We start from the raw sequence: 56,520 nt of genomic DNA, 5'->3' as shown, positions 1-56,520 counted from the left end.
GGCTGGCTGCTCGGTCAGATTGCGGTCGAGGAGGCGTACTGCGAGCTGAGCATCGACCGCATCGAGCGAGGAACCAAGGGCGAGCCGCGGAGCGTGCTGCCGGAGTTCGCCGATTGGAACTGCTCCCAGTGCCACCACCGTCTCGTCCCGGCCGAGTGGCGGGCGGAAGCCGCGAAGGGGCAGACGCAAGGCAAGGCCGCAACCCGCAAGCTCGGCCAGCCCACTTGGATCGGGGCGTCATCCATACTGCCGCCGGAGACCGTCCCGCAATACGGGCAGAACGCCAAGAAGCAACTCGAAGCTCTCCGCGCGCGGAAGGAGAGACTCGCGTTCCCGTTGCTGAAACCGCCCGGCGGCCAGAACCCCGACTTCCGCAAGAAAATCGTCGAGTTGCTGAGCGGCCCGTGGCAAACCTCGCCGTGGAATTGGGAGGAAGCCAACCGCCACTACCTGGCGCTTCGGTCGCTCGACGCCAGCCTGCGGACGGCGGGGGCGAGTCCGACGGCCGAAGTCGGCGAGCGATTCGGGCAGTTCCAACTGTCCCTCTGGGGCACGGCGGAACCACCGGTCCGCCGGGAACACACCGACAAGGCCGCCCCCGGCTACCGGGGCTACCAGCGGAAGCCGGAGAGCCGGTGGCTTTGGGAGAAGAACCCGGCCGAGCGGCCGAAGGTGGAAGACACGGTCGCGGACCTCCGCCGGTTGCTCCGGGCCGAGTTGCAAAAATTACCGCCGTGACCGGCCGAAGGTCTGCCGGTTGGAACGACTGTCCGGGACGGCCGCGGGGAACTCGTCCCGGTTCGCCCGTCGCGGGGCCGTCCCATCGCCCGCGCGTGGGGAATCGTAATAGAGTGCGAAATTGTCGCACCGCCGAGTGACCTCTCGACCCGACCCCAGGTGCTGCCGTGGGCCTTCGCTACGCCGCGTTGTTCGTCGGTCTGGCCGCCAGCGTGACGATCGCCACCTACGCGGCGAACCCCGCTGCCGCCCCGAAGCCGCCGGTGCTGGGCGTGCAGCCGCCGCAGGGCCAGTTCTCCGCGACGGTCGGCTGCTCGGCGGCGAGCTGCCACGGTAGCGGCGAGACGACGAAGCTCCGCGGCGAACACTCGACCTGGATGGACAGCGACCCGCACACGCGGGCGTATCAGGTTCTCTTGAACGAAGACTCCGTGCGGATCAGCAAGAACCTCGGCCGCGCCGTGCCGGCGCACGAAGACGCGCAGTGCTTGAAGTGCCACGCCCTGAACGAGGAGCGGCACTACAACGGCGAACCGGCGGGCAAGCAGCTGAACGAGGGCGTGGGCTGCGAAAGTTGCCACGGCCCGTCGGTGAAGTGGAACAACCTGCACTACCTGCCGTTCTGGAAGTCGCTGTCGGACCGGGAGAAGTTCGAGGAGTTCGGGTTCGTGCCGACGAAGGACCCCGTCGCCCGCGTGCTGACGTGCGCCCAGTGCCACGTCGGCGGCCGCGACCGGGAGGTGAACCACGACCTGATCGCGGCCGGCCACCCGCGGCTGTCGTTCGAGTACACCCGCTACCACTACAGCGACAAGTACCGGCAGAAACACTGGGAGGAGAAGGTTCCGAACCCGGACTTCGAGGTGCGGACGTGGCTCGTCGGGCAGGTGGCGAGCCTGCGGGCGGCGGTCGATCTGCTCGCGGCCCGCGCGGAGCGGGCGGAGGCGCAGAAGGCCCCGTGGCCGGAGTTCGCCGAGTCGAGCTGTTACGCCTGCCACCAGAACCTGGGGCAAGAGCTACGGGGCCACACGACGAACGCGCTGAAACCGCGGAAGGCCGGCCTCCCCGGCTGGCAACTCTGGTACGGCTCGTTCGCGAAGGCGCTGCCGAAGTTGGCGGGCGTGATCCAACCCGCCGAGTCGGCCGCGGCGTTGAGTTCTCTGAGTGCATTACGGACGGAGATGGAGAAGCCGGTCCCGAGCCAAACGAAGGTGGCGTCGTTCGCGAAGGCGACGACGGCCGAACTCGACGCTTGGCTTCAGACGTTGCAGGCCGGAACCTACGCGAACGGGCTGACCGGACCGCAACTGAAACAACTCGGTGCAATCGTGACGGAGAACGTCTACGATAAGGCCACCGGTAAGCTCCGCGACTACGACTGGGACGTGCTCGCCCAGCACGCGCTGGCCCTGACCGCGATCTACCACGCCGCGGGCGGCAAGGCGAACCCGGCCGTCGCGGCGTGGACGGATTCGCTCGTGGACCTCCGGACGAAGCTCGCGTTCCCGACGACGGGCACCCGGGTGGACAGCCCGCGGGACTTCAAGCCGAACTCGGTGTACGACGGGTTCAAGAAGCTGCACGACCTGACGCACTAAGAAGGGGCGACGAATGGCGACGCGACTCGTCCGGGGCGGCCCGATCCTCCGGCTCGCCGCGACACTGGTGGGCTGCCTGCTCGGCGGGGCGACGGCGCACGCCCAGGTCGCCGGGACGAACGCCGAGGTCGCCGGCTGCCGGACGTGCCACATCAGCGCCGACTCGGAGGGGGCGAAGTCGTTCATCACCGACTTCAAGTCGCACGAATTCATCCGGCTCAACGAGAGCAAGACCTGGTTCGAGAACGACCCGCACATCCGGGCGTATGAGCAGATCATGCCGGAGAAGAACCCGGTCGCGCGGAAGATGCAGGAGTTCCTCGCCGGGGACAACCCGAGCTACAAGGTGACGGAAGACTACCGCTGCCTGACTTGTCATTCGACCGACACGAACCCGACCTCGAAAGGGAAGCGGGAGCTGCGGGAGTTCGTCCGCCGCGACACCCTCGGCGTCGGGTGCAACACCTGCCATGGGGTGAAGAACGAGTGGCAAGCGGCGCACTACGGCGGCGAGGCGGTGGAGGAGGGGAACGTCCGCTACCTAAAGTGGCGGACGGAGAAGCCGGACGTGAAGGAAAAGTCGGGGATGAAGAACCTCCGCGACCCGCACGTGAAGGCCGACCTGTGCGCGTCCTGCCACGTCGGCAACCCGGACGAGAACAAGGTCGTCACGCACGAGATTTACGCCGCCGGCCACCCGCCACTGCCGCCCCTGGAACTCGTCACGTTCATGGAGGACGAGCCGCGGCACTGGGGCTACCCCAGCGAATTGAAGTTCCTGACCGACTACGCGAAGAAGAACCCGGCCCAGGCGTGGGAGGTGTTCCGGTTCAAGCCGGCGGAGCAGGACAACTACCTCGCCCGGCACATGGCCGCCGGGGCGCTCGCGTCGCTCAAGGCCGAGATGAAGCTCCTCGAAGCCGAGGCGAACCGGGCCGCGAAGGACGGTGACGGCCTCGACTACGCCCGGTACGACTGCTACTCGTGCCACCACGACCTGAAGTACCCGAGCGCCCGCCAGGAGCGCGGGTACGGCGACCGCGTCCCCGGCCGCCCGCCGCTGAAGGCGTGGACGGCCGCCCTGCCGGGAACGGTGATCGCGCACGCCGGAACGCTCGACGACAACCTGAAGGGGCTGAGCGGCCAGTTCCCGGACGCATGGAGGACGATCAGTCGGGCGGCAACCGCGTCACCGTTCGCATACGGCAAGGGGTCGGACGTGGCGAAAGCCGCGAGCGCGCTCGCGGCCTGGACCGTGAGCTTCAACGACGCCATCGACAAGGCGAACTACTCGGCCGCGGCGACGGACAAGCTCGTCGCGGACATCGCGACCGCCGCCACCGCCCCGGCGTGGTACGGCGACACCGAGGCGACGATGCACCTGGCCTGGGCGTACCGGTCGCTGCAACTGGCCCGGAAGAGAGACGTGTCGGCGTTCGACAAGGCGATGAGGGACGTGATCCCGATCGGCGTCCGCAACCAGGCGGTCGTCGCCGACATTCTGAAGGCGAACCCCGATTGGAAGGGACCGGTTCCCGTCGGGAAGGTGCTGCCGGGCCGACAACTCCTGTTCGCGAACTTCGACCCGAAGAAGTTCAACGTCGAGTTCGCGAAACTCCGCGAGTAATCCATTTTGCATTTTTCATTTCAAACTTTGCATTGGTCCGAACTGATCTGGACCAATGCAAAGTTTGAAATGAAAAATGCAAAATCACGAACTCACTTCTTCTTCGCCTTCGGATCGAGGTTCGCCGCGAGGTCGCCCTCGCTTACCGTGGACGCCATGCCGTCCTTCGGCACTTCGACTTTGCAAATCCACAGCAGCGCGTTCAGCACGACCTTCCGGAAGCTCTCGTTGCCCCAGTTGCGGTGGACGTGCCCGCCGGTGAACCCGACGCCGCGGCCGCCGTCCGACCGCTCGGCCGCCCACATCATGTGTTCGGCCTGCTCCTTCCCCTTCGCCGCCTGGATGTGCTTGTACGGCCCCTTCGGGTAGACGTAGGGGCCGTCCCGTACCGCGTCCGGCGGCACGGCCGACAAGATCGGCGTCACGCCCTTCATCCCGTCGCGGAACCGCATGTTGAAGTACCACTCGTCCTTGACGCTGAACGGCTTCACGCCGCGGGCGATCGGGTGATCCGGGAACGTCTTGAACTCCGGCGACCACATCGGGTTGCACGAGAACGCATGCTCGTAGCACCCGCCGATCCAGTCGCGGAACTCGTTCGCCCCGAGGTCCTTCGGGACCTCGACGCCGAAGTGCCCGCACATGAGGCCGACGCTCTTCTTCATGAGGCCGTCGATGAACGCCATCCGCTTCCCCTGAATGAGCGGATGCTTGTCGCCGCCGTCCGCGTAGCAGAGGATACCGGCCGCGCCGTCGAACACCTTCTCGTCTTGCGGGAAGCCATTGAGGCAGACTTCGAGCGTCAGTTCCTTGACGCTCTCCAAGCACTTCGCGAGCAAGCGCACACCGGCGTTGAACTCATGAGCGCCCGGTCCGTGACTCTGAGTCCCGGCTATCATCACCAACTTCTTCCGTTCGGGGGCCGCGAATGCGGTCGGCGCGGCGAGGGCTGCCGCGCCGGCCGCGAGGAACGCTCGGCGTGTGGGTTGCATCGTGGGAATCTCGTTCGGTTAGGGAGAAGAACCGGCTCCCCGGCGTTCTACGCTTGCCCACCGCCTTTACAATATCGTCATGAACTCCACACCGAAGGAACCGACCCTCACGTTCTGGGGGGCGGCCGCGTCCGTCAGCGGGTCGATGCACCTGCTCGACGCGGCCAACCAGCAAGTCCTCCTCGACTGCGGCCTGCACCAGGGGAAGCGGGAAGAAGCCCGCGAGCGCAACAGCCACTTCCCGTTCCACCCGGAGCAACTCGACGCGGTGATCGTCAGCCACGCCCACATCGACCACTGCGGCAACCTGCCGACGCTGGTGCGCCGCGGGTACGCCGGGCCGATCTACTGCACGCCGCCGACCCGCGACCTGCTCCGGGTCATGCTCCGCGACTCGGCGAAGATTCAAGAGGAGGACGCGGCCCACATCAACATCGCCCGCAACTACGCGGAGCCGTGGGTGCAGCCGCTGTACACGCACAACGACGTGAGCCGGGTGTTCGACCAGCTCGTCGCCGTCCCGTTCGACAAAGAATTCGACATCGGCCGCTCCGTGAAGGTGCGGTTCGTCGAGGCCGGGCACATCCTCGGCTCGGCGGCGGTCCACGTCGTCATCGACCACCCGGACCGGCCGCGGCGACTGACGTTCTCCGGCGACCTCGGCCGCCGCGAAAGCCCGATCCTGAAGGCCGCCGACCCGCTGCCGGCGGCGGACGTGCTGGTGTGCGAGTCCACCTACGGCAACCGCGTCCACGAGCCGATGGCCGACACGGTGCGGAAACTGTTCGACGTGGTGAAGACGACCGTCGCCCGCGGCGGCAAGGTACTCATCCCGGCGTTCAGCCTCGGCCGCACACAGTTGATCGTTCACCTACTTCAAAAGGGCCTCCGCGAGCGGCTAATCCCGGACGTGCCGATCTACGTGGACAGCCCGCTCGCGGCGGACATCGTGGACGTGTACCGGTCGCACCCGAACAGCCTGTCGCGGGACGTGGCGGACGCGGTGAAGGAGGGCCACGGCATCCTCGGCGGCGACGGCGTGCGGTACGTCCGCGAGTTCGAGGAGAGCATGAAGGTCGTCACCCGGCCGGGGCCGCTGGTGGTGGTCGCGGCCGCCGGCATGTGCGACGCCGGGCGGATCGTCGCCCACCTGAAGCAGAACATCGACGACCCCCGTTGCACCGTCGCGCTCGTCAGCTACCAGGCCGCCGGCACGACGGGCCGGAAGCTGTTGGAGTCGAAGCCGACGATCCGCTTCCAGGGCCGGGAGTGGAACAAGTGGATCGACGTGGTCCACCTGAACGGGTTCAGCGGCCACGCCGACCGGGACGACTTCCTGGCGTACCTGTCGCCGCTGGCGGGGAAGGTCGGCAAGGTCCGGCTGATCCACGGCGAGCACGAGCAGGCCGACGCGATGGCCGAGACGCTCCGCGGCGTCGGGTTCCCCGACGTCCGCGTGCCGGAACCGGGGGAGAAGGTTATCATTGGGTGAGTGACCGAGGGCCGAACATGGGCAAGCTGCCGAAGCCGACCGGTGTAATCGTGTATCCCGATTCAGATGGGAAGCCGATGGCCGAGAACACGCTCCAGTACGAATGGATCGTTACGATCAAGGGCAACCTCGACCGCATCTGCGTCGGCGACCGGGCCGCGTTCGTGGCCGGCGACAACCTCATTTACCCGGTCGAAGGCGACCCGACCATCTGCAAGGCCCCGGACGTGTACGTCGCGTTCGGCCGCCCGCGTGGCCACCGCGGGAGTTACAAGGTGTGGGAGGAAGGCGGCGTCTTCCCGCAGGTCATCTTCGAGATTCTTTCGCCGGGGAATTCGCAAGCCGAACTAATCGCAAAGCGGCGGTTCTATCGGCGGTACGGGGCGATTGAATACATCGTGTATGACCCGGACGATCACGTCCTCGACGTTCACGTTCGCGAGGGCAACCGGCTCGTTCCCGTCGATGAGGTCAACGGGTGGGTCAGTCCCCTCCTTGGCATCCGCTTTGACATGAGCGGCGACGAGTTGGCGATCTACCGGCCGGACGGGACACGGTTCCTGTCGTTCGACGAGATTTGTGACGAGGCCCAAGCCGCGAAGCAACTGGCCGTGGAAGCCGACAAGCGGGCGCGGAACGCCGAAACGGATGCAAAGATCGCGGAAGCGCAGCGCCAAAAGTCGGAGGCGGAACGAATGAAGGCGGAAGCCGACTCTGAGCGCCTCCGCGCCAAGCTCCGGGCCGCCGGGATCGACCCGGACACACCGTGATGGTTTACGATCAACGTCAGCTTGTTCGGCCACCAATTCGATTTGAGTACGCCGTGATGCCGAACATGAACCAGAAAGAGGTTGAGAGAATCGCTACCGAGTACGCGGGCAGACTTGGGTGTGCTCCTTTCGTTCTTGACGGGAGCGAATACTTCGCCGACCGTCATCCACGAATATGGAATGTGTACTTTAGTTTCTGCGAAAGGTCAGAAGAGTTGTGCGAAAGGTCAGAAGAGTTGATTGCGCTCCCGGACTTCTTCTGTGTTCAGGTCGATGATTCGACTGGCGAAGCGTCACACATACCCCACTTGTGATGCGGTCTGTTGGCCGGACCGATCCATCGTAACGAACCTCGCATCGACGCGCTCGCTCTTCTAAAACGAACCCATCGCAACAAATTCGGAGCACGCATGACGACGAAACCCAAGTGGTTCCAGACGACCGCGATCGACTACCCGAACAGCCGGCCGCACATCGGCACGGCGTTCGAGAAGCTGGGGGCCGACGTGCAGGCCCGCTACCGGCGGATGGAGGGGTACGACGTCTTCTTCCTCATGGGCAACGACGAGAACACGCTCAAGGTCGCCGACCGCGCGAAGGAACTGGGCCAGGAGCCGCAAGCCTACTGCGACGACATGGCCCGCCAGTTCCAGGACGTGTGGAAGGCTCTGGACATCAGCTACGACGTGTTCATCCAGACGAGCCACGAGCGGCACAAGCAGTGCTGCCGGAAGTTCGTCCAGAAGGTGTACGACAACGGGTACATCTACAAGGGGGCCTACGAGGGCTGGTTCTGCCCCGGCTGCGAGGAGTTCAAGAGCGACAAGGTCCACGCGGAGAACGCCGGGCAGTGCCCGAACCACAAGCGGCCGCTCGTCCGCCGGTCGGAGCCGTGTTATTACTTCAAGCTGTCCGCGTTCCAGGACCGGCTGCTGAAGCACCTGAAGGAGAACCCCGACTTCGTGCAGCCGGAGAGCCGGCGGAACGAGATGATCGGGTTCATCGAGGCCGAGGGGTTGCAGGACCTGAACATCTCGCGGCACGGCGAGGCGTGGGGCATCCGGCTGCCGTTCGACCCGGACTACACGATCTACGTCTGGTTCGACGCGCTGCTGACGTACATCACCGGCATCGGGTACGGCGACGACGAGCCACTGTTCCGCAAGAACTGGCCGTGCGACACGCACTTCATCGGCAAGGACATCACCCGGTTCCACACGCACATCTGGCCGGCGATGCTGTGGGCCGCGGGCGAGGACGCGCCGAAGAAAGTGTTCAGCCACGGGTTCGTGTACGTTAAGAACGAGGAATCCGGGACGGTTGAGAAGATTAGTAAGTCTCTCGGCAACGTGATTGAGCCGATGGATATCATTAGCAAATTTAGCGGTGATGCATTTCGCTACTATTTTCTTCGTGAATGCACGTTCGAGTCCGATGGCGAATTCTCTTGGACTCGCTTTTCGGAGATTTACAACTCCGAGCTTGCGAATAACCTCGGTAACACGCTCAGCAGGTGCATTACCCTCATTACCAAGAATTATTCTGGCGTACTTGAGGGAACTGCCGGTCTAGAACTCCATCGCAACTATGGCTGGCTAATGAAGCCGAGCGTTGAAGGTCCTCCCTCGCCGGTGTCAGGCTGGATTCCTGAGGCTCCAAGCTATTCAATGGTAACGGATACCGGTCCCGGTTTTTACCCCGATCCGCACGAAAATCCCCCTTACCGAATTGACGTTCTCTTAAAACACTGGATTGAGCGATGCAAGTACAGTCTCGCACTTGCTACGCTTATCCGTGATTTTTTGACACCCACGAATCAATACCTTGAGTACCATGCCCCTTGGAAACTCGTAAAAACTGACAAGGAGAAAACGAAACTCATCCTATTTGAAGTGGTTCAACGATTACGGCTGGCTGCTATCTGGCTTAAGCCATACATGCCTAAAAGCACTGAAGCCATCTACAATAGCTTCAATTTCCCAACGCCCTGGGGAAATGTGAGTTACTCCAGTACGCGAAAATTGGAGCCACAATCCGAGGATTTGCGCGTGACAGCGGAGCTGGCGGATGGTAAACCGAAGCCACTCTTCCCCCGCATCACCTGACCCGGAGCGGCCGCCATGGGTCGCCGTCGCAAGAAGAAGGAAGTCCCACTCAAAACGGCCCTGCTGCTGTCCGGCGGGGCCGTCGTCGTTGTCGTCATCATCCTGGTCGTCATCATGGCCCGCAGCGGCGGCGGCGGGTGGGGGCCGGCCGGGTGGCCGCGCCGCCACCACCAGCCGATGGCCGTGAAGTCCGCGGACGACGCCTGGAAGCGACTCGAAGGGAAGTGGAGCGTCACCGAGAAGTTCGGCCGGGACGTGTCGAAGGTCGAGTACGAGTTCACGGCCGACCGGCGGCTGATCTTTCGTAGTTCCCTCTCCGGCGGTCGGCTTCAGGGGCCGATGAACCACACGTCCACCCAGAAGATCGTCGGCATCGAGGTCGAGAACAACGAAATCCTGCTCACGCTGACGGACGAGAACGGCCAGGACGACGGCATCATGACCGTCTGGTTCGAGTCCGAGAAGGTGCTGAGCGTCGAGGGCGAGGAGTTCAAGCGCGAGGGATGACCGCCGCGTGGACCACGACCAGCGATTCAAGGCGATGCTCCGCGAGTTCTTCGCGGACTTCATGCGCTTGTTCTTCCCCGAGTGGGCGACGTGCTTCGACCTGGACCACCCGGAGTGGCTCGACAAGGAGGTGCTGCCGAACCCGCCGGAGGGCGACCGCCACCTGCTCGACCTGGTCGCCCGGCTACAGACTACCCGGCCGCTCGCGTCCGGGGACGACCCGCCGTCCGACGAGTGGCTGGCGCTCGTTCACATCGAAGTTGAGTCGGCGGACCGCACGGCCCGGCTGAAACCGCGACTGCCGCGGTACTACTTCCACCTGCGGGAGGCTCACGGGCTGCCGGTGCTGCCGATCGTGCTGTACCTCCGCGTCGGGATGGACGGCATCGGCATCGACACGGTCGAGGAGCACATCGGCACGTTCAACGTGCTGACGTTCCGCTACCTGTACGTGGGCCTTCCGGCGCTGGACGCGGTACAATACGTGAACGGCGACAACTGGCTCGGCGTCGGCTTCTCGGCCCTGATGAACGCGCCCAGGCAAGACTGGCCGCGACTCGGGCTGACGGCATTGTTGCGAATCGGTGACGCGCCGCTGACCGAACAACAACGATTCCTCTTGAGTGATTGCATTCACGCATTCTTGCCGCTCGACGAGGAAGGGCGGCTACTTTACGAAAGGCTCATCATGGCTGAACCGTACACGAAGATCATCCCGCGAAACAAGACGCCGTACGACAAGGGGATGGAAATGGGCGCGGAAAAGACAGCCCGAGACATCGCCACGGCACTGTTGGAGAGCAAATTCCGCGCGGTACCGGAGGGCGTTGTTGCGAACCTTCAACAGATGAACGAGACTCAACTCCGCGAGTTGATCTTGAAAATTGTTGCGGCGACTTCGCTCGACGAACTGTTCCCGACGACCTGACTACGCCTCCACCTTCGACCCCAGCAGTTCCAGAAACGCCCGCAGCCACGCGGGGTGGGCCGGCCACGCCGGGGCGGTGACGAGGTTGCCGTCCACGTGGACGCCGTCCATCGGCACCTCGTGGAACGTCCCGCCGCACGCGGCCACCTCCGGCCCGACGGCCGGGTACGCGTTGCACGTCCGGCCCTTCAGCACGCCGGCCGCGGCCAGAAGCTGCGGGCCGTGGCAGATCGCGGCGACCGGTTTCTCTTCGTGGAAAAAGTGGATCACAACGTCCAACACCTTCGGGTTCAGTCGGAGGTACTCCGGGGCGCGGCCGCCGGGGACGACGAGCGCGTCGTAGGCCGCCGGATCGACCTCCGCGAACGTCGCCGTCAGCGCGAAGTTGTGGCCCGGCTTCTCGCTGTACGTCTGGTCGCCCTCGAAGTCGTGGATCGCCGTGCGGACCTTCTCGCCCGCCTTCTTGCCGGGGCAGACGGCGTGGACGGCGTGCCCCACCATCGTGAGGGCCTGGAACGGGACCATGACCTCGTAGTCTTCCACGAAGTCGCCGACTAGCATGAGAATCTTCTTCGCGGCCATGTCGCCTCCGGTCACTTCCGCTTTTTCTTGTTCTTCCGCTCCTGCGCACGGTCGCCCGCGGACTGCCGCGGCTGTTGCGGGCCGCCCCCGCCGCCGGCGGTCGGCTTGTCGTTGACGATCTGCCGCTTCGCCTCGGCCTGCTTCTTCGCCTCTTCGAGCGCTTCCTTCATCCGCGCCAGGAACCCGCCCGGCTTCGGCCCGGTTGGTTTGGGAACGCCGTTGGAGTCGCCGTCGCCCCGGCCGGGCGAGCTGCTCCCGCCGCCGCCGACGGCCACGGCATTCGCCTGCGTCAGGTCCGGCTTCGGCACGAGCCGCCGCTCCAGCACGGCCCAGATGCCGCCGACGATGAAGTACACGCACAGCCCGGCCGCGACCTTGTAGAAGAACAGGGCCGTGAACACGAGCATGTACTTCATGATCGCCTGCTGCTGCGCCTGGATGTCGTCCGTCGGCGGCGGCATCGTCAATTTCTGCTGGACGTAGAACAGGATCACCGCGAACAGCGGCAGCACGTTGAAGTACGGCCCCAGGTACAGGAAGCTCAACGCCCCGAACCGGGACCACGGCGTGCTGATCATCGGCACCGACTCGGTCCACCACCCGAGCATGTCCGGGGCGGCGAGGTTCGGGAACCACAGGAACGGTTCGAGCCGGAAGAACGTGCTCTCCTGTAAGCAGAAGTACAGGCCCATCAGGATCGGCATCTGGAGCAACAGCAGCAGGCAGCCGCCCATCTGCGCCATCTGGTTGATCCCGGCCTGGGCGAACAACTCCCGCTTCGCCTGGGCGAGCGCGAGGAAGTCGTCCTTGTACTTCTCGTTCAGCTTGTCGATCTGCGGCTTCAGGGCTGTGATCTTCGCCGACATGTGCGCGTTGATCGTCTGCTGCCGGCGGCTCGGGAAGAACAGGCAGAGCCGCACGAGGACGGTCACGAGGATGATCGACGCGCCCCAACTGCCGGCGACGGCGTGCAACTGGCCGAGCAGCCAGTGCATCATGTTCGTGGTCAGGATGATGAGGCTCGACCACCCGATGCCGTCCAGCCGCCGGCCGAACCACGACGGCGAGTGGTAGTCGGTCAGCGTTTCCAAGTGGTACTTCGTCAAGTACCGGTCCACCGTCTCTGGCGGCACGGCCATGTGCCCGGTCAACTGCGAGAGCAGCCGGACCTTCATCGGCCCGTTGTACACGGCGTACCCGTGCGACAGTTGCTCGCCGGCCGCCGGGTCGAACACCCGCGACACGGCCCGTACGGTGATGTCGAACAGGAAGTGCCGTTCCTGCTCGTAGGGCTGCTTCAACTTGTTCGGCTCGTCCGGCGTCGGCGGCGGGAGCGTCCGCGTCGGCCGCACGTACTCCCACGGTTGGTCGGCGTCGGTCACCTCGTCGTCGATGGCCAGGGCCGAGGCGAAGTACTGCGTGCCGACGGCGGCGTAGTTAAACCGGCCGCGCTTCACGATCTCGTCGCCGCCGTGCCGGTAGTGGATGTTCGCCGGGTCGTCGAGTTCCCGCCGCGGCGTGCCGGACCCGTCCAGCCAGCCGATGTACGCCGACCGGTAGGTCGTGGTGTACCACTCCCCCTCGATCGGCATCCCGACCGGCCCGGCGATCTGGTAGCGGAACTTTCCCGACCCCTTCAGCCGCTCCGGCAGCGGGAGGATGTCCACCTTCAGTTTGAAGTCGTAGTCCGTGCGGTCCAGGGTGAAGGTCTTGCGGAGCTTGAGGTGGTACGGGGCCGCGAGCGTCGTCTCGAACGCGACCTCCCACGGGCCGTCGGCCGGTTGCTTGATCGAGACGACCTTCCAGTTCAACTCGCCGAGCGTGGCGAGCGGGATGCGGTCGTCCTCCGGCTTCGTCTTGTTGTCCTTGTCGAGCGGCCGGTTCGGGTCGTCCTTCGCGGGGTAGTGCAGAAGCGTGTACGACGGGGCCGCGAGTTGGTCGCCGTTGAGGACCGGCCCCGGCTTCTTCCCGGCCGCGAGGTCGGCGGCGGACAGGTTCGGGGCGAGCGTCGGGTACTCGGTCGGCTCCGCGAGGTAGAGGTAGGTCGGCCGGACGTAGCCGGGGATGAGGTACAGCGGCCGGTTGCCGCCGGTCGCGGGGTCCTTCACCGGGCGGCCGAGGCGGTCGGCCTCGTCGTAGTTCTTCAGAATGACCTGCTGGACGCCCGCGCCCTTGTTCGTGAGCAGCACCTTCAGGGCGAACGACTCGTCGCCGAGGGCGACCAGGCTGTGCGGCTCGGTCGGCGCTGGCGGGGTGTTGACCGCCGGCTTCGCCTCCGGCGGCCGCGGCGGGCGGCCGGGGGACAGCTTGTTGAACGGCTCGCCGGCCAGGATCGCGGCCCCGCCGACGGCCGCGGCCTGCTCGCGGGTGACGCTCGGCAGCTTCGGGCCTTCCGGCTCCTCCGGCGGCGGTTGCTTCGGCGGCACGAGGTACGACCACGCGACGTACATCACCACGGCGACGAGCAGGAAGCGAACGAGGTTGGCCAGGCCGGAGTTTTGCATGAGTGTCGGGTGGGAGGTCGGGCGGTCGGCGCGATACGACCATCTTATGAATGGGAAAACCCACGGGTCGGCCCGTGGGCTATTCGCGGCGTCTGGTCGAGGATTTCTACCGGCCCTCGCCGAGCCGGTCGCCGAGGAAATTGTCCAGGTCCGGGATGGCGTAAATCTTGTCGCGGGTCTTCGTCCAGTCGTACTCGACCCGGCGGAACGTGATCGTGTTGTCTTCGAGGATGACGTAGCACGCCTTCTTGTTCCCGTCCCGCGGCTGCCCGACGGACCCGACGTTGCACAGCGTCTTCTTGTCGTCCAGCTTGTACGTCCCCTCCACGTCCTCCGGGCTGAGGAACTGCATGTTCTCGGTGAACACGCCGGGGACGTGGGTGTGCCCCTGGAAGCAATACTTCTCGACGAGCGAGAAGATCCGCTCCATCTTGCGGGCGTTGTAAATGTCTTCCGGGAAGACGTACTCGTTGAGCGGGTTGCGGGCCGACCCGTGGACGTACAGGAAGCCGTTCTCCTTGAACGACCGCGGCCGGTCGGCCAGGAACTCCCACCGCTTCTCGCGGACGCTGCGGGGTTCGCTCCCGGCCTCGAGTTGGGCGCGGGTCCAGAAGATCGCCTTCTCGGCGGCCTGGTTGAACCCGTCCGGGTCGAACATCGCCCCCTGGTCGTGGTTGCCCAGGAGGACGAGCTTGCAGTCCATGACGAGGTCGATGCACTCGCGGGGGTTCGGGCCGTACCCGACCACGTCGCCGAGGCAGTAGATGTCCGTAATTCCCAACGACCGAATGTCGGCCAGTACCGCTTCCGCGGCTTCCAGGTTGCCGTGGATGTCGCTGATGAGAGCCTTCTTCACGCCGGGCCTCTCCCTGGGGCATGGCAGCCCGTGGGGTATGAATTCTCAGAGTATACGTTACGAATCGGAATCGGGAAACACAACGTGTCACAAGTTCGAGAAACGACGAGCGGCCGGGGTTCCCCCCGACCGCCCGGAACCGTCGGATTTCCCGCCGTCGCGGTCACATAATCATCGACGTGAACGGGTTGGGTTTGTCCACCAACTTGATCGGCCGGCCGGTCGGGGTGACGTTTTCCTTCGTGTGGTCGATCCCGATGACCTCGCAGACGGTCGCGAGCAGGTCCTGGGCGGACGTTTTCCGCTCGACGACTTCCGCGCCTTCCTTGTCGGTTTTGCCGATCGTGCGGCCGCCCTTGATGCCGCCGCCGAACATGGCCATGCTCCACGCCCGCGGGTAGTGGTCGCGGCCCGGCTTCGCCCCGCGGGCGTTGATGTTCGGCGTCCGCCCGAACTCGCCCATCCAGAGCACGAGCGTGGAGTCGAGCAGCCCGCGGTCCTTGAGGTCGGTCACCAGCGACGACAGGGCGGCGTCCACCTCGCCGGAGAGCTTCTTCACGCGGTCGAAGTTGTCCATGTGCGTGTCCCACCCGCCGAGGGCCACCTCGACGAACGGCACGCCGACCTCGACGAGCCGCCGGGCCATGAGCACGCCGTCGGCGAACCGGCCGGTCCCGTACTTCGACCGCCCGGCGGCGGGTTCCTCCTTGAGGTCGAACGCCTTCGACTCCTTCGACTGCATGAGGGCGACGGCCCGCTCGTAGGTCGTCTTGTGGTCGCTGATCGGGTCCACCTTGTAGTCCCGGTGGAACGCCGCCTCCATGTCCTTGAGCAGGCCGACCCGGTTCTCGAACTGCGTGTTCGAGACGATGGCCTTCAAGTCCTCGACGCCGGTGGCCGGGTTCACCACGTTCAGCGGCTGGTGCTTCGGCCCGAGGAACCCGGACCCGTAGGACCGGCCGGAGATGGCGACGTAGTTCGGCACGGTCGCGTCCGGCCGGCCGAGTTGCTGGGACACGATCGACCCGAGGCTGGGGTACACGACCCCGCCCTGGCCCTCGCGGAAGCCGGTGTGCAGGTAGTACTTCGCCCGGCCGTGCGCCCCCTCCGGCGTGCTCATCCCGCGGACGAGGACGCCGTGATTCATGAGGCCGGCGACCTTCGGCAGGTGTTCGCTGATCTGGATGCCGTCGGCGGCGGTGTTGATCGGCTTGAACTCGCCGGCCCCCTTGCTGTCGGGCTTCAGGTCCCAGGTGTCCTTGTGCGTCGGCCCGCCGTCCATCCAGAGGAGGATGCAGCTCTTGTGCTTCCCCTTCACGGCCGGCGTCTTGGCGACGTTGTCGGCGAGAACCTTCATCCACCCGGACAGCGAGGCCCCGAAGACCCCGGCGGCGGAGAGTTGCAGAACCTCGCGCCGCGAACGCTCTTGCAGGAGGGAGGAGAACATGTGGAAACCCGGTTAGAGTTCGGTTGGGCGAAAGCCCACGCACGACCGTGCGTGGGAGTGTTAACGGTTCACGGTGAATTCGCTGCTGTTCAGCACGGCCCACAGCACGTCGCCGAGCGCCTCCTGCGGGTTGCCGGCCTTCGCGACGTAGTCGGTCAGCTTCGCCCGCTCCGCGGCCGTCGGGTAGCGGGAGAGGGCGGACAGGTAAATCTTCTCGACCGCCTCCGCCCCGCGGGCGTTGCCGACGACCGACCGCACCGCGAGGGGGTTGCCGCTGGCCGTCTGCTTCGAGTTCATCAGCTTGAGCGCCTGCGGAATGCCGGCCTCGTACTCGACGGTGCTGACCATCTCCGCCCCGGCGAGGAAGAAGGTCACGAACCGGTCGCGAGCGCCCGGCTGGAACCCCTTGACCGCCTTGTCCCGCGTCTTGGGGCGGGGTTCCTCGAACTTCGTCACGGCCGCGAGGCTGTCGAACAGCTGCTCCGGACTGAGGATTTTCACCGTCATCTTCGCGTACAGGTGCGGCGGGGCCGTCTCGTTGCCGGCGGCCGGCTTGCTCGACCGCTGGTAGGCGGCGCTGTTGCACACGCCGCGGAGCAGGTGCTTGAGGTCGAACCCGTTGGCCGCGAAGTCGGCGGCGAGGGCCTCCAGCAGTTCCGGGTGCGACGGCAGGTTCTGCCCGACCATGTCATCGACCGGGTTGACGATCCCGCGGCCGAACAACTCCGCCCACACCCGGTTGACCGTCGCCTTCGCGAAGAACGGGTTCGTCGGGGCCGTGACCCACTTCGCCAGCACCGGGCGGTACGGCTCGCCCAGGCCGACCTCGGCCATCGGCCCCTGGAGGAACTTCGGGTCGAGTTGCTTCGCCGACTCCGGCAGGGTGTTGTTCTTGGCGTTCCGCCGGACGTTCGGCTTCTCTTGCACGGTCGGGTTCGGGTCCTTGTTGACGCCGCCGATCTCCACCTTCATGAAGAACTGCGCCATCGCCCAGTAGTCGGTCTGCTTCCAGTCGTTGAACTTGTGGTCGTGGCACTGGGCGCACTGGAGTTGCACGCCGAGGAACACCTTCGCGACCTCGTCCGTCATCTTGTCCACCGTGTTGTTCGACAGGTAGAAGCCGACGGCCGGGTTCTTCTCCTGCTGCCCGGTCGAGGTGAGGAGGTCGGTCGTGACCTCGTTCCACGGCTTGTTGGCCGCGAACTGCTCGTCGAGCCAGTTCCGCAGGGAGGCGAAATCGACCCGCCGGTTGTCCGAGGTCCGCTGGACGAGCAGCGCCATCCACAGGTCGGCCCGGTGGCGGGCGTAGTTCGGCGAGTCGAGCAGTTCGTCGATCAACTTCCCCCGCTTGTCGGCGGCCGTCGATTCGAGGAACGCCTTCGCCTGCTCGGCGGTCGGGATGACGCCGGCGAGGTCGAGGTAGGCGCGACGGACGAATTCCTCGTCGGTGCAGGCCGGGGAGGCCGGAACCTTCTCCGCGGCCAGCTTCGCCGCGACCTGGGCGTCGATGAACTTCGCGACGGCCGCCGCGTCTTTCTCGCCGCCAATGCGGGCGGGCTTCAGCGGCTCGGCCTGATTCTCCTCGGCCGCCTTCCTCGCCTCGGCCCGCTTCGCGTCCGCGGCCTTCTTCGCTGCTTCCGCGGCTTGCCGTTCCTCCTCGGCCTTCTTCGCGTCGGCGAGTTTCTTCGCGGCCTGCTTCTGCTTCTTGGGGTTGGCCTTCTCGTCGGCCGCGGACCCGACGTGCGGGAGGGACGCGAGGCCGAAGCCGGCGATTAAAGCGAGGGCAAGAAACGGTTTGCGACGCATGGGAGGCTCCGCGGTTGTCACGACCACCATCTAACCTTCTAACCCGGAGGCTACCACGCGGTTCCGATCCGGGAAAACAAAAAAAGCCCACGGTTTCCCGTGGGCAGGGTAGTTTGTGTCAGCCCGCGGCGCGAGCAAGGGCTTGGACGTCCGGCCCTTGCTCGCGCCGCGGGCTGGCAAGAGCGCCCTACTTGCACGTCAAGAGAACTCCTCGGCGTAGTCCGACCGGCACATCGTAACGAGAGTGAAAATCCCGTAGCCGAGAGTGAGCAGTAGTGAGAGCAAATTGGAAAGGACGGTTTGCATCGATGGTGTGAAGGAAGAAAGCAGAATGTTGAAAGTCTGGATCAAAGCGAAAATACCCAAAACTATGCCCAGAACGGAACAAACAATGACCATGATTCGACCACCCTGCTTCCGTTGGATGGCGAAAACACCGCCAAGAATATGGAGCAATGCCACAAGTAGAAGAACTACGCCGCACCCAATGAAAAGTGCGGAGAATCCAGTTTGAAAGCCGTCCAGAGCCTCTCGAGCAGCGGGATCTATATTTCTTCGAGGAACGCCGCCAAACAAGGAGTAGAAGAATGCACCGCCGAAGAAACTGAACCCTGCACCTATCAGCCAAAAGACTCCGATCAAAATCGTGAATGCTGATGCAACAGTAACGGCCGCGCTCTTCTGCCCGCTCCCGCCGCCGCCCCGCCGCGAACGGCGTCGCCGCGGGCGGTCATCGTCGTCATCGTCGTCGTCCCGGCGGGACGAGCGGCGGCGCGACGGCTGGTCATCGTCATCATCGTCCCGGCTCGCGGCGGCCCGGCGACGGCGGGACGGCCGGTCGTCGTCATCCTCGTCATCATCCCGCCGTCGCCGCGAGGGGCGGTCGTCATCATCGTCGTCCCGCTTGCGGCGGCGGGGCCGGTCGTCGTCGTCTGCGTCCCGCTCCTTCTTCGCCTTCGGGCGGCTGGAGAAGTCCGTCTCGAAGCTCGACTTCTTTTCCGGCGCGGGCGGCGGGGCCGGCGGTCGCGTGCCGGCCCGCTCGGCCTTGAACACCGTCTTGCAGTACGGGCACTCCACATCGTTGCCGAGGTCCGAGGTCGCGACCGACAACTTCGTCTGGCACTTCGGGCACGGGTCGATTTCGACCGGCGCGTTCGGGTCCGCGGCCGGCGGCTGCGGGGCCGGGATGTTGATCGTCGTGACGGACAGCGGCGGCGGGCCGGGGGCCGGGGCGTTCGCCGGCAGCGGCGGCGGGGCGGCGGGCGACCCCTCCGGCTGCGGGATGATGAACTGCGCCTGGCACTTCGGGCACTTGCCGGACTTGCCCGCCTTTTCGTCCGGGACCGAGAACGTGGACGAGCAGCCCGGACACGCGAAACGGATCATCGCCCCCTCGGGTCGGTAGTGGCGGGTGGCCCTGCGGAAGTGTTAATGTCGGCGATGGCCGGAAGGCTGTCAAGGGAAGCAGGTTCGAGCGCGGCGGACGGCGGCAGAACCGGGCAGGAACAATCCGGCCGATTTTTCGACGCTCGCCCTTGCGTTGGAATCCCTGCCGGGTTACTTTCATTGGCACTTCATTTCTCATGAGTTTCCTCTCACCGTCGGAGGACGCGAAGTTGTCTCCCTCCGCCCCGCGCGTGAAAGGATTCACCGTCATCGAGCTGCTGGTCGCCGTCGCGATCGTCGTCATCCTGATCGGACTGTTGCTCCCGGCCGTGCAGAAGGTGCGGGAGGCGGCCGCGCGGACGCAGTGCGCGAACAACTTGAAGCGGATCGGCCTCGGCTTCCACGGCCACCACGACGCCTTCGGCGTGCTCCCGCACGGCGGGAAGAACGGGTGCGACGACCCGGTTCACCCCGACGTGGCGTCCGACTGCTCCGCCGGCGCGGGACCGAAGGCCGGGCCGTATACCTTCGCGACCGGTACGCCGCCGGAGCGCCGCGCCGAGTGGAGTTGGCCGTACCACTTGCTGCCGCACATCGAGCGGGGGCCGCTGCACGCCGAGACGGACGACGAGATCGTCCGTCGGACACCGGTGCGCGCGTATTTCTGCCCCTCGCGGAGGATGCCGACGGCGCTCGGCGAGGTCGGGAAGGGGGACTACGCCGGGAACGCCGGGAACACTCTCGCGGCGACCGCCGCGTCCGGCGTAGTCCTCCGCCGTGGCCTGAAGCCGGTGCGGTTCGCGAACATTACGGACGGCCTGTCGAACACGCTGATGGTCGGCGAGAAGCGGATGAAGCTCGACCGGCTCGGCCGCAGCGGCGACGACGACGAACCCTACGTATCGCCGGGGTGGGACGCGGACGCGGTCCGGGCCGCGACGGCCGATCCGGACACCGGGGCCACCTGGGGGCCGAACCGCGACATCCCGCAGACGACCGACGGCGACCCGGACGCGGCCCTGTCGCAGTTCGGCTCCTCCCACCCTACGGGGGCGAACCTGCTCGCCTGCGACGGGTCGGTCCGGCACATCCGGTTCGCCCCGGACCGCGACGCCTTCCGCCGGTTCTGCACGAGGGCCGACGGCAACAACGTCACCACGGACTGACGGCGTTCTCGGAATCTCTCATCTCTTTATCACGGCCGGGTTCGCAAGCTATCGCGAACAATTCATCGCCACCTACCCTGGGCGGGTCGCCCAGTCTTGCGGGTGGTCGTCTCTCCGAGGTGCGGTATGAAACTCGTTCTCCGAATCGTCCTGTCCGCGGCGCTGGCCGCGGCCGTTGCCACGACGGCGTCCGCGCAAGGCCGGCCCGGCGGGTTCGGCGGCGGCGGCTTCGGCCAGATTTCCGCCTACGGCCTGGTCGCGACGAACAAGGTCCTGCAAGACGAACTCAAGGTCACCGACGAACAAAAGACCAAGCTCGAAGACGCGCTGAAGCCGATCGGCGAGAAGCGGCGGGAACTGTTCGGCGGCGGCGGCGGTCGCAACGCGACCGAGGAACAACGCAAGGAAATGGCCGAGAAGATGGCCAAGTTGTCCGAGGACACGAAGAAGGCCGTCGAGGGCGTCCTGGACGCGAAGCAGGCCAAGCGGCTGAGCGAGATCAACGTGCAGGTCATGGGCTTCGCCGCGTTCGCGAACAAGGACGTGCAAGAGAAGCTGAAACTCAGCGACGAACAAAAGACCAAGATCAAGGACATCAACGAGGAGCTTCAAAAGGATACGGCCGAGCTGCGGAAGGACATGCCGCGGTTCGGCGGGCAAGGCCAGCGGCCGTCCGAAGAGGACATGAAGAAATTCGCCGAGTTCCAGAAGAAGTCTGAAGCCCTCCGCAAGGACGCCACGGAAAAGGTGGCCGAGGGGCTGACGGCCGACCAGAAGAAGGCTTGGAAGGACATGGTCGGCGAGAAGTTCGACACGGCGAAGTTGATGCAAGCCCCGCAACGCCGCCGCGACAACTAACCTCCAACCACAACTCGCGCGAACGGAGGGCGGTACGCCCTCCGCTTTCGTTGGTAGAACCCGGAGCGGTAGCGACGGGGTGTCGAACCGCTCGACACCCCGTCGCTACCGCTCCGGGGTCTACTTTGACCGGCTACCGTTCTGCCGTAACATGCAAACGCCCGGTCCCCCGAGGTGAACCCGATGCTCGCGTCCGTCCTGCTTTCCGCCGTCCTGCTCGCGCCCGCCGCCCCGGTCCCGAAGGCGACGAAGCCGCTCGGCCCGCCGCCGAGGCTGCTCGGCGTCGTACCCACCCCCGAGGGGCGGGTTGTGGTGACCGTGGTTACGCACAAGGCGGTCCAAACGACCGTGACGGTCCCGTTCGTCGAGAACGGCCAACAACGCCAACGGGCCGAGGTCCGCGACATCACGGTCCCGGAGTACCAGAACGTGACGCTCGACAACACCGGCGCGACGTTCAAGACGGCCGACGACAAGCCGCTGACGGCGGATCAGGTGACGGCCAAGCTCAAGACCGGCGGCGTCCTCGTGCTGCCGCCCGACGGCAAGGAGACGGACCCCGGCTATCTCGCGATCCTTTCCGGGGACGCGATCCTGGTGAGCTACAAAAAGGACGAGAAGAAGGTTATCGCCGACCTGTCACACCACACGATGCCCGCGCCGACGATCCTGTCCGTGAAGGCCGACGAGAGGGGCGTCGTCCTCGTCTCGGCGATGGGGAAGAAGGAAGTGACGGTGAAGGTTCCGCAATCGGTCACGGAGAACGGCGAAACAAAGGTCACGTACGTGGACGTGAAACAGACGGTGGAGGGAATGGTGCCGACGCCGTTCGACGACGTGAAGCCGGACGTGACGACGGCCGACGGAAAGGTCGTGTCGTTCGAGGACGCGAAGAAGAAACTCGCGGCCGGGGCGGTCGTGCTGGTGTCCCGCGACGGGAAGCCGGTGGGCGAGGCTTACCGGAAGACCGTGAAGGCGGACACGCTGATCTTAACGTCCGCGAAGATGGCGGAGCCGCGGCCGAACGTTCCCGCGGCCCCGCTAAGCATCGCCCCGGTGGGAGTCGAGAAGTAGCCCCGGTCACTTCGGCTCGCGGTTGTACCGGATCATGCAGCCGCGGGCCAACGTCTCGCCCTTCTCGACGGTTTTGCCCGCCAGCGCCGCGGTGACGGCCGCCTCAAGGTAATTCACCTTCGCGTCGGCGGCGTTGCTCTTGTCGTCGAGCGCGCCCATGTAGACGACCTTCCGCTCCTTGTTCAGCACGAAGAATTCCGGCGTGTACTTCGCCCCGTACTTCTTCGCGATGGCCTGCGACGGGTCGTACAGGTACCGGTAAGGCAGCTTCTTCTTTTCGGCCCGCTTCTTCATCTCCGGCAGCTGATCCTCCTTCGCCGTGTTCACGTTGATGGCCACGACCGCGACCTTCGCGTCGGCCGCGGCGTGCTTCTTCGCGAACGCGATGATCCGGTCCTCGTAATCCACCGCGACCGGGCAGCTGTTGCACGTGAACACGACAACCACCACGTCCTTGTCCTTGAGGTCGGCGAGCGCGTGTTTCTTGCCGTCCGTGCCGTCGAGGTCCGCCCACGCCGGGGCCGCGTCGCCGACGCTCAGCGTCTTGTTGAACTCGCCCGCCGCCGTGAGGGCTGCGGACAAGAACAGGACGGGCAAGGCGAAGAGAAATTGGGACATCGTTGCCTCCTGAGTTGGACACGCTTTTATATAGCCGCCGGCTTGCCGGCGGAGTTTTGGGACGCCCGAAACCCCGCCGGCAAGCCGGCGGCTATATATGGTGTTCACCCCTGGGTCCGCCAGACGGCGGACCAGTTCACCGGGGCCGCGCGGCCCTCGCCCCGCGCGACCCACGGCGCGGCGAGGGCCGCGAGCCGGTCCATCACGCGGACCAGGCCCGTCACGCCGGCCATGCCCAACACGATGAGGCCGGTCACCAGTACGCGGAAGCCGAGCGTCATCGCGCCGTCCGCGAGCACGATCAGGAGGATCGCGCCGGACAGCGGGATGAGCGTCGCCAGCACCAGGAACGGGCCGAGCCACCGCGTCCCGGCCCGCAGTTCCTCGCGGGCGATGCCCTTCGTAATCGTGTCCGGGTTGCCGAGCTGCGGGTAGAGAACCCGCAACACCACGTACTGGATGCCGAAGTAGCTGTAGACCATGCCGACGAGGCCGGACAGCGTGAACGAGATGGCGAAGTGGACGTACACCTGCCACGGTAGCGGCCCGGCCCGCCAGTCGAGCAGCAGCGGGAACAGCAGTCCGCCCGGCAGCCAACCGACGAGCGCGAAGACGATCCCCCACCGGCCGAGCGTCACCGCGTCGCGACGGACGCGGTCGGCCGTGCCGGTGTCCGCCTCGCACGTCAGCACGGCCCGCCGGTCCGCCTGGAACCGCCGCAACAGCACCACGCCGGCCGCGATGCAAAGCGGGTAGACGATCCCGTTGTAGACGAGCGCGATCTTCGTGAACTGGTCGTGCTGAAACTCGGAGAGTTTGATTTCTACCGTGTTGTAACTGACGTTCAATACCGACCCGAGGAAGTGCGGGAACAGCGCGAGGAACAGCAGCGTGGGCAGCGGGTACGTCAGCGCCAGCATCCCGAGGTAGCTCGGCCGCGGCAGTTGGTGGCGGGTCGCCATGAGGAGGCGAGCCCCGGCGAGGGCGGCGGCGAAGTCGCCGGCCGTCTCGTACCGGTCCGTCGGGGCCGGTTGTGTCGCCCGCTTCAAGACCCACGCCAGTTCCCGCGGCATGTCGGCCAACAGGTGGCGGTTCTCGGCCAGCGCCCGCACGCCGGTCGCCAGCTCGAACAGCACGACGCCGAGCGAGTAGATGTCGGTCCGGTGATCGACCGCCGCGCCGTCGCGGCCGAAGAACGCGGCCTCCTGTTCCGGCGACATGTACTTCGGCGTCCCGCCGACGGCCGCGGTCGCGGCGTCGGCCGCCTTCACCGAGATGTTGAAGTCCACCAGCATCGGCCGGCCGTAGTGCGTCAGCAGGATGTTCCCCGGCTTGATGTCGCAGTGCAGGATGTCCCGGCTGTGCGCGAACGACAGGGCCGCCGCCAGCTGCTCGCCGAGCCGGCAGACGGCACAGTAAAAGTCGTCGTCCGACAGCGCCTCGCGACCGGCCAGCGCCGTCGGGTCGAACCGAATCTCCGAACTCGCGAGCAGGTCGATCGCGTCAACGATCGCCTCGCCGGACCGCGGCCGGTCTTCCTTCCCGTAGAGCTTCTTGACGACGGCCGTGAGGTTCGTCCCCGGCACGTACTGCAAGCAGAGGCAGTGCTTCCCCGTCTGCGGCTCGACGAACCCGGAGAACACCTTCACGATGTTCTCGTGTTCCAGGCCGGCGAGCGCCAGCCCCTCCCCGGTCCCGGCCTGCGCGGCGTCCGTCACCTTGAGCGCGACGAGACGGTCGAGCGACACCTGGCGTGCCAAGTAAACGACGCCGAGGCCGCCCTCGCCGAGTTTCGCGAGCAGGACGAAGTCGCCGACCTGCCGGCCGACCTGCCAGAACTGGAGGCTCGACAGGTGGTGCGGCAGGTCCGTCGGGCCGAGTTGCGTGATCTCCGTCGTGGACCCGGCGAGGTTCTGCTTGAGCGTGTGCGTTCCCGCCTCCGCCGAGTTCGGCGCGTGCGTCGCGGGCGGGTCGGGCGGGACGGGGACGGTCATCGGCGTGCGGATTCCCGGTCGTGCGGGCGGCTTCCGGTAGGATAGTACCGCAACCCCCGTTCACCGAGGTCACGCCATGTCGTCCCCACCCGCGAAGCTCGTCGATCACTACGCGGACAAGTTCCGCCCGTCGCTGGACCGGTTCCGGGTCGCGAAGGAGTTGTTCCCCTGCGGCGTGACCCACGACACGCGGATGATGGAGCCGTTCCCGATCTACGTCGATCGCGCGAAGGGGTCGAAGAAGTGGTCGATCGAGGGGCACGAACTCATCGACTACTTCGTCGGCCACGGGTCGCACATCTTGGGCCACTCGCCGCCGGACGTGGTCGAGGCTGTCCAGCAGCAGATGGCGAAGGGGACGCACCCCGGCGCGTGCCACGAACTCGAGATCGAGTGGGCGCAGCTCGTCAAGAAACTCGTGCCGTCCGCGGAGCGGATTCGCTTCACCGGCAGCGGCACGGAGGCGACGATGATGGCCCTGCGGCTGTCCCGGCTGTTCACGGGGAAGCCGAAGTTCCTGAAATTCCAGGGCCACTTCCACGGCTGGCACGACTACGTGACGGTGTCGTCCGACCCGCCGTATGACGCGGCGACCGTCCCCGGCGTTCCCGATGGCGTGTCGGGTTGTTGCGTCGCGATCCCGCCGAACGACCTGAACCGCGTCGAGGACGCGCTCAAGAAGGACGCCGGCATCGGGGCCGTGATCCTGGAGCCGACCGGCGGGCACTGGGGGGCCGTGCCGATCCGCGGCGCGTTCCTCACCGGGCTGCGGGAACTCTGTACCCGGCTCGACCGCGTGCTGATCTTCGACGAGGTCATCACCGGCTTCCGCGTCGCGCCGGGCGGGGCGCAGGAGTTCTACAACGTGAAGCCGGACCTCACGTCGTTCGCGAAAATCCTCGCCGGCGGGCTGCCCGGCGGGTGTCTCGTCGGGCGGGCGGACATCCTCAACTTCATCGAGCCGCGGCCGGGCAAGCCGAAGATGAAGCACCCCGGCACGTACAACGCGAACCCGCTCTCGGCGTCCGCCGGCATCGCGACGCTGAAGCGGGTCGCGACCGGGAAGCCGACGGCCGCGGCGAACGAGATCGCGGTGAAGCTGCGAAACGACCTTAACGCGATGTTCGCGGCGAACGACTGGCCGTGGCTGGCCTACGGCGACTTCAGCATGGTCCGCGTCGTGCCGAAGTACGCCGGGCCGCGGCCGAAGCCGGCGGGCGTGAACGACGGGCTGATCCCGTTCGACAACGACGTGAACGCGCTCGACGGGCCGAAGAACATGAAGCAGGTGTACGCCGTGCGGCAGGGGATGTTGCTCAACGGCGTCGATTGGTGGGGGACCGGCGGGATGACCAGTTGCGAGCACACGGCCGCCGACGTGGCGATGACCGTCGCGGCGATGGAAACGACCGTTGCGTTAATGATGAAGGAAGGATTAACATAACCGGTAACCCTCCCTCGCCCACCGGTGTCGTGATGTCCGACGAGGTCACTTCCAACCTCCGTCCCCAGTTGCTCGGCCGCATGACCCAGCGGGCGGTCGTCGAGGCACTCAAGGCAAAAGGCCCGATGTCGCGGGCCGACATCGCCCGGCTGACGGGCATCAGCCCGACGACCGTGTCGTCCGCCGTCACCCAGGTCGTCCGGGCCGGGCTGATCGAGGAGACGGACGCGGAAATCACCGGCCCCGGCCGACCGGGGAAAATCCTCCGGCTGTCGTCCGACGCCGTGCAGGTCGTCGGCGTGTCGATCGAGCCGGAGTTCTGCGAGATGATCCTCGGCGGGATCGACGGCAACCCGAACCCGGCGTCGCGGGTCCGGTTCCCGACGCCGAACACCTACGCCCGCCTCCTGGCCGAGATCGAGCGGCACGCCCGCGCGTGGATGGAGCGGCCGAACACGCGGTTGCTCGGCCTCGGCCTCAGCTTCCCCGGCCTGATCGACCCGACCGGCGACCGGACCGTCTTCTCCCCGAACCTGCACCAAATCGACGACCAGCGGCCGGGCCACGACCTCCGCGAGCGGCTGGGCCTCACCACGGTGATGATCCAGGAGAACGACGCCCTGTGCCTCGCCGAGCGGCGGGTCCACCAGATCGCCGACTTGTGTGTCATCGACTACACCGGGGGGTTGGGGGTCGGCTGCCTGGTCGGCGGGCGGCTGCTCGGCCGGCACATCGGGCTGCCCGGCGAGATGGGGCACATCACGGCCGTCCTCGACGGCGAGCGGTGCGGGTGCGGCAACCACGGCTGCCTGGAAACGGTCGCCACGGACGCCGCGTTCGCCCGGCTCGTCGGGGCGAAGCTGCACAAGTCGCTGACCATCGACGAGGCGTTCGAGATCGCGGCCGCGGACCCGGCCGGCGTCCGGGGCGAGTTGGAGCGAGTGTTGGACTACCTGTCGGTGGCGGTGGCGGCGGTGACGAACATGTTCGCCCCGCCGCTCATCGTGATGCACGGGAAGCTGCTCGACCTCGCCCCGGACATGGTGGACGGCCTCGCGGGGCGGGCGGCGAGGCGGAAGCTGCCGCCGTACCGCGAGCGGTGCCGCCTCGTGAAGGCGACCTCGACGAAGTCCGAGGGGGCGGTCGCCGGGATTCTCGACCACTTGTTCGAGGAACTCGGCCCGGTGTTGCAACCGTCGGTCGTGACGGCCCACGCGACGGCGTAACTCGACTTCCGAAGTCCGGCTTCGACTTCGGAAGTCGATGGGACGGTGGGGCGGTTGCCCAACCCGCGAACGCACCGGCGGCGTTCGACTTCCGAAGTCGAAGCCGGACTTCGGAAGTCAGGTTCTTCCTCCCCTTGACCCGCCTCCCCAGCCACGTTATTCCGCCGCGACTCGGACTCGTCTCCCAGGGAAGGTCGGACGGTCATGAACGCTCGCCGTTCCGTGGTCCTCGTCGCGCTCGCCGCCTCACTCGGCGGCTGCCTGCCGTTCCGCGGGGACCGGTCCGCCCGCGACCTCATCCAGAGCTACAGCCCGTTCGCCGCCAGTCCCGCGAAGGACAAGGCCGTCCTCCGGACCGTCCTCCTCGACCAGCCGACCGGCGACCCGTACCTGACGACGCACCTCTGGGCGACGACGCTCAAGCCGCTGCCGCCGGAGACGGCCGCGCTGCTGGCGGAGAACGGCGTCCGCGTCGGCGTCTTCCCGAGCAACCCGCCGGCGGAGTTGTTGGAGCGGATCGAAGCCGGCGAGGCGACGGTCCGGCCGAACGAGACGACGGCGGGCCTCGGCGAGGGGAAGGTGCTGCCGATCAACGGCCCGGTCCCGACGGCCGCGTTCCGGTCGTTCGCGGACATCGGCGCGGAGCCGACGGCGTTCGAGCTGGCGAACGCACAGATGGGCTTCCACGTCACCGCCGCGGCCGGCGAGAACGGGAAGCTGAAGTTGACGTTCGAGCCGCGGGCGCAGCACGGCGAGCGGCAGGGGTGGCTGCGGCCGACGATCGACGGGACCGGGTTCGCGTGGCTCGACCAGAAGGAGATGGACAAGTTCCCGAAGCTGGCGTTCGAGGTGGCGGTCACGCCGGGGGAGTTCCTGGTCGTCGGCCCGACCGAGCGGCCGGCCGGGAAGCTCGGCGGCGCGTGGTTCGTGGCCGACGCCAACGACGGCAGCCGGATGCGGGTCCTGGTGGTCCGGGCGTGGCGCGGGGCGAACGCCCCGACCCCGCCCGTACCCGGCCGGAAACTCGCCGCGCGTAAGTAAGTTACCTCGCCGGGTCGGCGACCATCGGGTCGATCGGGTCGCCTTCCAGGGACTTCAGGAACAGCACGAGGTCGGCCTTCTCGTCCTTCGTCAGGTTCAGCTTGAACGGGACGATCGGCAGCCCGCCGCTGGTGAACACCTTCACGTTCGGGTCCACCGGCTGCCCGGCGGCCTTCGCCTTCAGGTACGCCGCCTCGGCGGCCGTGTCCCGCATCTTCTCTGCGAGGAACGGGTTCGCGTTCCCGCCCTTGTCGTAGAACTCGACGACCTCCTCCAGCGTCTTCTCGCGGCCGTCGTGCATGTACGGGGCGGTGTTCTTCAGCGCCCGCAGGCCGGGCGTCTTCTGCGCCCCGATCTGCGACGGGTCCTTGTGGCCGGTCGGCTGGCTGCCGAACCGCCCGAGGTCGCCCTTCGGCAGTTGGCCGTCCGTTACGCCGACGCCGAGGTTGTGGAAGGCGTTGTCCGTGAAGTTGTCGCCGACGTGGCAGTTCGTGCAGCGGGCCTTGCCGAAGAACAGGTTCCGGCCGTTGACCAGCTTCTTGCCGAGGCCGTCCGCGTCGGCCCCGTCCGTGCCGAGGGCCGCGAGGGCGGTCGTGTCCTTCTTCGCGACCGCGTCCTTCAGCACGGCCGTGAAGTCCTGGGCCTTGAGTTCCGGCTTCCCGCCGTCGTCCTCGTCCGCGACCCGCTTCCGCATCACGGCCTCGGCCCGGTCGTAGACGCTGTTCCCGCTCAGCACCGTCCGCTCGTAGGTGGCGATGGCCTTCGCCGCGGCGTCGCGGGTCGGGGGGTGGCCGAACACCTGCTCGAACGCCTTCACGTATTCCGGCTGCTTGCGGATCCGCACGATCGCCGCGTCCCACGGGTCGCCGCTGCCGGCGAACATCTCCTTCGCGTTTCCGACCGGCCCCTGCGACTGGTCCTCCAGCGACGCCCCGCGGCCGTCCCAGAACTGGAACCGGTTGTACGCGGAGTTGATGACCGTCGGCGCGTTCGCCCCGCCGACGAGGTTGTTGATCCCGTTGGAGAACTGCAACTGGTCCGTGTACCCCTTCGCCGGGTCGTGGCAGGTGGCGCACGAGACGGTCGCGTTCGAGGACAGAATCTTGTCGAAGTAAAGCTTCTTGCCGAGTTTCCACTTGGCGAGCGTCAGCGGGTTTTCGGCCGGAACTTGCGGGGCGGCGGACAGGCCGAGCGGGACCTTGATCTTGATCGCCTTGCGGGTGACCTTCGCGCCGGTGAGGGGGTCCACGGCGTCCTGCGTGCCCTCGTTCCAGAAGCCGGGCATCGTGTTCCACTCGGCCGTGTTGCTGTTCCGGGTGACGAACAGGATCGGCACGTCGTCCTTGAACGGAACCTTCAGCGCGTCGTTCGGCAGCAGGAACTCGATGGGGTCGGCTGCCGCGACCGGCAGCGCCGCGAGGCAGAGGGCGACGACAGAGAGCCAGCGAGTCGGGGACATTACGTTCCTCTCGGGTGAAGTGAAACTCGGCGGGGGTTTACTATCATCGGTAGGCGTGAGGTCGGCGAGAGTCAACGGGGAGAAGAAGGGCAATCGTGGAACCCGGAGCGGAAGCGATGGGGTGTTAGACTCACACCCCATCGCTTCCGCTCCGGGTTCCACGGGTGCTCGTGGCTATTTGCGGTCCCAGTGCAGGATCGCGTCCACGCCCGGCCGGTCGGTCGCGTCCTTGCTCGGGTAGGCGTAGACGATCTTCCGGTGGCGGTCCACGAGGTAGTCGCCGCCGAGCTGGAACACGTCCTCGGTCCGCGTCAGCCGGCGGATCGGCTCGCCCTTGAACAACAGCTTGATGAAGTTGCCGAGGATGCGGGGCCGCAGGAAGTGGAAGAACCCGACGCGGCCGAGGTCGAGGGCCTTGTACCCGGCCCGGCCGGGGTCGGTGACGACCGGGAACGGCTTCGGCTCGCGGGCGAGGAAGTGCTTCACGACCGGCGGCGGGGCGTGCCCGACGCCGACGACGCCGATGCCGGCCTGCTTCAACCGGTCGTACCCGCGGGCCACCTCGCCGAGGTGGGCGACGCACGGCATTCAGGCGAAGTGCCGGAGGAACAGCAGCAGCGTCCGGTCCGCGGTGAGCAACTCCGAGAGCTGCACCGGCGACCCGTCCGGTTGGAGGAACGTCAAGTCTGGGAGGGTGTCGTTGGTCGTCATGCCCGTGATGGTAGCACGCCGCGGACCTGCCGCCAAACTTCCCGGAGGAAGCCGACCCCGAACCCGAAGTGGATGGCGGCGAACACGAGCGGGATGCGGGCCGCGACCCGCGCGGGGTGTCCGCGGCCGAGGTACGCCGACGCGCCGAGGATCACGCCGACGTAGAGGGTGATCGAGCCGAGGTACGCGGCGAGCAGGTACGGGTGGAGGACGCCGAGGGCCGCGCCGACGACGAGCCAGACGCACCAGAGCGGGGGCACGAGGGCGGGGGGCGTCAGCGACCGCGGGTGCTTCCCCGCCAGGCGGGCGCGGCCCGCGCCGTACCGGCCGAGCTGCTTGAACAGCCCGCCGAGGGTCATCCGCGGGTCGTAAACGATTTTGATCGCCGGCGTGAAGTAGCACGTCAGGTTCGCGTCGTGGACCCGCTGGTTGAACTCCACGTCCTCGCACGCGTCGAACCGCTCGTCGAACAGGCCGATGGTCTCGAACACGGTTTTTTTGTAGGCGACGGCCGTACTCTGCGGTTCGACGAACTTCGCCTGGTCCGAAAAGATGTCCGAGTCCGGGTTGTGCCCGAGGCGGCTGGACCGGGCGACGGACACGGCGGCCTGGAACGGCGTGGGGTTCGGCGCGTCCAACGGCTGCGGCCGGCCGAGGCTGTCGGCCCCGCTCTCGGCGAACGCCGTCATCACGTTCCGCAGGTAGTTACGGTCCGGGACGTGGCAGTGCCCGTCCACGATGACGGCCACGTCCCCGGTCATCTGCCGCAGACCGACGTTACGGCCGGCGCTCGACCACCGGCAGGGGTTGTAGACGAGCTTCAAGTTCGCGTGCCGGCCTTGCAGTTCGCGAACGATGGGAACGGTGTCGTCGGTCGAGAACCCGTCCGCGACGATCACCTCGAACTCCTCGGCCGGGTAGTCCTGGCCGAGCAACGAGGTGAGCGTCTGGCGGATGGATCGCGACTCGTTCCGCACCGGGACGATGACGCTGACGGTTGGCATCCGTGCCTCCGGACATATAGCGGTGGGCAAGCCCACCGTGCGGCCGAGTCTTCGAGGCCGCGTGCGCCTTCCTCCCGCGGACGCCTGATTGCGACGGGAGGAACGATTCGGGATCGGGTAGGCCCACGCGGTTTCTCGAAGACTCGAAACCGCACGGTGGGCAAGCCCACCGCTATGTGTCAGCGCTGATAAAGCCGCTTCAACCCAACCACCTTAAGCGCGGTGCAGACCAGAATCCGCAAGTCGAACATCAACCCCGACCGGCGGACGTAGAACACGTCGTACACCAGCTTCCGCCGCACGCACGCCGTCGTTTCGTCCGGCGGCAGGTGAATCTGGGCCAGCCCCGTGATGCCCGGCTTCACCCGCAACCGGCGGTCGTAGCCGGGAATTTCTTCCCGCAGCTTCGCCACGATCTCCGGCCGCTCCGGCCGCGGGCCGACGAGGCTCATCTCGCCGCGGAGGACGTTCCACAACTGCGGCAGTTCGTCGATGTGCGTCGCCCGCAGGAACCGGCCGACGGCCGTGATCCGGCGGTCGCCGGGCCGCGACCACTGGGCACGGCCGTCCTTCTCGGCGTCGTTCCGCATCGTGCGAATCTTGTAGATCGTGTACGGCACGCCGCCGCGGCCGAGCCGCGATTGCTGGTAGATCGCCGGCCCGCGGGAGGTCAGCTTCACGACCAACATGGCCACGCCGATGACCGGCAACGACAAGGCGAACAGCCCGGCCGCCAGCGCCCAGTCGCACACGTCCCGGACGGCCGGCGGGCGGCGGACCGGGAGCGGGACGGCCACGGATTCGACGGCGAGGGCCTTCACGGAAAACACGGGCACCGACTTCGGTTTCGGGGTTAGCGTTCGTGCCATCTCTCCGGTTCTTCCTTGTCGTTAGGGGCGACTTCCAGGGTGCGACGGGCTAACGGCGGGCGAACCGCCCGATTGGCGAAAGGTCGTCGAGTACTGCTCCAGGGCGGCGCGGACTAACTGCCGGACGGCGGCCGGGTCGTCCGCCGGCTTCCCGTCGGCTTCCGGCAGCGTGGTCAGGATGTAGAGCTTGTACAGCTCGTTCGCCTTCATGTAGTGGAACCGGGCGTAGTCCGGGGCGGCCCACGTCCCGTCCGTCGTCCACGCCCACCGGACCCGCAGCCGCTCGACGGACGTTTCCTTCTTCTTCTCGAAGTCGGCCACGAACAGCGTCGCGGCCTGCCCGTCGGCCAGCCTCACCGTCTCCCGCTTCGGGGCGTGGAGCATCCGGTAGCCGCTCGACTGATAGCAAACGTCCGGCGTGTGTGTCGAGACCGCTCCAGGGACGCCGGAGATGATCGACACGACCGCGTACAGGCTCGGCTCCTGCCCGACGTACCGGCGGGACGTGGCGACGCTCCGCTCCTTCAGCGGCACGTCGTTCTCGATCTCCGACACCTCGCAGTTCGGGACGCGGACCTGCATCTCGTGCATCCGGTCCGTGCGGGCCGCGTCCGGCGTGAATAGCGACCACCGGTGCGTGATCGCGCCGTGGACGACGGCCGCGCCGACGACGAAGAACGCGACGACGTAGAACGCGGATCGGGATTTCAACATAGCGCCTCCTGGGGTGTCGCTCCGAGGTACACGACGCCGCTGAACGGCAGCTCCATCCCGCTCAGGCGGTCGGCCGCCTTCTTCAACAGCGGTAGCGTCGTCTCGCGGCAGAGGGTGCAGAGCAGCACCACGTCGCTGCGGCGGGCGACCTCGATCGACTCGGCGGCCGTCAACAGCGGGTGGCCGTGAAGGATGACGCAGTCGAACGGCTCCTTCAAGCAGGCGAGCAGTTGCTCCAGCCGCCCGCTGCCGGAGAAGCACCGGGTCACGTCCGTCCACTTCCCGGCCGGGATCATGTGCAGGCCGTTCGGCAGCGTCTTGATCGTGTGGCGGAAGTCGCTCTCCCCGCGGAGCAGTTCGCACACGCCGGGCGATGCGGCGTCGAGCTTCGCGAGGCCGTGCAGTTGCGGCGTCCGCAGGTCGAAATCGACCGCGAGCGTCTTGTACCCGGCGTCCGCGAGGCTGTTCGCGAGGGCGAACGCGGCGAACGCCTTCCCCTCGTCGCCGAGCGGGCTGGTGAGCGTCACCGTCATCGCCCCGCGGGGCAGGAGGGTGTGCGTCACGTAGGTCCGCAGCTTGTCGATCGACTCCGAAACCTCGGCCCGGCGGACGGGGTCGGCCATCGACGCGGCGTTCTGCCACGGGACGACGCCGACGACCGGCATGGCGGCCGTCGCCTTCACGTCCGCAAGGCCGCACGCCTTCTTCACGACGACCTCGTACCCGAACGCGACCAGGCCGACGAGGGCGAACCCGAGCAGCCCGGCGAACGCGGTGGCGAGGACCTGCTTGCGGGTGTCCCGCTGCATCGGCGAGGACGCGGTCTGGAGGACGCTGACCCGCTTCGGCGAACTCAGGTCGAGCCGCAGCGCCGCCGCGTTCTGGGCGAGGCCGCGGAAGATGCCGTCCTCGGCCTCGGCCCGCGACGTTTCCGGGTCGAGCGCCTTGCGGTCGTCGTCCTTGCGGTGCTCGACCGGCTTGAGCGGGTCGGCGTCCGGCGGCAGCTTCGCGACCTCTTCCATCGCGGCCGACAGCCGCGCCTTCGCGCTGGCGAATTGGGTTTCGAGGTCTTGCAGCCGCAGCACGGCGGCCTCGTACTCGGCGACCTTCGGGTTCGCCGGCAGCCCCGGCGTCCCGCTCGTTGCCTTCGCGAACAGCTTCGCCTTCTCGACCTTCAGGGCGGCCAACTCCTTCGCGTACTGGTCGGCCCGCTCCTCCTTGGCCGCGATGGCCGGGGCGTTCGGGTTGACGTACCGGGACCGGTCGAGGAGGACCTCGCGGCGGAGCCGTTGCTCCTCCGCGTCCATCGCCTTCACCTCCGGGTCGCGGTCCACCGCCGCCGCGATCACCTCCGGCGTCAGGCCGGTCGCGCCGCCCTCGATCTGCTTCTTCAGCATGTCGATGCGGGCCTTCTGCGACGCGATCACGATCGGCAGGTCCGTCACCTGCTCCTGGAGCGCGAGCGACTTGGACACGCGGGCCGCGGCGATCTGCTTCTTCACCCAGTCCGGCGGGCCGTTCGCGACGATCCCGACGGCCGGGATCACGCCCGGCGGCAGAGGGTTCGGGGCCTTGTTCTCGTTCCCGACCGCCGGGACGAGGAGCGGGTCCACCGCCTTCGGAGTTTTCTCATTGAGCGTCTTTTGAAGGCCCACGAGCGTCGTCTCGAGGACGAGCAGGAAGTCCTGCCGCTCCTTGATCTCCTTCTCGATGACCTCCTGCATGAACGCCTTCTGCACCGCGTTCACGATCCGCCGCACGTCGTCCGGGTTGTGGCCCTTCATCGAGAGTTTGATGATTTCCGACCCGTCCTGGAAGTTGACGGCCAGCTCGTCTTCGAGGAACTGGAACGGGTTCTTCTGCTCGCGGATGGTCGCCAGGTCGCTGACGAGCACGCCGTCGATCTCGAGGCCGAGGGCCTTGTTCAGTACGAACTCGTTCTTGATGAGCTGCGAGTTCGTCTTCAGGTACGTGGTGAAGTCCGTTCGCGACCGGTTCGGGTCGCGGTTGTTCGACACTGTGAACGGCGACGACGCCACGCGGAGCAGGGCGTAGGACTCGTACTTCGACGGCAGCGCCGCCCACGCGAGGTACGCGAGTACCGCGCCGAGGAGGCCGCCGCAGAACAGGATCGTCAACCAATAGAGCTTCAGCCACGCGAGCATCCGGCCCGCGCCGACGTTCGCGTCCGGCTCCGGTTTCGCCGCCGGGCGGACGACGGGCCGGGGCGGGGCGACGACGGGCCGGGCGGCCTTCTGAGTGGTCGCAACGGTCATCGGTTATCCTCGGCGGGGTTGTTCGACCACCAGACGCTTCAACACCCAAAGCTCCAGCCCGAGCAGGGCGAGGCCGAGCGGCATCATGACCCAGCCGTACACGTCGTGCAGCAAGGCGTTCGTCGCCTTGTCGTGGACGAACGTGTGCGACACGCCGGTCGCGGTGACGCGGAGGATGTTCGTGAGCATGGCGATGGGCACGATGCCGAGCAGCACGATGCCCCGCTCGAACCACGTCCGCCGGTTGAGCAGCACCGCCCCGACGGAGAACGCGGCGAACGTCATGAGCATCTTCAGCCCGCTGCACGCGTCCACGACGCCGAGCTTGACCTCGTCGATCAGGATGAGGTTCCCTTCCGCGATGGCCGGGAAGCCGAAGGTTTGCAGCAGGTACGTGCTGGCGACCGTCGCGGCCGACTTCAACGGCCCGCCGACGTTCCGCTCCAACTCGAACGGCAGCGGCAACGCGAAGACCAGGAACAGGATCGCCGGGCCGCAGAGGAGGAGCAACCGCCCGCCCCCGAACACGAGGGCCGCGCCGACGAGCGCGAGCAGCAGCGAGAGGGCGTCGAGCTGGTGGAACAGTAGCCCGCCGGCCAGCACGCGGAGCAGCCCGGCGAGCAGCAGCACGCCGCCGCCGATGACGGGCAGCGGGCGGAACTGGCTCGCGGTGAACTGATCGCGGTTCTGGTAGAGCAGGTACGCGGAGAAGGCCGGGACCAGGAACCCGTGCGAGTATTGCGGGTCGCCGACCCACTTCTCGAACAGGAAACTCAAGGTCGGCCAGTAGGCCCACGCCAGGAGGGCGAGGACGCAGCCGTAGAGGAATGGTGGTTTCGTCGCGGTGTTCGACATTCCGTGTCTCTCGTCGATGTCGGCGAACCCCGTCCGTGGGGTTCGGGATTCTGACCCGAATCGCGAAGAGCGTGCAACCCCAAGTTGGGTGCTGAAAAAGCAGAAAGCCCGCGGAGGAACCTCCGCGGGCTGAAAGTTGTCGGGTTACGTTACACCGCGGCCATGACGAGCGCGCCGTTTTGCCCGCCGAACCCGAAACTTGTGGACAGGCCGTAACGCACCTTCGTCTCGCGGGCCGTGTTCGGGATGTAGTCGAGGTCGCACTGCGGGTCCGGATTCGTCAGGTTGATCGTCGGCGGGTAGACCTGCTCGTGCAGGCTCATGGCGAGAGCCGCCGCCTCGATCGCGCCGCTCGCGCCGATGCTGTGCCCGATCATCGACTTGATGCTGGAGAGCTGCACGTCGCGGGAGTTGTCGCCGAAGACGCGCTTGACGGCCGCCGTTTCCATCGCGTCGTTGAGCCGCGTGCTCGTGCCGTGGGCGTTGATGTACCCGATGTCGCGGTAATCGACGGCCCCTTCCTTCAGCGCCGCCTGGATCGCCCGTGCGCCGCCCTTGCCCTCGGGGTCCGGCTTCGTCACCGAGTAGGCGTCGAAACTGCTGCCGAACCCGCACACTTCCGCGTAGATCGTCGCGCCGCGGGCCTTCGCCCTTTCCCACTCTTCCAACACCATCACGGCCGCGCCTTCGCTGATGACGAAGCCGTCGCGGAGGCGGTCGAACGGCCGGGACATCTCGCCCGCCGGCCGCTCGGACCGGCTGAGCGTTCCGAGGGCGGTGTACGCGAGCAGCATGAGCGGGTCGATGCGGCTGTCCGCCCCGCCGGCGAGCATCACGTCCGCCTCGCCGTGGCGGACGAGCCGGTACGCCTCGCCGACGGCCTGCGTCCCGGCGACGCACGCGGTCACAACGGTGTTGTTCGGCCCCTGGCAGTTGAACGCCATGCTGATGTGCGCGGCCGCCATGTTCGGCAGGTACTTGAGCAGCCAGAGGGGGAACAGCGGCGAGTTGCCGTCCTGCGAGAGCTGCGTCTCGTCGAACCCTTCGCCCTGGCAGGCCCGCGCGAGCATGGGGGCGAGTTCGCCGAGGTCCACCGGCACGACGCCGCCGCCCATGACGACGCCCATCCGCTCCGGGTTCTCGGCGGCCAGCGTCAGCCCGCTGTCCTCGATCGCCAGCCCGGCCGCCCCGAGGCCGAACTTCGCGGCCCGGCCCATGACCTTCAAGGACTTCCGCGCCGGGGCCGGCACGTAATCCTCGGCCTGAAAGTCGTTCACCTCGCCGGCCACCTGGACCGGGTGGTTCGATGCGTCGAACGACCGGATCGGGCCGATGCCCGACACCCCGTTCTTGCACGCATCCCAAAACGACGACCGCCCGACCCCGTTCGGGGCCACAACCCCGATCCCGGTTATCGCAACCCTACGCATGGCGTGCCACCCCACACGCACTCGCCCGGCTCTCCAGTCGGGCGGCGCACTTGTGCGTCATCGAACCGCGGCGGCTTCCGACCGGACCCCGATTCGGGTCCACGGCTCGACCTCCGGCCTGTGGGCGGGTGGAAGTCCTCCAACCGCCCAAATTTGCCAGATTACACATTTTTACATGACCCTCTTTCCCGATGCAATCCCCCCAGGCGTCGGGAATACGTCTATTTCGCCGGGCCGAATCGTTAGATTCGCTACCGCGCCCGTCGGGAGGAACGACCCCCGTAGGGCGGGTCAAGGCTTTGCGCCGAGCCGCCGGGGCGACTGGCACCGACGGCGGGTCGGCGCAAAGCCTTGACCCGCCCTACGGGTCTCGGTTCGTAGCAACGAGATGACTTGAAAAGGCCGTGCCCGGCGATCGTCGGGAACTTCCCGGCGGCTCGGAAATGTGCGGTCGAAGGTCGGGTCGGTCGAGTTGTCCGCATGGTAACTTGTGGACGGGACGCGAATAATCCGCGCCCCGCGACGAATTCTCAAGTACCGTACCTCATGTTGGAGATACGTTTTGCCCCACTTTCCGCGGACGCTTATAATCCAGATATTCGGGCCGGACGTACGCCGTCCGCCAGGGGACACCGACTGATGCACCGCCTCCGATCCGCCTTCGACCCGCCCCGCGTCCTCGCCGCGCTGCTCGGCCTGCTGCTCACCGCCGCCTCCGGCCGCGGGCAGGGGAATGCACTGGCGGACGAAGGCATCTTCGTGAGCGTGGCGAACCCGATCACTAGTGAAGTCGTCACGCGGGTCAAGCACCGGGTGGACGCCGCCCGGCAGAACGCGAACCGACCGCTCCGCAAGGTCGTGTTCGACTTCAACCCGGACGGCAAGGAAGTCGGGACGCCGGAATGGGGCGTCTGCTCCGACCTCGCGAACTACATCGCGCAGCTGCACGACCTCTCGACCATCGGGTTCGTCTCCAACAACGTGACCGGGCACACCGTCCTGCCCGTTCTGGCGTGCAAAGAGATCCTCATGGCGAAGGCCGGCGGCCTGGGTGAAATCCAGTCCGGGGAAATGAAGGCGTCGGTCATCACGTCCTACGCCGAGATTCTCGGCAAGACCCGCGAGGGGTATCTTGCGGTCGTGAAGAAGATGTACGACCGCGGCGTGTCCCTCGGCCGCGGGGAGAAGAACGGCGTGCCGTACTACGTGGACCTCCGCGACGCGGCGAAGTTGAAGGCGCAGGGCGTCAAAATTCCGAACCCGGACCCGCTGCCGTTCGCCGGGCCGGGCACCCCGGGGCAGTTTTCGGCCGAACGGCTAAAGGCGCTCGGCCTCGTCGCCGCGACCGCCGAGTCGCGGAAGGATGTGGCGGAACTCTACTCGCTGTCGCCGAGCAGCCTCCGCGACGACCCGCTCGCCGGCCAGTCGCCGGTCGCGTTCAAGTTGACGCTCGAAGGCCCGATTGACGGCGGCACGCGGGAGACGGTGAAGCGGACGGTGGACGACGTGGTCGCCCGCAAGGGGAACGTGCTGTTCCTCGAACTCCGCTGCTCCGGCGGCGACATCTCCGCCGCCCGCGACCTCGCGGACCACTTCATCAAGACGCAGAAGGAGAAGAGTGTCCTCATCGTCGGGTTCGTGCCCGTCGCGGCCCCGGACACGGCCGCCATCCTAGCCCTCGGGTGCGGCGAGATCGTCATAAGCAAGCGGAAGGACGTGAAGGCGGCCGGCGAGGAGGAGAAGGAGGCGACGTTCGGCGACTTTGAGGCCGTCATCGGCAAGGACCCCGCCCGCAAGGAACTGCTCAAGAAGAACTTGGCCGACCTCGCCAGTCAACAGTCGTACCCGGTGCTGCTCGTCGAGGGGATGCTCGAACGCGACCTCGTTATCATCAACGCCCGGAACAAGGTGGACCGCACGCGGGGCCGCCTCATGACGGAGGCCGAGTTCGAGGCCGCGAAGCAAGACTGGGTTTCGGTCGGTGTCGTCAAGAACAAGGGCGAACTGCTAAAGTTGAACGCGACGCGGGCGGTCGAACTCGGCATCGCCCGGTTCGCCGTGGACGGCTCGGAGTTGGCCGAGGTCTACACCCTCTACGGCGTCGAGAGCAACAGGGTCCGCGAGGCGACCCCCGGCTGGCTCGACCGGTTCGCGAACTACCTGCGGATGCCGGCCGTCACGGTGCTGCTCGTCGTCATCGGGTTCGCCGGGCTGATCCTCGAAATCAAGGTCCCCGGCGTGACCGTGCCGGGGATCATCGCGGCCCTCTGCTTCATCATGGTGTTCTGGGCGCACTCGCAATACAGCGGCCAGACGGCCATCCTCGGCGGCATGATCTTCCTGTTGGGACTCATCCTGCTCTTGATCGAGGTGTTCGTCATCCCCGGCTTCGGCGTGACCGGGCTGCTCGGCGTCATCTTCCTGCTCGGCGGCATCGGCCTCGCCACGTTCGAGAAGATTCCCGACACGATGGACGAGTGGGTGACGTTCGGCGGCCGGATCACGATGTACGTCGGGGCGATGGCCGCGGGCATGGCGGTCGCGTTCTTCATCGCCCGGTTCCTGCCGCAAATCCCGTTCGCAAACCGGCTGGTGCTGACGCCGCCGACGGACGACCCGAACGCCGACCCGATCGCCGACCTGCCCGGCGCAGCGGCGGCCGCGGCGTTGCTCGGCGCTATCGGCACGGCCGCGACGACCCTCCGCCCGGCCGGGATGGCGCAGTTCGGCGAGCAGTACGTGGACGTTATCACCGAAGGCGGTTTAATTAACGCCGGGGCCCGCGTGCAGGTGGTCGAGGTCGAAGGCACGCGGATCGTCGTCAAGGAAATCTAACCTCACTCGGGAAGCGCTGCCCGTGTCCTACCTGTCCATCGCCGTCATCCTCGCCGCCATCGGGCTTGTGCTGTTCCTGGCCGAATACTTCCTGCCGACCGGCGGCATCCTCATCGTCGCCGGGTTCCTCGTGTCGCTCGCCGCCGTCGCCGTCATCGCCGCCAACACGGAAGACTACCGCGAAACCATCGCGGCCATCGTCATCCTGTGCATCGGCGAACCGATCTTTGCCGTCGTCGGCATGTCGATCTGGGGCCGCCGCATGGCGCTCAAGGCGAGCGAGGACGCGGAGGCGGCCGGGACGCCGCTGGAAGCCGAAGCGGACGGCAAGTCGCTGGTCGGCCGGGTCGGGAAGACGGTAACGCCGCTCCGCCCGTCCGGGGCCGCCGAGTTCGACGGCCGCCGGATGGACGTGGTGTCGGAAGGCCTGCCCATTGACGCCGGCGTGTGGGTGAAGTGCATCGAGGTGAAGGGCGTCCGCGTCGTCGTCCGGCAAATCCCCAGGCCCCCCGACCTGAACGAAATCGACCTCGACGACCTGAAATAAGAAGACCCGCCGCGCGAATTGCCGGTATAGTAACGCCGTAACCGCGGGCCGCGTACCCGCCTACATCCCATCTAGCGAGAGGACCCGGCCCGTGTCACCCGTCACCTCGGCCCTGCTGTTCGCCCAACCGGCCCGACCCGCCGGCGACAACATGAACACCGTCTGGATCGTCGTCGCTGCGATTGCGGTGCTGATCTTCGTCGTGTTCCTGTTCATCTTCTTCAGCTTCGTCCGCCTCTGGATTCAGAGCCTGCTCACCGGCGCGAACATCGGCATCGGCACGCTCATCGGCATGAAGCTGCGGAACGTGGACTACGGCCTCATCGTCAAGCAGAAGATCGCGCTCGTGCAGGCCGGGGTGAAGGTGACGACCGGCGACCTGGAGAGCCACTACCTCGCGCGGGGCAACGTGCCGAAGACGGCCGCCGCGGTGATCGCGGCCCACAAGGCCGGCCTCGACCTGCCGTGGCGGACGGCCGCGGCCATCGACCTCGCCGGCCGGGACGTGCTGGAGGCCGTGCGGACGAGCGTGAACCCGAAGGTCATCGACTGCCCGGACCCGGCGAAGGGTAAGCAGTTCCTGGACGCCGTGTGCAAGAACGGCATTCAGCTGCTCGCGAAGGCCCGCGTGACGGTGCGGACGAAGCTCGAACGGCTCGTCGGCGGGGCGACGGAGGAAACGATCATCGCCCGCGTCGGCCAGGGGATCGTGAAGGCCATCGGCTCCGCGCACGACCACAAGGAGGTGCTCGCGAACCCCGGCATGATTTCCGAGGAAGTGCTGAAGTCCGGCCTGGACGCGCAGACGGCGTTCGAGATCGTCTCCATCGACATCGCGAACCTGGAGCCGGGCGAGAACATCGGGGCGAAGCTGGCCGCCGACCAGGCCGGGTCGGACTTGCGGGTCGCCCAGGCCGAGGCCGAGAAGCGGCGGGCCGCGGCCGTCGCGCTCGAGCAGGAGATGAAGGCCCGCGTCGAGGAGTATCGGGCGAAGGTCGTCGAGAGCGAGGCCCAGGTCCCGATGGCGATCGCGGTGGCGTTCCGCGAGGGGAAGATGGGCGTGATGGACTACTACAACATGCGGAACCTGCAGTCTGACACGTCGATGCGGAACAGCATTTCGGCGCTGTCCGGCGGCAACTCCGAGAGCGGACGGACGAACTGACCCTGGATTCGTAGGGCGGGTCAAGGCTTTGCGCCGACCCGCCGTCGGTGACAGTAGCCAGCGGCGGGTCGGCGCAAAGCCTTGACCCGCCCTACAAGAACAGGCGGGGATCTTCCGATGCAGTGGATCGTCGTCACGGTCATCATCGTCATCGCGGTGGTCAGCGCCATCGCGCAGACGATCAAGAACCAACAGGAGAAGGAACAAACGCCGCGCCGCCGTTCGACGCGCCCCCGCCAGTCCGGCGAGGGGGTGCGGACCGGGGCGAGCGACATGGACCGGTTCCTGCAAGAGATCGAGAAGCTGCGGAAGCGGTCGGCCGAGGGCGGCGGCGAGGAGCCGAAGAAACCGCAGAAGGCGAAGCCGGGGAAGCCGGTCCCGACCGTCGTGCCCGTGAAGCGGAAGCGGACCGACCCCGTGCCGACAGTCAGCCCGGCCCGCGTGGACCGGCTCCCGACGGCAACGGTCCTGAACGTCCCGCCGCCGATGCCGTCGCTTCCCACGCCGCCGGAACCCTCGCCCATCACGACGCCGCTGCCGACGGACTCGCCGGTCGTATCCCGTCGGCCCCAGCCGGTCGGCACGACGCCGTTCGCCAAGGGCCTGCTCGGCCTGCTCTCCCAGAAGCAGTCCCTACCGATGGCCGTCGTCCTTGTGGAAGTCCTCGGCCCGCCGAAGTGCCAGCAGCAACAACGCTGACCGACCGCGACTTGCGGTTGCGTCGATTCCCCCGTCCGCGTATATTCCGTCACTTTCCGTAACCGACCTCGCCGTGCCGCTGGGAAGGAACCCACATGGCTTTGGCCCCGTTGCCGGGCAATCGACGCCTCGAAGCCGCGCCCCGACTCGCCGCCCCGGTCAAGGCCCCGGCGCGGCCTCGGCTCACGGTCGTGATCGTCAACTTTTGTCAGTGGCAGAACACCGCCCGACTGACCCGGCAGTTGCAACGCTCGGACGCGGCCCGCGGCGGCAACGCCCGGATCGTCATCGTCGATAACAACTCGCCGGCCGACGCCGTAACGGAACACCTAGAAGCGATCCCCGGCGTCCGGGTCGAACGGAACGCCCGCAACGAAGGCTTCGCTCGTGCCGTCAACCTCGGCGTGCGGCTCGACCCCGGCGAGTGGGTGCTACTCTTGAACCCGGACGTGACCGTCACCGACGGGTTCCTCGACGATGCCCTCGTCGCAGTCGAGAAGGCCGAGCGACACGACCCGACGACCGGCGTGGTCGGCTTCCAGCTCCGCGACTCGGACGGCTCGCCGCAGGCGTCGGCCGGGCACTTTCCGACGTTCTTCTCGACGCTCCGCGGGCTTCTGCTTCCCCGCTCGCGGCGGAAGTGCCGCCACAAACCGACCGACGTTCGCTGCCAAGTCGAGTGGGTGACCGGCGGCTGCCTACTCGTGCGGGCCGACTGCTTCGACGCCCTCGGCGGGTTGGACGAGCGATTCTTCCTCTATTACGAGGACGCGGACTTCTGCCGTCGCGTGCGGTTCGTCGGCCGGTCCGTCTGGTACGACCCGACGCTGGCGGTGACGCACCACTGGCCGCTGCACAAACGGGCCGTGCCCGCCCCGCTGCGGCTCATCACGCGACACGCGCTCCTCACCTACGCGGCCCGCCACTGGCGGCCGTGGCAGGTGAGCGTCCTACGCCGGCTGATCGGCGTCGAGGCGACTTGCCGGAGGTGGACGAGTTTCCTCCGGTCCGAACCGGTCGCGTCGAACTGCTACCGCGAACTTCAACGGCTGACGACCGAGCCGCGAGAGTCCGAACGGCGACGACAGCTCGATTTCGCCTCACAGTTCTTGAGGCCAATAGCATCCGCACAGGACGGCGAATCGGTGGGATGATTATTTCGTATGCACACCACGCCTGAAAAAGTGGCAGAAATGCCAGGATTGGATCTCTACCTTTCGTCTCAAAGAATTTCCGACCTAAGTTAAGTAGCTGGGAATCAACGACTTGTGTTATCGCCGGAATGCGATCACCCAATTTGGCATATCGGGTGCTTGTATACTTAGCGTTGGTAAAAGACCGGTTCGCTGGCAGAGGGAGAGGCTGCCAGCGAGTCGGTTTTTTCATTTCCCGGCCAGCAACCGCACGCGGGCGATTTTCCGACCCAATCGCACGACCAGCCCGTCGGTCACTGAGACGTTTGCCTTGTCATCCGCCGGGCGAGCGCGGTCCGGTCCGTAGTTGAAGGCACACTCCCGAATCTTTTGCCGCGCCTCGTTGTTGCTCTTGCAGAACCCGACGGCGACGATCAACTTCACGGCCGCCATCCGGCAATCCGTGAGTTGCGAGACATCGACCGCCACTTCGGGAATCTGCTCCGGATCGCCGCCGTCCTCAAACTGCTTTTTCCACTCGGCGAGCACCTGCTCGACGCCCGCCTCGCCGTGGTAGAAGCGGACGACCTCCCCGCCGAGTCGCTTCTTCGCCTCGTTCGGCTTCCCGGCCAAGATCGTCGCGACCTCGTCCGCGGGCACGTCGGTCAGCAACTCGAACCACTCCCGCATCAGGTCGTCGGGAATCCGCATCGTCTTGCCGAACTGCTCCTTCGCCGGTTCGCCGACGCCGATGTAGTTGCCGACGGACTTGCCCATCTTCTTCACGCCGTCTGTGCCGCGGAGAATCGGCAGCGTCAGGCAGACCTGCGGTTGCTGCCCGACCTCCTGTTGGAGGTCGCGGCCGACCATCAGGTTGAACAGTTGCTCCGTGCCACCGAGTTCCACGTCGGCCTGGATTTCGACGCTGTCCCAGCCCTGGAGGAGCGGGTACAGGCACTCGTGCAGGTAGATCGGCACGGACGGCTCGGCCCGGAAGCGGTTGCGGAAGTCCTCCCGCGCGAGGAGTTGTTGGACCGTCGCTCGGCCGAGCAGCCGGAGCATCTCGGCGAAGCCCCACTTCGAGAACCACTCGCCGTTCGGCCGGACCTCGGCCTTCGACACGTCCACGACCTTCGCGATCTGCGTCAGGTAGCTCTCGGCGTTCTTGGCAATCTGCGCCTCGTCCAGTCCCTTGCGGGACTCGTCGCGGCCGGACGGGTCGCCGACCATCGCCGTGGCCGTGCCGATGATGAGGACGGCCGTGTGGCCGAGTTCCTGGAACTGCCGCAGCTTCCGCAGCGGGACGGTGTGGCCGAGGTGAACGTCGAACCCGGTCGGGTCGATGCCGTACTTCACGCGGAGCGGCTTCCCGGTCTTTGTACTGCGTTCGAGCTTTTGCCGTAGTTCGGCTTCGCGCTCGATGTGCGACGCCCCGCGGAGGAGGATCGAAAGCTGCTCATCGACCGGACGAAAGCTCGACATGAAAACCTCGGAAAAGTGGCCACAGATGAACGCAGAGAAAACAGATCAGAATGAAATCAATTCTTGGTTTTATCCGTGCTCTCTGAGTTCATCTGTGGCTGATTCTATTGCCACATTTGATGGCGGCCGATGGCCTCGAAGGCATGACGGACGTGATGGATGACGGGTTCACGCGCGGTCGGCGGCCAGCTGATCGCGAGCACGTCGAACCGGACGTTCGTGTTACCGAGCAACCGCTTGCGGGCGAGGAAGCGGAGGGCCGCTTCGGTGAGCCTCTTCTGCTTCGCGAAGTTGACGCTGTCGAGCGGCCGGTGCAGGTAGGGGGAGGCGGTCGAGCGGACCTCGACGATGACGAGTTCCTGCGTCGTCGGGTCGAACGCGATGATGTCGAGTTCGCCCTGCGGGTCGGCGACGTTGCGGGCGACGATCCGCAACCCGGCCCGGCGGAGGAACTTGGCAGCGGCGCGTTCGGAACGATCGCCGAAAAGCCGCCGCCACCACGGCCAGCGGCTGAAGCTGACGGGTGGTGGCGGTGCGGAGTTCATGACTGGACCGGCGGATTACTTCTTCCCGGCCTTGGCGGCTTCCTTCGCGGCGGCCTTCTTCGCCTGACGCTTGCTCGTGCCGCCCTCGGTCTTCGCCTTCGCGGCGGCCTCTTGCGCGGCCTTCGTCTCGGCCTCGGCCGCGGCCTTGATCGCCTTGTCGATCTGCACCTGCCGCTTCGCGTCGTCCTTGATCTTCGTCGCCTTGCCGACGCGGTCGCGGAGGTAGTACAGTTTCGCCCGGCGGACCATCCCGGCCTTCTTCACCTCGATCTTCGCGATCCGGGGCGAATGCACCAGGAAGATGCGCTCGACGCCCTCGCTCTGCACGAGGCGGCGGACGGTGAACGTCTCCTTCGCGCCGCTGCCGCTGCGGGAGATGACGGTCCCGCTGAAGACCTGGACGCGTTCCTTCTGGCCGTCGAGCAGTTTCTGGTGAACGTCCACCGTGTCGCCGATGCGGAAGTCGGGCACGTCGGACTTCTTCTGACTATCTTCGATCAACGCGATGAGTCGGTTCTGCATGGCTCTCTCTCATTCTCCGCCGCCGGGCGGGTGTTCGTGGCTTCGTCGCTCGGATTCCTCGGCCCGCCATTCGGCGATGGCCTTATGGTTCCCGCTCAGCAGCACCTCGGGCACGTCCAGGCCGCGGAAGGTGCGGGGCCGGGTGTACTGCGGGAACTCCAACCGGCCGGGTTCGTTGTGGCTGTCGTCCCTCGCGCTCTCGTCGTCGCCGAGGACGCCGGGGATGAGGCGGATGACCGTGTCGATCACGACCATCGCCGGGACTTCCCCGCCGTTGCAGACGAAATCGCCGACGGAGATTTCCATCGGCCGCAGCGTCTGCCGGATGCGGTCGTCGAACCCCTCGTACCGGCCGCACAGTAACAGAATTCGGGGGTGGGCCGCCAGTTCTTCGACGACCCGTTGCGTCAACCGCCGACCCGTCGGCGTCAGCATCACGAGAAGGCCGGGCGAATCCTTCGCCTGCACCGCCTCGACGCACTCGACGACCGGCTCGGCCATCATCACCATGCCGGGGCCGCCGCCGAACGGCCGGTCGTCCACCCGGTTGTGCTTGTCCTTCGACCAGTCGCGGATATTCCAGGTGTGAAGCCGAACCAGCCCGGCCTGGATCGCCAACTTCAACAGGCTCTGCGTCGTGTACCCGGCGAACAGGTCCGGAAACAACGTCAGCACGTCGAAGCGGACCGTCTTCGGCGGTGCGGCGTCCACGGCGGAACCTTAGCCCGCGGTCGCGGCGGTGGCCGGGGCGGAAGCCGCCGCCGTCTTCTTGGCCGCTTCCTCGGCCTCGACCTTCTCCCACTTTTCCAGGTACTTCGTGAACAGCACCTGGCACTGGTCGGACGGCAGCGCCCCGACGCTCTGCCAGTACTTGATCCGGGACGGGACGAGCGTGACCCGCTTTTCCTTGTCCGTGACGTGCGGGTCGTAGGTGCCGAGTTCCTCGATCACCTTGCCGTCCCGCGGCTGCCGCTTGTCGATGGCGACGATCCGGTAGTAGTGCCGGTGCGTCCGGCCCATTTGTTTCATGCGAATCACGACGGCCACGGTCGAACCCCTCGCCTAGAGTGCGATTTTCTTAGATGCGCTAATCTAGGAACGGCACGACTTAGCGGCCAGAGATGGGGCGAAAATGTACCGCCGCCTGCCGGGTTGGCAGGCGACACCGCCACCGCCGCCACCGCCACGGGTGGCCCCCCGTGGCGGAATCGCCACCTGGGTTGACAAGACCGGTATAATGTCTTCTTGTTCACATCGCGAACTGTCGCCCGGCGTCACGCCGCGCGTTTGCCCGGCAGCGGAGGCACGGCGAGCAGGTCCGGCCCGACGGCGAGCCGCAAATCGTGCGGGTCGAAGACGCTTTCCAACGGCAACCTGGCCCGGAAGTAGTGCCGGCGGATGTGGGCCAACTCCGCGAACGCCTTGAAGAAGTCGCCCGCCTTCACCTTCGACCCGGCCACGTCCTGCCATTCGCGGAGCGGCAGTTCATACGTCAGCGTGTCGAGCGCCGCCCCGAGGCCGTGCCGGTGGAGGACGCAGAGCCGGCTGAGGATTTCGATGTCGAACAGCCACCGCGTCAGGAACGGCCGGGCGAACGCCAGCTTCATCCGCGGCGTGGCGCGGAACAGCTTCGCCCCGCATTGCGTGTCGTACAGGTTGAGGCCGAGCGTCAAAGACGCGACAGTCGAGAAGACACGGCCGAGGTAGTGCCGCGCCGGCTGCCGGTGGATGGCCCGGCCCATGAGCTTCACCCGCGCCCCACAGACGAGTTCGAAGTGCGGGTTCTCGTCCAGGGCGTGCAAGAACTCCGGCACTGCGTCGAGCGGCGTGGCGAGGTCGGCGTCCCAGTACCCGACGCGGTCGGCGTTCCGCTCGAATGCCGCGAGGCACCCCTGCCGCACGGCCTCGGCCTTGCCGCGGTTGCGGGGCAGGTGGTGCGCGTCGAACTGCCGCGGGGCCTGTTGGCGGAGGTCGTCGAGGACGGTTCGCGTGTCGTCGGTGCTGCCGTCGTTGACGAACAGGAACTGGGCGTTCGGGTGTCGGCGGGCGAAGTGCGTGAACCGCTCGACCGGCAGCCGGGTCGCCTCGTTGAAGCACGGGACCACAATCACGTACCGCGACATCGCCACCCGCCGGAACGAGGGCGCGAGACGAACTCCCGCGTTCCGTTCGTATCGTCCGGGGTGGTGTGAAGAAGTGGGTGAAATATACCCCGCAAGCGAAGTCCACTCGCGGGGCAGTTCCGATTTTACCGCCCCCGTTTCTTCTTCTTGCGGTCCTCGGCCCGTTCCTTCGCGCTTTTGCGGTGGCCGGTGTCGCCCTTCGTCTTGATCATGTTCATCCCGCCGGGGTTGAACGCCCCCATCTTGCCGAGGCCGGTCATCATCTTCATCTTCTGGAAGATCGACATCTCGCTCATCTGCTTCATCAGCGCCCGCACCTGGTCGAACTGCTGCAGGAACTGCTTCACCTCGTGCGGCTCCACGCCCGCCCCGTCGGCGATCCGCCGCCGCCGGGCCTGGTCGATCAGGTCCGGGTCGGCCTTCTCCTTCTTCGTCATCGAGTCGATCATCCCCTGAACCCGCTTCAGCGCCACCTCCGGGTCCTCGCCCGGCGGGATCATCTCGGACATCCCCGGCATCCGGCCGATGAGGTCCTTCATCCCCATCTTCGCAATCATCTCGAACTGCTTGCGGAAGTCGTTGAGCGAGAACGTCCCCTTCGACAGCTTCTCCTGCTGCTTCTTGAGGTCCTCCTCGGACATCTCCTTCTGGATGTTCGCGATCTTCTCGACCACGCCCATCATGTCGCCCTGGCCGAGGATGCGGCCGGCCATCCGCTCCGGGTGGAACTCCTCGAGCTTGTCGAGCTTTTCCCCCATCCCGACGAACTTGATCGGCACGCCGGTGACGTGCTTGATCGAAAGGGCCGCCCCGCCGCGGGCGTCGCCGTCGAGCTTCGTGAGGATGACGGCGTTCAGTTCCAGGGCGTCGTTGAACGCCTTCGACACGTTCACCGCCTCCTGGCCGATCATCGCGTCCACGACGAGGTACGCCTCGTCCGGGCGGACGAGCTTGTCGATCGACTTCAACTCGTTCATCAGCTCTTCGTCGATCTGCAGCCGACCGGCGGTGTCCAGGATGAGCGTGTCGCAGAGCGTCTTCTTCGCCTCGGTGACGGCGTTCTTGCACACGTCCACCGGGGTGGACTTCTCGCTGTAGACGGGGACGCCGATCTGTTGGCCAAGCGTCTGGAGCTGCTCGACGGCCCCGGGCCGCTGCAAGTCGGCGGCGGCGAGCATCGGCTTGCGGCCCATCGACTTCAGCGTGAGCGCCAGCTTCGCGGCGGTCGTCGTTTTCCCGGACCCTTGCAAGCCGCAGAGCATGAGGATGGCCGGGCGGTCGCCGCGCTGCGGAATCTTGTGATCGACCGGCCCCATGAGGGCGACGAGTTCCTCGTAGACGATCTTGACAATCTGCTCGGACGGATCGACGCGGTCGAGTACGTCCTGGCCGACGGACTTGGCCTCGACCTTCGCGATGAACTCGGTGACGACCGTGAGGTTCACGTCGGCCTCGAGCAGCGCCCGGCGGACCTCGCGGAGGCCGTCGCGGATGTTGTCGGCCGTCAGCCGGCCACGGCCGCGGAGTTTCTTGAAAGCATCCGAGAGGCCGCGGGTAATCCCTTCAAACATGCGTCACCTTACGCCCAGTGCCGTGCGAGTGCGGACAAGTTTACCCGTTCACTCTAAGACAATCGTTCGCAACCATCAACCGGACGGCCGCCCGCCCCGATCTCGTTCGCTGGTCTTGTAGGGCGGGTCAAGGCTTTGCGCCGACCCGCCGGGGACCGCAACCGCGTTCGAGAGTCGCCGAACCGGCTGGGACCGCACGGCGGGTCGGCGCAAAGCCTTGACCCGCCCTACAAGAACCTACAAAAACCGAGGACTGCCATGCGTACGCTCGTCGTCGCTCTTATTCTTCTTTATGGCGGGCCGACCCGCGCGGACGACTGGCCGCAGTGGCTCGGGTCGAAGCGGGACGGCGAGTGGCGGGAGACCGGCATCGTCGATACGCTGCCGGCGGAGCCGAAGAAGCTTTGGGAGAAGCCGGTCGGCATCGGGTACGGCGGCCCGGCCGTCGCGAACGGCAAGCTGTACGTGATGGACCGCGCCCTCGCCGCGGACGCGAAGAACCCGTCAAACCCGTTCGACACCAAGAGCCGCGTCACCGGCAACGAGCGCGTCCTCTGCCTGGACGCGAAGACCGGCGAGCAACTCTGGAAGCACGAGTACCCGTGCGTGTACCAGATCAGCTACGCCGCCGGGCCGCGGTGTACGCCGACGGTGGACGGCGACCGCGTCTACGTCCTCGGCGCGATGGGCGACCTGCTCTGCCTCGACGCGGCGAAGGGCGACGTGCTGTGGAAGAAGAACTTCGTCGCCGACTTCGGGGCGAAGGTTCCCGTCTGGGGCTTCGCGTGCCACCCGCTCATCGACGGCGACAACCTCATCTGCGTCGGCGGCGGGCCGGACAAGCTGGTGATCGCGTTCGACAAGAAGACCGGCAGCGTGAACTGGGCGTCGCAGAGCTGCGAGGGGGACTTCGGGTACTGTCCGCCGGTCGTCTACGAGTTTGGCGGCAAGCGGCAGCTCGTGATTTGGCACGCCCGCGCGCTGATCGCGCTCGACCCGGCGACCGGGAAGCGGATCTGGAGCGTGCCGTTCGAGTCGAAGTCGTCGCTGACCGTGCCGATGCCGCGGAAGGTCGGCGAGGACGGCCTGTTCATCTCCTCGTTCTACCACGGGTCGATGCTGGTGAAGGTGGCCGCCGATTCCGCGAGCGTCGTCTGGAAGAGCACGGCGAAGGGTGAGATGCCGAACCAGACCCGCGACCTCAGCACGATCATGTGTACCCCGTGGGTGGAGGGCGATTACACCTACGGCGTCTGCAGCCACGGCGAACTGCGGTGCATCGTGACGGCGACCGGCGAGCGGAAGTGGATGACGATGCAAGCCACCCGCGGCGCGCGGACCGCCCCGGCGGTGGCGGCCAGCCCGGAGCCGGTCCCGGCGAGCGAGCGGTGGGGCCATGCGTTCATCGTGAAGCAGGGCGACAGGTGGGTCCTGTTCAACGAGCAGGGCGACTTGATCTTCGCGAAGCTGAGCGAGAAGGGCTACGAGGAACTGAGCCGCGCGCACCTGATCGACCCGACGAACGCGATGGCCCGCGGCCGGAAGGTCGTGTGGATGCACCCGGCATTCGCGGACAAGTGCGTCTTCGTGCGGAACGACGAGAAGCTGATCTGCTACTCGCTGGCGAAGTGACAAACTACATAGCCGCCGGCTTGCCGGTGGGGTTTTGGGAATCGCTAAACCCCGCCGGCAAGCCGGCGGCTATATAGTTTCGTTGTTGGTTACGGCAGCTGCGGGTCGTTCGCGATGTCGCCCTTGTCCGGGGTGTTCGCGGTCACGAAGCTGAAGTCCGTGATCGACGAGTTCAGCGAAATCACCGACCCGTCGCCCATCGTCACGTTAATGACCTGCCCGAACCCCTGGCACTTCAGCGGGTGGACGTTGTCCACCGGCGGGCCGAACTCCGGCTTCTTGTGGCACGCACACTGCCACAACTCGGCCGTGTCGCCGTCCCACGGGCCGGTCCCGGCGAGGTTCACGAACCCGAACCGGCTCCACAACCCGCTCGCGTAGTTGTGTTCCGGCGGCGTGATCCCGGTGGTCCGGTAGTTGCCGGCCGGCGGCAGGACGCCGTACCCCCATAGGCTCGCGCCCCACCGCGGCGTCCCGGCCGGGCGGTAGGTCTTCGCGTACTTCTCGGCGAAGAACGTCGTCTTCGACAGCCCGTCCGACGCCTTGTTGAACGCCTGGGCCGTGTCGCCGAAGAACTGCCAGTTCGCGCCGTAGCTGCTCACCGCCCAGGTCGTGTTCGCCGGGTTGAAGACGCTCCCCGCGTAGGGCGACGCGGCCGCGCCGCTGGCGACCCAGCTGCCTTGCCCGAGGCCGGTCGAGGTCCCGGAGTAGCTGGCGTTGAGGGTGAACGTGCCGTCGCCGACGGTCGTGTCGTTCGGCGCGAGGAACGTCTTGACGACCTGCGACCGCGCGGCGTCCGCGCCGAGGGTGTAGACGTTCGACTGCTCCAGGTGCGGCAGCATGTGGAAGAAAAGCGTGCCCTGCACGCCGCCGTTGCCGTACCCGCCGAACATCGGCGGGAGCTTGCCGTTCGTGTCGTGGAGGTTGTGCATGGCCAACCCCAGTTGCTTCATGTTGTTCTTCGACGTGGTGCGGGCCGCGGCGTCGCGGACCTTCTGCACGGCCGGCAGGAGCAATCCGATCAGGATCGCGATGATGGCGATGACGACGAGCAGCTCGATGAGCGTGAAGCCGCGGCGGTGCGGCGGTCGAATCGTCCGCATGACGTTCTCCATAAGGGGACAAGAATCGGACCCGAGGGGGCGGGCGACGACCGCCGCACCCCGACGACACGCGCCGGGGATTTACCCCACCCCGTACCGGGTCCGCAACCGTTGGGCGGCCGCCACGACGGCGGCGAGCTTCGCCTCGGCGACTTCGGCCGACGCGAGCGGGCTGTCGGCGAAGGTGGCGAACCCGCAGTCCGGGTTCAGCCCGACGCGGTCCGGGCCGAACAGCCGCACGGCCGCGTCCGCCTTCGCCTCGATCTCCCCGACCGCCTCCACGCGGTCGAGCTTCTGGTTCACGACGCCGACGCCGATGCGGGCGTGTTTCAGTTCCGCGAGCCGTTCGAGTTCCCCGGCCCGCGGCGTCGCCATTTCCAGGAAGAACGTGCCGACCGGCAGCGTCTGGAACAGCGGCACGAGCGGCGTGTACGGCCCGGTCAGGGCAACGGCCTCGTCCCGCGACCAGTTCCCGCGGCAGACGTGCAGCGCGAGGCGGTCCCACGGCAGGCCGTCGAGCACGCGGCGGATCAAACTTCCTGCGAACTCCAGTTCCTCCGCGACGGGCCGCTTCTCGCCGAGCGCCCCGCACATGAACGACCGCCCGACCGCCGGCCGCGCGAACACGACTTCCGTGAGGACGGGCTCGTCGAACTGCACGACCGCGGCCCCGGCCGCGAGCAATTCGGCCGCCTCCTCGCGGAGCGCCGTCACGATGTCGTCCGCCAGTTCCTCGCGGCTCGGGTACGCCTTGTCGGAAACGCACTCCAGCCACATCGTCCGCGTCAGCAGGTACGGCCCCGGCAGCGCGACCTTGATCGGCCTCGTCGTGAACCGCCGGGCCGCGTGCAATTCGTGAACGGCGAGCGGCCGCGTGCGACGGAGCTTCCCGAAGACGGCCGGGTGGCGCACCTGTTCCGCCGGTACGTCGAGCGCCCGCAGTTCCTCCGCGAACTTCGCCGGGTCGTCCACGTAGGGCAACAGGTCCGTCACCGGTATGAGCTGGCAGTTCTCCAGCCGCGAGCCGACGAAGCTGGCGTAGTTGTCCCGTCGCTGCTCGCCGTCGGTCACGACATCGACGCCGGCCCGCTCCTGGGCCGCGATTGCCAGCCGGACGGCGTCGTCGGCCGTCGCCTGGAACTCGTCCTCCGAGAGCCGCCCTTCGAGCCGGTCGTGTAGCGCCCGTAGCAGCCACCGCGGCCGCGGCCAGCTGCCGACGCCCATGACGGGGAACCGGGTACTCGGTACTCGGTACTCGGTACTCGGTACTCGGTACTCGGTCGGCTTCGGGCGTTCGATCAACACTTCGGAAGTTCGGGAGCCGGCCTTGCGGATCAGGTAGCTCCGCACGTTCGCGGCCTTCGTTCGGGACACCAGCGCGTTACCCGTCAGCCGGCACCACGCGGGCAGGTCTTCCTCGACCGAAGTGTCCGTCGAGCGAATCTCCAACAACTGTCCCGGCTCCAGCGGGTCGATGTGCTTGCGGATCAGCAGCAACAGGCCGTTGCCGCAATCCAGGTCGCCGCCGTCGAAACGGGCGGTCGGCTCGAACTCGTGCTCGCGGGTCCAGTCCATCGGCGTCAGAAGTAAGGGTCGTGCAAAACCCGCACGGGGGTCGAAAGTTCCACCGAGTACACCACTTCTCGCTCGCTCGGTTTGCCCTTCTTGTCCTTCAGCTTCAGCGACACGGTGAACTGAAGGAATTTCGGATCGGTCGCGTTCGCCGGGCCGACGGCGTAGTCCGTCAGGTCGTGCGTCTTCCGCAGGTCCTCGCCGAACTGCACGCCGCTCAGCTTCGCCGGCGGCTCGTTGTTCTTCCAGTTGTCGAGGGCCGCGACGAGCGCGTCCTTGCCGCGGTCGATGTCCGCCTGCGGCCGGCCGCTTCCGCAGCCGACGCACGCGATTAGGACGAACAGGACGCAGGTTCGGAGCATGGCCACCTCAGTACGAGACGCTCGGGCAGCCGTCGCCCATGAACTCGACCAGCTTCGCCCCGCCCACGATCACCGCGCCGGGAATGAGGGTCGTGTCGTCGAGCTTCCGCCGCTTGAAGCACGGCGAGCAGACGTAGATCGTCCCGCCGGCCGCGGCGAAGTTCGCCATCAGGTCCGCGAGCTTCGCGAACCCCTCCTCGGCGATGTCGTCGGCATACCCCTTCACGGCCAGCCGCACGCCCTCGGTGCTGAGGAACACGACGGTCTCTTTGTCGGACGCCACAGCCGCGTTCGCCACGACGAACGCGACCGTCGCCCTGTCCGCGTTGTCCTTCGCGGCGGTCAGACTGACGCAGAACTTGCCGGGCATGTCATCCGTCCTTTCGGCGAATCACGTATTCGGGATGGTCCGCGGACACGAGCGTGTGCCCGCACAGCCGGCACCACGCCGGCAGGTCTTCCGGCGCGGCCGGGTCGGTCGCGCGGAGGGTGAACAGTGCCCCCGGCGGCAGGGCGGTCAGCCGGTTCCGCAGGGCGAGGACGAGTTCCCCGCAGGCCAGGTCGCCGGCGTCCCACGCCTCCATCGGGGCGGCGTCCGTCGCGGGGTTGTCGTCCATCTGTTCCGCCACCCGCCACGCCCGGCGGTAGCACTCCTGCCGGGCGACGTACCCGTCGAGCTGCTCCCGCAGCTCCGCCTCGTTCCGGCCGAGTCGCCGCGTCAGGCACGATAAGCACCGAGCGGCCGCCTTGAACCCGAGCGCGATGCTGAAGACGCATTCCCGCGCGGAATACTTCGCGGCGCAGTCGAAGCACGCCCCGCCGGCGATCCGCAGCAGCTCGCGGAGCGGCCGGGAATCGGCGTCCTCGTCTTCAACGAACGTCACGGAATCGGGCATGGTTGGCCACGACAAAACGAAAACGGCCGCCTGCCGGGTCGGTGTCGATCCGTGACACGTCGGGAATGTAGGGATGTCGAACGCGGAACAGTCGGTCACGCCGATGCGGTTAGCGGCCGGCCAGTCAGGTGAACCCCGCGCCGTGGCGCGGGGCGGTCGAGTTGCGGTGGAACGGGATCATCTCATACTCGCTGGATTCAGTCCCTAGAGGCTGTTTCATAACAGCTTATTGAGTGTGATGAAGGCCATGGCGAGT

50 protein-coding genes and 1 pseudogene (1 of these 51 only partly in view) are annotated in these 56,520 nt (G+C 66.8%); 21 read left to right on the top strand and 30 right to left on the bottom strand.

The window, feature by feature from the left end; genetic code table 11:
* The 3 genes from AC5JJ2_RS00475 to AC5JJ2_RS00465 form a co-directional block, all read left to right on the top strand.
* Window positions 1-738, top strand: the final stretch of a protein-coding gene (locus tag AC5JJ2_RS00475) for a multiheme c-type cytochrome (protein WP_495855992.1). It extends 792 nt beyond the left edge of the window; only the last 738 of its 1,530 coding nucleotides appear in the window; its start codon lies beyond the left edge, outside the window; its stop codon occupies window positions 736-738.
* Window positions 739-905: 167 nt separating this feature from the next.
* Complete coding sequence (locus AC5JJ2_RS00470) at window positions 906-2,336, top strand: multiheme c-type cytochrome (protein ID WP_495855991.1); 1,431 nt, start codon at window positions 906-908, stop codon at window positions 2,334-2,336.
* A 13-nt stretch (window positions 2,337-2,349) separates the two neighbouring features.
* Window positions 2,350-3,963 carry a multiheme c-type cytochrome gene (locus tag AC5JJ2_RS00465; RefSeq protein ID WP_495855990.1) on the top strand — a complete coding sequence of 538 codons (1,614 nt, stop codon included), beginning with the start codon at window positions 2,350-2,352 and terminating at the stop codon, window positions 3,961-3,963.
* Window positions 3,964-4,055: 92 nt separating this feature from the next.
* Here the strand turns inward: AC5JJ2_RS00465 and AC5JJ2_RS00460 are convergent, their stop codons facing one another.
* Window positions 4,056-4,808, bottom strand: coding sequence for a ThuA domain-containing protein (locus tag AC5JJ2_RS00460; RefSeq protein WP_495855989.1), 753 nt, complete (start codon window positions 4,806-4,808; stop codon window positions 4,056-4,058).
* Window positions 4,809-5,034: 226 nt separating this feature from the next.
* On the opposite strand from AC5JJ2_RS00460, the gene AC5JJ2_RS00455 reads away from it, so the two are divergent.
* The 5 genes from AC5JJ2_RS00455 (at window position 5,035) to AC5JJ2_RS00435 (ending at window position 10,757) form a co-directional block, all read left to right on the top strand.
* Window positions 5,035-6,447, top strand: coding sequence for an MBL fold metallo-hydrolase (locus AC5JJ2_RS00455; RefSeq protein ID WP_495855988.1), 1,413 nt, complete (start codon window positions 5,035-5,037; stop codon window positions 6,445-6,447).
* A gap of 17 nt (window positions 6,448-6,464) precedes the next feature.
* On the top strand, window positions 6,465-7,217 hold the full coding sequence (locus AC5JJ2_RS00450; RefSeq protein WP_495855987.1) for a Uma2 family endonuclease: 753 nt from the start codon (window positions 6,465-6,467) through the stop codon (window positions 7,215-7,217).
* Window positions 7,218-7,627: 410 nt separating this feature from the next.
* Window positions 7,628-9,322: a methionine--tRNA ligase gene (metG, locus tag AC5JJ2_RS00445; protein ID WP_495855986.1), complete on the top strand. Its 1,695-nt coding sequence runs from the start codon at window positions 7,628-7,630 to the stop codon at window positions 9,320-9,322.
* 15 nt (window positions 9,323-9,337) lie between these two features.
* Window positions 9,338-9,829 carry a hypothetical protein gene (locus AC5JJ2_RS00440; RefSeq protein WP_495855985.1) on the top strand — a complete coding sequence of 164 codons (492 nt, stop codon included), beginning with the start codon at window positions 9,338-9,340 and terminating at the stop codon, window positions 9,827-9,829.
* A gap of 7 nt (window positions 9,830-9,836) precedes the next feature.
* Complete coding sequence (locus AC5JJ2_RS00435; RefSeq protein WP_495855984.1) at window positions 9,837-10,757, top strand: RpnC/YadD family protein; 921 nt, start codon at window positions 9,837-9,839, stop codon at window positions 10,755-10,757.
* On the opposite strand, the gene AC5JJ2_RS00430 is transcribed toward AC5JJ2_RS00435, so the two are convergent.
* The 6 genes from AC5JJ2_RS00430 to AC5JJ2_RS00405 all read right to left on the bottom strand — a co-directional run bounded on the left by AC5JJ2_RS00430 (window position 10,758) and on the right by AC5JJ2_RS00405 (window position 19,062).
* On the bottom strand, window positions 10,758-11,339 hold the full coding sequence (locus AC5JJ2_RS00430; RefSeq protein WP_495855983.1) for a DJ-1/PfpI family protein: 582 nt from the start codon (window positions 11,337-11,339) through the stop codon (window positions 10,758-10,760).
* A gap of 11 nt (window positions 11,340-11,350) precedes the next feature.
* On the bottom strand, window positions 11,351-13,843 hold the full coding sequence (gene yidC / locus AC5JJ2_RS00425; RefSeq protein ID WP_495855982.1) for a membrane protein insertase YidC: 2,493 nt from the start codon (window positions 13,841-13,843) through the stop codon (window positions 11,351-11,353).
* A 106-nt stretch (window positions 13,844-13,949) separates the two neighbouring features.
* On the bottom strand, window positions 13,950-14,699 hold the full coding sequence (locus AC5JJ2_RS00420) for a metallophosphoesterase family protein (RefSeq protein WP_495855981.1): 750 nt from the start codon (window positions 14,697-14,699) through the stop codon (window positions 13,950-13,952).
* 163 nt (window positions 14,700-14,862) lie between these two features.
* Window positions 14,863-16,146, bottom strand: a complete 1,284-nt coding sequence (locus AC5JJ2_RS00415) for a DUF1501 domain-containing protein (protein ID WP_495855980.1) — start codon at window positions 16,144-16,146, stop codon at window positions 14,863-14,865.
* Window positions 16,147-16,206: 60 nt separating this feature from the next.
* A complete protein-coding gene (locus AC5JJ2_RS00410) occupies window positions 16,207-17,952 on the bottom strand; it encodes a DUF1549 and DUF1553 domain-containing protein (RefSeq protein ID WP_495855979.1) in 1,746 nt (581 codons plus the stop codon).
* A gap of 198 nt (window positions 17,953-18,150) precedes the next feature.
* Window positions 18,151-19,062: a hypothetical protein gene (locus AC5JJ2_RS00405; protein ID WP_495855978.1), complete on the bottom strand. Its 912-nt coding sequence runs from the start codon at window positions 19,060-19,062 to the stop codon at window positions 18,151-18,153.
* On the opposite strand from AC5JJ2_RS00405, the gene AC5JJ2_RS00400 reads away from it, so the two are divergent.
* The 4 genes from AC5JJ2_RS00400 to AC5JJ2_RS00385 all read left to right on the top strand — a co-directional run bounded on the left by AC5JJ2_RS00400 (window position 19,034) and on the right by AC5JJ2_RS00385 (window position 22,436).
* Entirely contained in the window at window positions 19,034-19,357 is a 324-nt protein-coding gene (locus AC5JJ2_RS00400) for a hypothetical protein (RefSeq protein ID WP_495855977.1), read from the top strand. The genes AC5JJ2_RS00405 and AC5JJ2_RS00400 overlap by 29 nt on opposite strands.
* 178 nt (window positions 19,358-19,535) lie before the next feature.
* A complete protein-coding gene (locus tag AC5JJ2_RS00395; protein WP_495855976.1) occupies window positions 19,536-20,504 on the top strand; it encodes a DUF1559 domain-containing protein in 969 nt (322 codons plus the stop codon).
* Window positions 20,505-20,630: 126 nt separating this feature from the next.
* Window positions 20,631-21,362, top strand: a complete 732-nt coding sequence (locus AC5JJ2_RS00390; RefSeq protein ID WP_495855975.1) for a Spy/CpxP family protein refolding chaperone — start codon at window positions 20,631-20,633, stop codon at window positions 21,360-21,362.
* Window positions 21,363-21,545: 183 nt separating this feature from the next.
* On the top strand, window positions 21,546-22,436 hold the full coding sequence (locus tag AC5JJ2_RS00385) for a hypothetical protein (RefSeq protein ID WP_495855974.1): 891 nt from the start codon (window positions 21,546-21,548) through the stop codon (window positions 22,434-22,436).
* Between the two features lie 6 nt (window positions 22,437-22,442).
* On the opposite strand, the gene AC5JJ2_RS00380 is transcribed toward AC5JJ2_RS00385, so the two are convergent.
* Window positions 22,443-23,054 (bottom strand): redoxin family protein, encoded by a 612-nt coding sequence (locus AC5JJ2_RS00380; RefSeq protein ID WP_495855973.1) that lies wholly within the window; start codon window positions 23,052-23,054, stop codon window positions 22,443-22,445.
* A 104-nt stretch (window positions 23,055-23,158) separates the two neighbouring features.
* A complete protein-coding gene (locus AC5JJ2_RS00375; protein WP_495855972.1) occupies window positions 23,159-25,048 on the bottom strand; it encodes a serine/threonine-protein kinase in 1,890 nt (629 codons plus the stop codon).
* Between the two features lie 76 nt (window positions 25,049-25,124).
* On the opposite strand from AC5JJ2_RS00375, the gene AC5JJ2_RS00370 reads away from it, so the two are divergent.
* The 3 genes from AC5JJ2_RS00370 (at window position 25,125) to AC5JJ2_RS00360 (ending at window position 28,759) form a co-directional block, all read left to right on the top strand.
* Entirely contained in the window at window positions 25,125-26,492 is a 1,368-nt protein-coding gene (locus AC5JJ2_RS00370; RefSeq protein WP_495855971.1) for an aspartate aminotransferase family protein, read from the top strand.
* Between the two features lie 32 nt (window positions 26,493-26,524).
* A complete protein-coding gene (locus tag AC5JJ2_RS00365; protein ID WP_495855970.1) occupies window positions 26,525-27,718 on the top strand; it encodes an ROK family transcriptional regulator in 1,194 nt (397 codons plus the stop codon).
* Between the two features lie 204 nt (window positions 27,719-27,922).
* Entirely contained in the window at window positions 27,923-28,759 is an 837-nt protein-coding gene (locus AC5JJ2_RS00360; protein WP_495855969.1) for a hypothetical protein, read from the top strand.
* Window position 28,760: 1 nt separating this feature from the next.
* Here AC5JJ2_RS00360 and AC5JJ2_RS00355 read toward each other — a convergent pair whose 3' ends face one another.
* The 9 genes from AC5JJ2_RS00355 to AC5JJ2_RS00315 all read right to left on the bottom strand — a co-directional run bounded on the left by AC5JJ2_RS00355 (window position 28,761) and on the right by AC5JJ2_RS00315 (window position 38,077).
* The gene (locus AC5JJ2_RS00355) at window positions 28,761-30,218 is read right to left on the bottom strand and encodes a cytochrome-c peroxidase (RefSeq protein ID WP_495855968.1); all 1,458 of its coding nucleotides are present in this window, start codon (window positions 30,216-30,218) and stop codon (window positions 28,761-28,763) included.
* A 174-nt stretch (window positions 30,219-30,392) separates the two neighbouring features.
* Window positions 30,393-30,806 (bottom strand): AhpC/TSA family protein, encoded by a 414-nt coding sequence (locus AC5JJ2_RS00350; RefSeq protein WP_495855967.1) that lies wholly within the window; start codon window positions 30,804-30,806, stop codon window positions 30,393-30,395.
* Window positions 30,807-30,929 carry a hypothetical protein gene (locus AC5JJ2_RS00345; RefSeq protein ID WP_495855966.1) on the bottom strand — a complete coding sequence of 41 codons (123 nt, stop codon included), beginning with the start codon at window positions 30,927-30,929 and terminating at the stop codon, window positions 30,807-30,809.
* Window positions 30,926-31,969, bottom strand: coding sequence for a glycosyltransferase family 2 protein (locus tag AC5JJ2_RS00340; protein WP_495855965.1), 1,044 nt, complete (start codon window positions 31,967-31,969; stop codon window positions 30,926-30,928). Before AC5JJ2_RS00340 ends, AC5JJ2_RS00345 begins: the two co-directional genes overlap by 4 nt.
* A 143-nt stretch (window positions 31,970-32,112) precedes the next feature.
* Window positions 32,113-32,769, bottom strand: coding sequence for a sugar transferase (locus AC5JJ2_RS00335; RefSeq protein WP_495855964.1), 657 nt, complete (start codon window positions 32,767-32,769; stop codon window positions 32,113-32,115).
* Window positions 32,770-32,823: 54 nt separating this feature from the next.
* Entirely contained in the window at window positions 32,824-33,516 is a 693-nt protein-coding gene (locus AC5JJ2_RS00330) for a hypothetical protein (RefSeq protein ID WP_495855963.1), read from the bottom strand.
* Window positions 33,510-35,792 (bottom strand): hypothetical protein, encoded by a 2,283-nt coding sequence (locus tag AC5JJ2_RS00325; protein WP_495855962.1) that lies wholly within the window; start codon window positions 35,790-35,792, stop codon window positions 33,510-33,512. Before AC5JJ2_RS00325 ends, AC5JJ2_RS00330 begins: the two co-directional genes overlap by 7 nt.
* 3 nt (window positions 35,793-35,795) lie before the next feature.
* Window positions 35,796-36,647, bottom strand: a complete 852-nt coding sequence (locus tag AC5JJ2_RS00320) for an exosortase/archaeosortase family protein (RefSeq protein ID WP_495855961.1) — start codon at window positions 36,645-36,647, stop codon at window positions 35,796-35,798.
* 149 nt (window positions 36,648-36,796) lie between these two features.
* Window positions 36,797-38,077 (bottom strand): beta-ketoacyl-[acyl-carrier-protein] synthase family protein, encoded by a 1,281-nt coding sequence (locus AC5JJ2_RS00315; protein ID WP_495855960.1) that lies wholly within the window; start codon window positions 38,075-38,077, stop codon window positions 36,797-36,799.
* A 639-nt stretch (window positions 38,078-38,716) separates the two neighbouring features.
* Here AC5JJ2_RS00315 and AC5JJ2_RS00310 point away from each other — a divergent pair.
* From AC5JJ2_RS00310 to AC5JJ2_RS00290, 5 genes are all read left to right on the top strand, one after another.
* Window positions 38,717-40,912: an NfeD family protein gene (locus tag AC5JJ2_RS00310; protein ID WP_495855959.1), complete on the top strand. Its 2,196-nt coding sequence runs from the start codon at window positions 38,717-38,719 to the stop codon at window positions 40,910-40,912.
* 22 nt (window positions 40,913-40,934) lie between these two features.
* Window positions 40,935-41,459 (top strand): NfeD family protein, encoded by a 525-nt coding sequence (locus tag AC5JJ2_RS00305; RefSeq protein ID WP_495855958.1) that lies wholly within the window; start codon window positions 40,935-40,937, stop codon window positions 41,457-41,459.
* Window positions 41,460-41,610: 151 nt separating this feature from the next.
* Entirely contained in the window at window positions 41,611-42,624 is a 1,014-nt protein-coding gene (gene floA / locus AC5JJ2_RS00300) for a flotillin-like protein FloA (RefSeq protein WP_495856064.1), read from the top strand.
* Between the two features lie 117 nt (window positions 42,625-42,741).
* Window positions 42,742-43,323: a hypothetical protein gene (locus tag AC5JJ2_RS00295; RefSeq protein ID WP_495855957.1), complete on the top strand. Its 582-nt coding sequence runs from the start codon at window positions 42,742-42,744 to the stop codon at window positions 43,321-43,323.
* A 95-nt stretch (window positions 43,324-43,418) separates the two neighbouring features.
* Window positions 43,419-44,477: a glycosyltransferase family 2 protein gene (locus AC5JJ2_RS00290; protein ID WP_495855956.1), complete on the top strand. Its 1,059-nt coding sequence runs from the start codon at window positions 43,419-43,421 to the stop codon at window positions 44,475-44,477.
* 228 nt (window positions 44,478-44,705) lie between these two features.
* On the opposite strand, the gene tyrS is transcribed toward AC5JJ2_RS00290, so the two are convergent.
* From tyrS to ffh, 7 genes and pseudogenes are all read right to left on the bottom strand, one after another.
* The gene (gene tyrS, locus AC5JJ2_RS00285) at window positions 44,706-45,938 is read right to left on the bottom strand and encodes a tyrosine--tRNA ligase (protein ID WP_495855955.1); all 1,233 of its coding nucleotides are present in this window, start codon (window positions 45,936-45,938) and stop codon (window positions 44,706-44,708) included.
* A 104-nt stretch (window positions 45,939-46,042) separates the two neighbouring features.
* On the bottom strand, window positions 46,043-46,483 hold the full coding sequence (locus tag AC5JJ2_RS00280) for a YraN family protein (RefSeq protein ID WP_495855954.1): 441 nt from the start codon (window positions 46,481-46,483) through the stop codon (window positions 46,043-46,045).
* 165 nt (window positions 46,484-46,648) lie between these two features.
* Window positions 46,649-47,005: pseudogene (gene rplS, locus AC5JJ2_RS00275) on the bottom strand (50S ribosomal protein L19); the annotation flags it as partial.
* A gap of 9 nt (window positions 47,006-47,014) precedes the next feature.
* A complete protein-coding gene (trmD, locus tag AC5JJ2_RS00270) occupies window positions 47,015-47,716 on the bottom strand; it encodes a tRNA (guanosine(37)-N1)-methyltransferase TrmD (RefSeq protein WP_495855953.1) in 702 nt (233 codons plus the stop codon).
* Between the two features lie 9 nt (window positions 47,717-47,725).
* Entirely contained in the window at window positions 47,726-48,034 is a 309-nt protein-coding gene (gene rpsP, locus AC5JJ2_RS00265) for a 30S ribosomal protein S16 (protein ID WP_495855952.1), read from the bottom strand.
* A gap of 245 nt (window positions 48,035-48,279) precedes the next feature.
* The gene (locus AC5JJ2_RS00260; protein ID WP_495855951.1) at window positions 48,280-49,128 is read right to left on the bottom strand and encodes a glycosyltransferase; all 849 of its coding nucleotides are present in this window, start codon (window positions 49,126-49,128) and stop codon (window positions 48,280-48,282) included.
* Between the two features lie 125 nt (window positions 49,129-49,253).
* Window positions 49,254-50,699 carry a signal recognition particle protein gene (gene ffh / locus AC5JJ2_RS00255; protein WP_495855950.1) on the bottom strand — a complete coding sequence of 482 codons (1,446 nt, stop codon included), beginning with the start codon at window positions 50,697-50,699 and terminating at the stop codon, window positions 49,254-49,256.
* A gap of 258 nt (window positions 50,700-50,957) precedes the next feature.
* On the opposite strand from ffh, the gene AC5JJ2_RS00250 reads away from it, so the two are divergent.
* Window positions 50,958-52,331 (top strand): PQQ-binding-like beta-propeller repeat protein, encoded by a 1,374-nt coding sequence (locus AC5JJ2_RS00250; RefSeq protein ID WP_495855949.1) that lies wholly within the window; start codon window positions 50,958-50,960, stop codon window positions 52,329-52,331.
* An 89-nt stretch (window positions 52,332-52,420) separates the two neighbouring features.
* On the opposite strand, the gene AC5JJ2_RS00245 is transcribed toward AC5JJ2_RS00250, so the two are convergent.
* The 5 genes from AC5JJ2_RS00245 to AC5JJ2_RS00225 all read right to left on the bottom strand — a co-directional run bounded on the left by AC5JJ2_RS00245 (window position 52,421) and on the right by AC5JJ2_RS00225 (window position 56,264).
* Window positions 52,421-53,434 carry a DUF1559 family PulG-like putative transporter gene (locus tag AC5JJ2_RS00245; protein ID WP_495855948.1) on the bottom strand — a complete coding sequence of 338 codons (1,014 nt, stop codon included), beginning with the start codon at window positions 53,432-53,434 and terminating at the stop codon, window positions 52,421-52,423.
* A gap of 81 nt (window positions 53,435-53,515) precedes the next feature.
* Window positions 53,516-55,009, bottom strand: coding sequence for a sulfurtransferase TusA family protein (locus AC5JJ2_RS00240; RefSeq protein ID WP_495855947.1), 1,494 nt, complete (start codon window positions 55,007-55,009; stop codon window positions 53,516-53,518).
* A 5-nt stretch (window positions 55,010-55,014) separates the two neighbouring features.
* Window positions 55,015-55,368: a hypothetical protein gene (locus tag AC5JJ2_RS00235; RefSeq protein ID WP_495855946.1), complete on the bottom strand. Its 354-nt coding sequence runs from the start codon at window positions 55,366-55,368 to the stop codon at window positions 55,015-55,017.
* 7 nt (window positions 55,369-55,375) lie between these two features.
* Window positions 55,376-55,738, bottom strand: coding sequence for a DsrE family protein (locus tag AC5JJ2_RS00230; RefSeq protein ID WP_495855945.1), 363 nt, complete (start codon window positions 55,736-55,738; stop codon window positions 55,376-55,378).
* Window position 55,739: 1 nt separating this feature from the next.
* Window positions 55,740-56,264 carry a sulfurtransferase TusA family protein gene (locus tag AC5JJ2_RS00225; protein ID WP_495855944.1) on the bottom strand — a complete coding sequence of 175 codons (525 nt, stop codon included), beginning with the start codon at window positions 56,262-56,264 and terminating at the stop codon, window positions 55,740-55,742.
* Window positions 56,265-56,520: the final 256 nt, after the last annotated feature.

The organism is Limnoglobus sp. (assembly GCF_059499385.1).
Note: the sequence above shows the minus strand (reverse complement) of the source record. Positions and strands in the feature narration are given on the sequence as shown.

Excerpts from the sequence above, each read along its gene's own strand:
- AC5JJ2_RS00465 (WP_495855990.1), top strand. The coding sequence starts at position 2,350 with ATGGCGACGCGACTCGTCCGGGGCGGCCCGATCCTCCGGCTCGCCGCG.
- AC5JJ2_RS00455 (WP_495855988.1), top strand. The coding sequence starts at position 5,035 with ATGAACTCCACACCGAAGGAACCGACCCTCACGTTCTGGGGGGCGGCC.
- AC5JJ2_RS00450 (WP_495855987.1), top strand. The coding sequence starts at position 6,465 with ATGGGCAAGCTGCCGAAGCCGACCGGTGTAATCGTGTATCCCGATTCA.
- metG (WP_495855986.1), top strand. The coding sequence starts at position 7,628 with ATGACGACGAAACCCAAGTGGTTCCAGACGACCGCGATCGACTACCCG.
- AC5JJ2_RS00440 (WP_495855985.1), top strand. The coding sequence starts at position 9,338 with ATGGGTCGCCGTCGCAAGAAGAAGGAAGTCCCACTCAAAACGGCCCTG.
- AC5JJ2_RS00430 (WP_495855983.1), bottom strand. The coding sequence starts at position 11,339 with ATGGCCGCGAAGAAGATTCTCATGCTAGTCGGCGACTTCGTGGAAGAC.
- yidC (WP_495855982.1), bottom strand. The coding sequence starts at position 13,843 with ATGCAAAACTCCGGCCTGGCCAACCTCGTTCGCTTCCTGCTCGTCGCC.
- AC5JJ2_RS00415 (WP_495855980.1), bottom strand. The coding sequence starts at position 16,146 with ATGTTCTCCTCCCTCCTGCAAGAGCGTTCGCGGCGCGAGGTTCTGCAA.
- AC5JJ2_RS00410 (WP_495855979.1), bottom strand. The coding sequence starts at position 17,952 with ATGCGTCGCAAACCGTTTCTTGCCCTCGCTTTAATCGCCGGCTTCGGC.
- AC5JJ2_RS00395 (WP_495855976.1), top strand. The coding sequence starts at position 19,536 with ATGAGTTTCCTCTCACCGTCGGAGGACGCGAAGTTGTCTCCCTCCGCC.
- AC5JJ2_RS00390 (WP_495855975.1), top strand. The coding sequence starts at position 20,631 with ATGAAACTCGTTCTCCGAATCGTCCTGTCCGCGGCGCTGGCCGCGGCC.
- AC5JJ2_RS00385 (WP_495855974.1), top strand. The coding sequence starts at position 21,546 with ATGCTCGCGTCCGTCCTGCTTTCCGCCGTCCTGCTCGCGCCCGCCGCC.
- AC5JJ2_RS00380 (WP_495855973.1), bottom strand. The coding sequence starts at position 23,054 with ATGTCCCAATTTCTCTTCGCCTTGCCCGTCCTGTTCTTGTCCGCAGCC.
- AC5JJ2_RS00375 (WP_495855972.1), bottom strand. The coding sequence starts at position 25,048 with ATGACCGTCCCCGTCCCGCCCGACCCGCCCGCGACGCACGCGCCGAAC.
- AC5JJ2_RS00370 (WP_495855971.1), top strand. The coding sequence starts at position 25,125 with ATGTCGTCCCCACCCGCGAAGCTCGTCGATCACTACGCGGACAAGTTC.
- AC5JJ2_RS00365 (WP_495855970.1), top strand. The coding sequence starts at position 26,525 with ATGTCCGACGAGGTCACTTCCAACCTCCGTCCCCAGTTGCTCGGCCGC.
- AC5JJ2_RS00360 (WP_495855969.1), top strand. The coding sequence starts at position 27,923 with ATGAACGCTCGCCGTTCCGTGGTCCTCGTCGCGCTCGCCGCCTCACTC.
- AC5JJ2_RS00355 (WP_495855968.1), bottom strand. The coding sequence starts at position 30,218 with ATGTCCCCGACTCGCTGGCTCTCTGTCGTCGCCCTCTGCCTCGCGGCG.
- AC5JJ2_RS00350 (WP_495855967.1), bottom strand. The coding sequence starts at position 30,806 with ATGCCGTGCGTCGCCCACCTCGGCGAGGTGGCCCGCGGGTACGACCGG.
- AC5JJ2_RS00345 (WP_495855966.1), bottom strand. The coding sequence starts at position 30,929 with ATGACGACCAACGACACCCTCCCAGACTTGACGTTCCTCCAACCGGAC.
- AC5JJ2_RS00330 (WP_495855963.1), bottom strand. The coding sequence starts at position 33,516 with ATGTTGAAATCCCGATCCGCGTTCTACGTCGTCGCGTTCTTCGTCGTC.
- AC5JJ2_RS00325 (WP_495855962.1), bottom strand. The coding sequence starts at position 35,792 with ATGACCGTTGCGACCACTCAGAAGGCCGCCCGGCCCGTCGTCGCCCCG.
- AC5JJ2_RS00320 (WP_495855961.1), bottom strand. The coding sequence starts at position 36,647 with ATGTCGAACACCGCGACGAAACCACCATTCCTCTACGGCTGCGTCCTC.
- AC5JJ2_RS00315 (WP_495855960.1), bottom strand. The coding sequence starts at position 38,077 with ATGCGTAGGGTTGCGATAACCGGGATCGGGGTTGTGGCCCCGAACGGG.
- AC5JJ2_RS00310 (WP_495855959.1), top strand. The coding sequence starts at position 38,717 with ATGCACCGCCTCCGATCCGCCTTCGACCCGCCCCGCGTCCTCGCCGCG.
- floA (WP_495856064.1), top strand. The coding sequence starts at position 41,611 with ATGAACACCGTCTGGATCGTCGTCGCTGCGATTGCGGTGCTGATCTTC.
- AC5JJ2_RS00295 (WP_495855957.1), top strand. The coding sequence starts at position 42,742 with ATGCAGTGGATCGTCGTCACGGTCATCATCGTCATCGCGGTGGTCAGC.
- AC5JJ2_RS00290 (WP_495855956.1), top strand. The coding sequence starts at position 43,419 with ATGGCTTTGGCCCCGTTGCCGGGCAATCGACGCCTCGAAGCCGCGCCC.
- tyrS (WP_495855955.1), bottom strand. The coding sequence starts at position 45,938 with ATGTCGAGCTTTCGTCCGGTCGATGAGCAGCTTTCGATCCTCCTCCGC.
- AC5JJ2_RS00280 (WP_495855954.1), bottom strand. The coding sequence starts at position 46,483 with ATGAACTCCGCACCGCCACCACCCGTCAGCTTCAGCCGCTGGCCGTGG.
- rpsP (WP_495855952.1), bottom strand. The coding sequence starts at position 48,034 with ATGAAACAAATGGGCCGGACGCACCGGCACTACTACCGGATCGTCGCC.
- AC5JJ2_RS00260 (WP_495855951.1), bottom strand. The coding sequence starts at position 49,128 with ATGTCGCGGTACGTGATTGTGGTCCCGTGCTTCAACGAGGCGACCCGG.
- ffh (WP_495855950.1), bottom strand. The coding sequence starts at position 50,699 with ATGTTTGAAGGGATTACCCGCGGCCTCTCGGATGCTTTCAAGAAACTC.
- AC5JJ2_RS00250 (WP_495855949.1), top strand. The coding sequence starts at position 50,958 with ATGCGTACGCTCGTCGTCGCTCTTATTCTTCTTTATGGCGGGCCGACC.
- AC5JJ2_RS00245 (WP_495855948.1), bottom strand. The coding sequence starts at position 53,434 with ATGCGGACGATTCGACCGCCGCACCGCCGCGGCTTCACGCTCATCGAG.
- AC5JJ2_RS00240 (WP_495855947.1), bottom strand. The coding sequence starts at position 55,009 with ATGGACTGGACCCGCGAGCACGAGTTCGAGCCGACCGCCCGTTTCGAC.
- AC5JJ2_RS00235 (WP_495855946.1), bottom strand. The coding sequence starts at position 55,368 with ATGCTCCGAACCTGCGTCCTGTTCGTCCTAATCGCGTGCGTCGGCTGC.
- AC5JJ2_RS00230 (WP_495855945.1), bottom strand. The coding sequence starts at position 55,738 with ATGCCCGGCAAGTTCTGCGTCAGTCTGACCGCCGCGAAGGACAACGCG.
- AC5JJ2_RS00225 (WP_495855944.1), bottom strand. The coding sequence starts at position 56,264 with ATGCCCGATTCCGTGACGTTCGTTGAAGACGAGGACGCCGATTCCCGG.